39 protein-coding genes, 6 tRNA genes, 3 rRNA genes and 1 pseudogene (2 of these 49 only partly in view) are annotated in these 57,671 nt (G+C 47.6%); 7 read left to right on the top strand and 42 right to left on the bottom strand.

Annotated elements, in window-relative coordinates; genetic code table 11:
* The 5 genes from tuf to RA178_RS01005 form a co-directional block, all read right to left on the bottom strand.
* Positions 1-377, bottom strand: the 5' end (the start) of a protein-coding gene (tuf, locus tag RA178_RS01025; RefSeq protein ID WP_105251028.1) for an elongation factor Tu. It extends 808 nt beyond the left edge of the window; only the first 377 of its 1,185 coding nucleotides appear in the window; its start codon is at positions 375-377; its stop codon lies off the left edge, out of view.
* A gap of 117 nt (positions 378-494) precedes the next feature.
* Positions 495-570: transfer RNA gene (locus tag RA178_RS01020), tRNA-Thr, on the bottom strand.
* 8 nt (positions 571-578) lie between these two features.
* A tRNA-Gly gene (locus RA178_RS01015) sits at positions 579-652 on the bottom strand.
* 38 nt (positions 653-690) lie between these two features.
* Positions 691-775: transfer RNA gene (locus RA178_RS01010), tRNA-Tyr, on the bottom strand.
* Positions 776-783: 8 nt separating this feature from the next.
* A tRNA-Thr gene (locus tag RA178_RS01005) sits at positions 784-859 on the bottom strand.
* Positions 860-1,094: 235 nt separating this feature from the next.
* On the opposite strand from RA178_RS01005, the gene coaA reads away from it, so the two are divergent.
* Positions 1,095-2,045 carry a type I pantothenate kinase gene (gene coaA, locus RA178_RS01000; protein WP_105251027.1) on the top strand — a complete coding sequence of 317 codons (951 nt, stop codon included), beginning with the start codon at positions 1,095-1,097 and terminating at the stop codon, positions 2,043-2,045.
* Between the two features lie 27 nt (positions 2,046-2,072).
* Here coaA and birA read toward each other — a convergent pair whose 3' ends face one another.
* The 7 genes from birA to RA178_RS00965 all read right to left on the bottom strand — a co-directional run bounded on the left by birA (position 2,073) and on the right by RA178_RS00965 (position 9,709).
* Positions 2,073-3,032 carry a bifunctional biotin--[acetyl-CoA-carboxylase] ligase/biotin operon repressor BirA gene (gene birA / locus RA178_RS00995; protein WP_306684158.1) on the bottom strand — a complete coding sequence of 320 codons (960 nt, stop codon included), beginning with the start codon at positions 3,030-3,032 and terminating at the stop codon, positions 2,073-2,075.
* A complete protein-coding gene (gene murB / locus RA178_RS00990) occupies positions 3,025-4,050 on the bottom strand; it encodes a UDP-N-acetylmuramate dehydrogenase (protein ID WP_263257269.1) in 1,026 nt (341 codons plus the stop codon). The genes birA and murB overlap by 8 nt, the downstream gene beginning before the upstream one ends.
* Positions 4,051-4,238: 188 nt before the next feature.
* A 5S ribosomal RNA gene (rrf, locus tag RA178_RS00985) occupies positions 4,239-4,354 on the bottom strand.
* A gap of 187 nt (positions 4,355-4,541) precedes the next feature.
* Positions 4,542-7,444: ribosomal RNA gene (locus RA178_RS00980) — 23S ribosomal RNA — on the bottom strand.
* Positions 7,445-7,806: 362 nt separating this feature from the next.
* A tRNA-Ala gene (locus tag RA178_RS00975) sits at positions 7,807-7,882 on the bottom strand.
* 137 nt (positions 7,883-8,019) lie between these two features.
* Positions 8,020-8,096: transfer RNA gene (locus RA178_RS00970), tRNA-Ile, on the bottom strand.
* Positions 8,097-8,166: 70 nt separating this feature from the next.
* A 16S ribosomal RNA gene (locus RA178_RS00965) occupies positions 8,167-9,709 on the bottom strand.
* The 16S, 23S and 5S rRNA genes sit together here with 2 tRNA genes alongside, the layout of an rRNA operon.
* Positions 9,710-10,349: 640 nt before the next feature.
* Between RA178_RS00965 and RA178_RS00960 the strand changes: the two genes are divergently transcribed.
* Positions 10,350-10,811 carry an RNA-binding protein gene (locus tag RA178_RS00960; protein ID WP_113941557.1) on the top strand — a complete coding sequence of 154 codons (462 nt, stop codon included), beginning with the start codon at positions 10,350-10,352 and terminating at the stop codon, positions 10,809-10,811.
* Positions 10,812-10,847: 36 nt separating this feature from the next.
* On the opposite strand, the gene murI is transcribed toward RA178_RS00960, so the two are convergent.
* Entirely contained in the window at positions 10,848-11,672 is an 825-nt protein-coding gene (gene murI / locus RA178_RS00955; RefSeq protein WP_306684156.1) for a glutamate racemase, read from the bottom strand.
* A gap of 222 nt (positions 11,673-11,894) precedes the next feature.
* Between murI and trmA the strand changes: the two genes are divergently transcribed.
* Complete coding sequence (gene trmA, locus RA178_RS00950; RefSeq protein WP_306684154.1) at positions 11,895-12,992, top strand: tRNA (uridine(54)-C5)-methyltransferase TrmA; 1,098 nt, start codon at positions 11,895-11,897, stop codon at positions 12,990-12,992.
* Between the two features lie 108 nt (positions 12,993-13,100).
* Here the strand turns inward: trmA and fabR are convergent, their stop codons facing one another.
* A complete protein-coding gene (gene fabR, locus RA178_RS00945) occupies positions 13,101-13,715 on the bottom strand; it encodes an HTH-type transcriptional repressor FabR (protein ID WP_105251021.1) in 615 nt (204 codons plus the stop codon).
* A gap of 144 nt (positions 13,716-13,859) precedes the next feature.
* Here fabR and RA178_RS00940 point away from each other — a divergent pair, with 144 nt between their 5' ends.
* The 3 genes from RA178_RS00940 to mnmH all read left to right on the top strand — a co-directional run bounded on the left by RA178_RS00940 (position 13,860) and on the right by mnmH (position 17,241).
* Positions 13,860-14,966, top strand: a complete 1,107-nt coding sequence (locus RA178_RS00940; protein ID WP_306684152.1) for an acyl-CoA desaturase — start codon at positions 13,860-13,862, stop codon at positions 14,964-14,966.
* 95 nt (positions 14,967-15,061) lie between these two features.
* Entirely contained in the window at positions 15,062-16,120 is a 1,059-nt protein-coding gene (selD, locus tag RA178_RS00935; protein WP_306684150.1) for a selenide, water dikinase SelD, read from the top strand.
* A complete protein-coding gene (gene mnmH / locus RA178_RS00930) occupies positions 16,120-17,241 on the top strand; it encodes a tRNA 2-selenouridine(34) synthase MnmH (RefSeq protein ID WP_306684148.1) in 1,122 nt (373 codons plus the stop codon). Before selD ends, mnmH begins: the two co-directional genes overlap by 1 nt.
* A gap of 23 nt (positions 17,242-17,264) precedes the next feature.
* Here the strand turns inward: mnmH and RA178_RS00925 are convergent, their stop codons facing one another.
* The 15 genes from RA178_RS00925 to RA178_RS00855 all read right to left on the bottom strand — a co-directional run bounded on the left by RA178_RS00925 (position 17,265) and on the right by RA178_RS00855 (position 45,609).
* Positions 17,265-18,581: a hypothetical protein gene (locus RA178_RS00925; RefSeq protein WP_306684146.1), complete on the bottom strand. Its 1,317-nt coding sequence runs from the start codon at positions 18,579-18,581 to the stop codon at positions 17,265-17,267.
* A gap of 56 nt (positions 18,582-18,637) precedes the next feature.
* A complete protein-coding gene (locus RA178_RS00920) occupies positions 18,638-20,515 on the bottom strand; it encodes an MFS transporter (RefSeq protein ID WP_306684145.1) in 1,878 nt (625 codons plus the stop codon).
* Entirely contained in the window at positions 20,506-21,117 is a 612-nt protein-coding gene (locus RA178_RS00915) for a TetR/AcrR family transcriptional regulator (RefSeq protein WP_263175856.1), read from the bottom strand. The genes RA178_RS00920 and RA178_RS00915 overlap by 10 nt, the downstream gene beginning before the upstream one ends.
* A 316-nt stretch (positions 21,118-21,433) precedes the next feature.
* Positions 21,434-21,877 (bottom strand): GNAT family N-acetyltransferase, encoded by a 444-nt coding sequence (locus tag RA178_RS00910; protein ID WP_263170315.1) that lies wholly within the window; start codon positions 21,875-21,877, stop codon positions 21,434-21,436.
* A gap of 7 nt (positions 21,878-21,884) precedes the next feature.
* Positions 21,885-22,697: a 3'(2'),5'-bisphosphate nucleotidase CysQ gene (cysQ, locus tag RA178_RS00905; RefSeq protein WP_011848162.1), complete on the bottom strand. Its 813-nt coding sequence runs from the start codon at positions 22,695-22,697 to the stop codon at positions 21,885-21,887.
* A 304-nt stretch (positions 22,698-23,001) separates the two neighbouring features.
* Positions 23,002-23,583 (bottom strand): ADP compounds hydrolase NudE, encoded by a 582-nt coding sequence (gene nudE, locus RA178_RS00900; RefSeq protein ID WP_306684141.1) that lies wholly within the window; start codon positions 23,581-23,583, stop codon positions 23,002-23,004.
* 236 nt (positions 23,584-23,819) lie between these two features.
* The gene (locus tag RA178_RS00895; RefSeq protein ID WP_306684139.1) at positions 23,820-38,468 is read right to left on the bottom strand and encodes a putative Ig domain-containing protein; all 14,649 of its coding nucleotides are present in this window, start codon (positions 38,466-38,468) and stop codon (positions 23,820-23,822) included.
* Positions 38,465-39,325: a sulfotransferase family protein gene (locus RA178_RS00890; protein WP_212600796.1), complete on the bottom strand. Its 861-nt coding sequence runs from the start codon at positions 39,323-39,325 to the stop codon at positions 38,465-38,467. The genes RA178_RS00895 and RA178_RS00890 overlap by 4 nt, the downstream gene beginning before the upstream one ends.
* 69 nt (positions 39,326-39,394) lie before the next feature.
* Positions 39,395-39,931, bottom strand: a complete 537-nt coding sequence (locus RA178_RS00885) for a phage tail protein (protein WP_113941567.1) — start codon at positions 39,929-39,931, stop codon at positions 39,395-39,397.
* An 11-nt stretch (positions 39,932-39,942) separates the two neighbouring features.
* A complete protein-coding gene (locus RA178_RS00880) occupies positions 39,943-40,473 on the bottom strand; it encodes a phage tail protein (protein ID WP_168826978.1) in 531 nt (176 codons plus the stop codon).
* Positions 40,474-40,485: 12 nt separating this feature from the next.
* Complete coding sequence (locus RA178_RS00875; protein WP_219254595.1) at positions 40,486-41,007, bottom strand: phage tail protein; 522 nt, start codon at positions 41,005-41,007, stop codon at positions 40,486-40,488.
* A gap of 84 nt (positions 41,008-41,091) precedes the next feature.
* A complete protein-coding gene (locus tag RA178_RS00870; RefSeq protein WP_306684135.1) occupies positions 41,092-41,583 on the bottom strand; it encodes a GNAT family N-acetyltransferase in 492 nt (163 codons plus the stop codon).
* Between the two features lie 276 nt (positions 41,584-41,859).
* Positions 41,860-42,999, bottom strand: a complete 1,140-nt coding sequence (locus RA178_RS00865) for a sulfotransferase family protein (protein ID WP_306684133.1) — start codon at positions 42,997-42,999, stop codon at positions 41,860-41,862.
* Positions 42,999-45,044 (bottom strand): phytanoyl-CoA dioxygenase family protein, encoded by a 2,046-nt coding sequence (locus RA178_RS00860; protein WP_306684132.1) that lies wholly within the window; start codon positions 45,042-45,044, stop codon positions 42,999-43,001. The genes RA178_RS00865 and RA178_RS00860 overlap by 1 nt, the downstream gene beginning before the upstream one ends.
* Complete coding sequence (locus RA178_RS00855) at positions 45,022-45,609, bottom strand: aspartyl/asparaginyl beta-hydroxylase domain-containing protein (RefSeq protein ID WP_306684131.1); 588 nt, start codon at positions 45,607-45,609, stop codon at positions 45,022-45,024. The genes RA178_RS00860 and RA178_RS00855 overlap by 23 nt, the downstream gene beginning before the upstream one ends.
* 160 nt (positions 45,610-45,769) lie before the next feature.
* Between RA178_RS00855 and yrfG the strand changes: the two are divergent.
* Positions 45,770-46,433: pseudogene (gene yrfG / locus RA178_RS00850) on the top strand (GMP/IMP nucleotidase).
* Between the two features lie 142 nt (positions 46,434-46,575).
* Here the strand turns inward: yrfG and RA178_RS00845 are convergent.
* The 13 genes from RA178_RS00845 to gspC form a co-directional block, all read right to left on the bottom strand.
* Complete coding sequence (locus tag RA178_RS00845) at positions 46,576-47,337, bottom strand: type II secretion system protein N (RefSeq protein WP_306684129.1); 762 nt, start codon at positions 47,335-47,337, stop codon at positions 46,576-46,578.
* Between the two features lie 14 nt (positions 47,338-47,351).
* Complete coding sequence (locus RA178_RS00840; RefSeq protein ID WP_105251002.1) at positions 47,352-47,828, bottom strand: type II secretion system protein M; 477 nt, start codon at positions 47,826-47,828, stop codon at positions 47,352-47,354.
* A gap of 1 nt (position 47,829) precedes the next feature.
* On the bottom strand, positions 47,830-49,017 hold the full coding sequence (gspL, locus tag RA178_RS00835) for a type II secretion system protein GspL (protein ID WP_219251741.1): 1,188 nt from the start codon (positions 49,015-49,017) through the stop codon (positions 47,830-47,832).
* 51 nt (positions 49,018-49,068) lie between these two features.
* Positions 49,069-49,200, bottom strand: coding sequence for a hypothetical protein (locus RA178_RS00830; RefSeq protein ID WP_263201166.1), 132 nt, complete (start codon positions 49,198-49,200; stop codon positions 49,069-49,071).
* A gap of 45 nt (positions 49,201-49,245) precedes the next feature.
* Complete coding sequence (gene gspK / locus RA178_RS00825; RefSeq protein WP_306684126.1) at positions 49,246-50,244, bottom strand: type II secretion system minor pseudopilin GspK; 999 nt, start codon at positions 50,242-50,244, stop codon at positions 49,246-49,248.
* Positions 50,241-51,017 (bottom strand): type II secretion system minor pseudopilin GspJ, encoded by a 777-nt coding sequence (gspJ, locus tag RA178_RS00820; RefSeq protein WP_131525235.1) that lies wholly within the window; start codon positions 51,015-51,017, stop codon positions 50,241-50,243. Before gspJ ends, gspK begins: the two co-directional genes overlap by 4 nt.
* Positions 50,998-51,366: a type II secretion system minor pseudopilin GspI gene (gspI, locus tag RA178_RS00815; RefSeq protein ID WP_105250998.1), complete on the bottom strand. Its 369-nt coding sequence runs from the start codon at positions 51,364-51,366 to the stop codon at positions 50,998-51,000. The genes gspJ and gspI overlap by 20 nt, the downstream gene beginning before the upstream one ends.
* Positions 51,353-51,928 carry a type II secretion system minor pseudopilin GspH gene (gene gspH / locus RA178_RS00810; RefSeq protein ID WP_113941577.1) on the bottom strand — a complete coding sequence of 192 codons (576 nt, stop codon included), beginning with the start codon at positions 51,926-51,928 and terminating at the stop codon, positions 51,353-51,355. The genes gspI and gspH overlap by 14 nt, the downstream gene beginning before the upstream one ends.
* Position 51,929: 1 nt before the next feature.
* Positions 51,930-52,364, bottom strand: coding sequence for a type II secretion system major pseudopilin GspG (gene gspG / locus RA178_RS00805; RefSeq protein ID WP_105250996.1), 435 nt, complete (start codon positions 52,362-52,364; stop codon positions 51,930-51,932).
* Positions 52,365-52,426: 62 nt separating this feature from the next.
* Complete coding sequence (gspF, locus tag RA178_RS00800; protein WP_306684125.1) at positions 52,427-53,650, bottom strand: type II secretion system inner membrane protein GspF; 1,224 nt, start codon at positions 53,648-53,650, stop codon at positions 52,427-52,429.
* A gap of 3 nt (positions 53,651-53,653) precedes the next feature.
* On the bottom strand, positions 53,654-55,219 hold the full coding sequence (gene gspE / locus RA178_RS00795; protein ID WP_105250994.1) for a type II secretion system ATPase GspE: 1,566 nt from the start codon (positions 55,217-55,219) through the stop codon (positions 53,654-53,656).
* Positions 55,212-57,335: a type II secretion system secretin GspD gene (gene gspD / locus RA178_RS00790; RefSeq protein ID WP_131525236.1), complete on the bottom strand. Its 2,124-nt coding sequence runs from the start codon at positions 57,333-57,335 to the stop codon at positions 55,212-55,214. Before gspD ends, gspE begins: the two co-directional genes overlap by 8 nt.
* Before the next feature lie 24 nt (positions 57,336-57,359).
* Positions 57,360-57,671 carry the final stretch of a type II secretion system protein GspC gene (gene gspC, locus RA178_RS00785; RefSeq protein WP_113941579.1) on the bottom strand. 618 nt of this gene lie beyond the right edge of the window, so 312 of the gene's 930 nt are visible here — the last part of the coding sequence; the start codon falls outside the window, past its right edge — the gene reads right to left on this strand; it ends in the stop codon at positions 57,360-57,362.

Genomic DNA, 57,671 nt, shown 5'->3' with positions numbered 1-57,671 from the left:
ACCTGACGAGAAAGCAGGATGTGCTCACGAGTCTGTGGCATTGGACCGTCTGTAGAGGCAACTACTAGAATCGCGCCGTCCATCTGTGCAGCACCAGTGATCATGTTTTTAACATAGTCAGCGTGGCCTGGGCAGTCTACGTGTGCGTAGTGACGTGAAGGCGTGTCATATTCGATGTGAGAGGTATTGATCGTAATACCGCGCTCACGCTCTTCTGGAGCGTTATCGATTTGAGAGAAGTCTTTAGCTTCGCCACCGTAGGTCTTAGCCAGTACGTGAGAGATAGCTGCAGTCAGTGTGGTTTTACCATGGTCAACGTGACCAATGGTGCCCACGTTTACATGGGGCTTAATACGTTCAAATTTAGCTTTAGCCATGGTAATGCCTCAGTCCAAGATTCTTGGTGATGAAAACTAACATATAGAAAAAATCCGATGCATTAAAATGACATCGAACCGATTATGTTTAGGCGTAGGAGCTAAATTTAGAGAGGCTGGTGCTGATAGGCAGATTCGAACTGCCGACCTCACCCTTACCAAGGGTGTGCTCTACCAACTGAGCCATATCAGCAACTAATTTGGAGCGGACAGCGGGAATCGAACCCGCGTTATCAGCTTGGAAGGCTGGAGTAATACCATTATACGATGTCCGCGCAACCTAACTAAGGCTACCTAACTACCTAGAAAAAAGTGGTGGAGGGAGAAGGATTCGAACCTTCGAAGGCTGAGCCGTCAGATTTACAGTCTGATCCCTTTGGCCACTCGGGAACCCCTCCACAGAAAATGGTGCCGGCACCAAGAGTCGAACTCGGGACCTACTGATTACAAGTCAGTTGCTCTACCAACTGAGCTATGCCGGCATTATCATTTCGGAACGGGATATTAGGTAAATGCGCTCCCAAGTGCAAGTAAAAAACGCCTATTTACGTAAAAAAAGCGCTTGAACGGTGTTTTTTTACACGTTATCCAACTTTGACGGCCAATTAAACAGCGAATACATCAAACGGTAACGGAAACACGACTGCAATCACCCATTTAGTATTGTTCCAAATAATCTCATAGTGTACTGTGCCTTTCCTAAGCTGAGGAAAGCCAATGACTTCTAAAAATTCAATTCAAAAAGCACTCTATCTCGCCTTCGAGCGCCTGCAATGGTCTGAGTTACGAGATTCAGTGCCGTTGACACTGAGTGAGCAAGACTTGGAGAACCTTAGAGGCATAAATGAAAAGATTTCCTTATCGGAAGTGACTGATATTTATCTTCCCCTTAGCCGACTACTGAATTTGATCGTTAAAGCTAAGCAACAACGAGGCTTAGTGGTTGATGAATTCCTCGGTCAAAAACCATCAAAAAGTCCTTACATCATTAGTATTGCTGGTAGTGTCGCCGTCGGAAAGAGCACCACAGCACGTATTTTGCAAGCTTTACTACGACACTGGCCTGAACACCCAAAAGTTGATTTGGTGACAACAGATGGTTTTTTGTATCCTCTTGCGGACTTAAAACGTAAAGGACTATTACAGCGTAAGGGATTTCCAGAAAGTTACGATATGAAAATGCTGGTTGAGTTTATCTCCGCCGTGAAATCCGGTCAGCCACATGTCAAAGCCCCTATCTATTCACACGTCACCTATGACCGCGTTAAGAATCAGCATCAAACCGTTTCTCAGCCAGACATCTTAATTTTAGAAGGCTTGAATGTATTGCAGACTGGACTCGACTCACCCGTTGATACCCGTCGTCCTTTTGTCTCCGATTTTGTCGACTTTTCTATTTATGTCGATGCAGAAGAACCTTTGCTAAAACAATGGTATAAAGAACGATTTTTGCAGTTCCGCTCTGGTGCATTCAGTGACAAAAAATCTTATTTTCATCACTATTCGACGCTAACCGATGATGAGGCCAATACGATTGCCGCCAATATTTGGGACACAATCAATGGCCCAAACCTACAACTTAACATTCAACCGACCCGTGAGAGGGCCCATTTGATCCTGCAGAAAGGTCAGGATCATTTGATGTCCCACGTGCTGATGCGCAAATAGCCTTATGTAAAATTGACTCTTGGGTACTTAGCGTGCCCTTAAGCTAATTTCACCGCCGATAAATGCTTGAACACCGTCGGCGGTTTCGAGCAATACTGCACCTTGCTCATCAACGCCTCGACAAATTCCTTCGACAGACTTTTCCCCCATAAGCAAACGTATTTCACGACCATAAAATAAGTCTGCGGCTTGCCAACGAGTCTTGAATGCAGCTAATCCTTCACGCTCAAATAGCTGAATATCACGCTTAAGCTGCTTCTGTAATGCAATAACAAGCGCCGTCTTGTCAGGCATATCGACCAACTCTGACAAATCACTCCAAGGCTGATCGATACCTTTACCTTGCTCCTCGGACATAGCCATATTGACACCAACACCTATGATAAGCTGGCACTGGCTATCAGCCTGACCCGACATCTCAATCAAGATCCCGGCAAGCTTCTTGTTATCCAAATAGATGTCATTGGGCCACTTAACACCAATATTCTCGACGCCAAAAGATTTAAGCACTTCAACCAATGTACAGGCCACCACTAAACTTAATCCCATTGCCTGCGCCATTCCCTGCGGGAAAGTCCAAAACAGCGAGAAATATAAGTGATGCCCATAGGGCGACACCCAAGTCCTGCCTCGACGACCACGACCTGCGGATTGATACTCTGCCACACACACATCACCATTCTTCAATTCAGTAATATGGTCCAGCAAAAAACCGTTGGTGCTTGCTATCTCATCAAAGTAAAAGCAACGATTATCAATTGATTGCACTAAACGTGAAGCATCAATCAAAGAAATAGGATTCGCTAACTTATAGCCGCGACCTTTGACGCTATAAATTGCCACACCATAGGTTTCTAGCGCATCGATGTGCTTATTCACTGCGGCACGCGAAATCCCAAGTTCAGTGGCTAACTGCTCGCCTGAAACAAATTGCCCGCTAGATAATAAAGCTAATATCTGGCGTTTTCTTCCCCAATGATCAGACATGCAAATCTCCTTCACCGTTAGCCCCGATGATTCTAGGTTCAGCTTCTAGCACGACACCAAATTTATCCCGTACTTGCGCAATAACATGCAGCGCTAGGCGGCAAATATCATGCCCCGTTGCTCCGCCTCGATTCACTAACACTAAGGCTTGCTTGTCATGCACCGCCACATTGCCGAGCACAAAACCTTTCAGTCCCGCTTGTTCAATCAACCAGCCTGCCGCCAATTTCACTGTTGCATCCGCTTGTGCGTAGCCCACTATCGTCGGAAAACGCTGTGCTAAATCTAGATAACAGGCTGCGCTTACAATGGGGTTTTTAAAGAAACTGCCTGCATTGCCGAGCACAGCGGGATCAGGAAGCTTTTCACTTCGTACTTGGCATACACGCTCAAAAATCTCATACGCTGTAACGGTTGCGGGGTCAAACGATTGCAATGGACCATAGGCCAAACGCGGTTGCCAACGTTTAGCTAAGCGCAGTCCAACAGCAGTGACTACAGCGAGATTGCGCAATTTGTCTTTGAAAATAGACTCACGGTAAGCAAATTGACACTCAACTGTACTGATGCGCACAAACTCACCTGAGGGTAAATCAAGATACTCAACCCAATCACACACATCACATAGTTCAACACCATAAGCGCCAATATTCTGAATAGGTGCTGCGCCAACCGTCCCAGGAATTAATGCCATATTCTCCAGCCCAAACATGCCATGCTCGAGCGTAAACTGAATTAACTCGTGCCAATTCTCACCCGCCTCAACATCGAGATAAAATGCTTCTGTGTCTTCAGATACTTTTATTCCTTTCGATAAAATCCTGACAACTGTGCCGTTAAAGTCCTCCGTAAAGACCAGATTGCTACCGCCACCAAGCACCAACATAGGCAATTGCTGTTGCCATAGTGGCACACATATCGCCTTAACAGCTTCTTTTGAGTGCGCCTCAACAAGATCCGCGCAAGACTGGGCTAAACCAAAGGAATTAAATGATTGAAGGCTATGAGATAGAGACATGTGTTTGTTCAATGACGACAAAAACGTATTGTAACTGCTAAAAGCGAGGATTGCAGCTCATGCTAGAGAAGATGGCAGGATGAAGAACTGAGAGAAAAGCAGGAAAATCAGTCCAATTAACAAATTGCAGACGCAAAAAAGCCAGCTTATTCAGCTGGCTTGGTTACATCTCAATGAGATAATTAGGCGCTTGGCGATGACCTACTCTCACATGGGGAGACCCCACACTACCATCGGCGCGTTTGCGTTTCACTTCTGAGTTCGGGATGGGATCAGGTGGTTCCACAAGGCTATTGTCACCAAGCAAATTCTGTTTATTACCGTGTCCATCTCTGGACCACGTTAATAATAATTCGGAAAGCTGATTTTCTTTGAGTCTTTAACTTTATCAAGCATCTGTATTCTGTCTAAGGCTTTTCGTACGACCTCCATGGAAGGAGGAAGTGCTAGAAAATGTCTGGAACATTTTCAGTAAAACCCATCTGGGTTGTATGGTTAAGCCTCTCGAGTCATTAGTACATGTTAGCTCAACGCCTCACAACGCTTACACACCATGCCTATCAACGTCCTAGTCTCGAACGGCTCTTTAGAGGAATTAAATTCCTAGGGATGACTCATCTTAGGGCTCGCTTCCCGCTTAGATGCTTTCAGCGGTTATCGATTCCGAACGTAGCTACCGGGCAATGCCATTGGCATGACAACCCGAACACCAGCGGTTCGTCCACTCCGGTCCTCTCGTACTAGGAGCAGCTCCCTTCAATCATCCAACGCCCACGGCAGATAGGGACCGAACTGTCTCACGACGTTCTGAACCCAGCTCGCGTACCACTTTAAATGGCGAACAGCCATACCCTTGGGACCGACTTCAGCCCCAGGATGTGATGAGCCGACATCGAGGTGCCAAACACCGCCGTCGATATGAACTCTTGGGCGGTATCAGCCTGTTATCCCCGGAGTACCTTTTATCCGTTGAGCGATGGCCCTTCCATTCAGAACCACCGGATCACTATGACCTACTTTCGTACCTGCTCGACGTGTATGTCTCGCAGTTAAGCTGGCTTATGCCATTGCACTAACCGTACGATGTCCGACCGTACTTAGCCAACCTTCGTGCTCCTCCGTTACTCTTTGGGAGGAGACCGCCCCAGTCAAACTACCCACCAGGCACTGTCCCTAATCCCGATAAGGGACCTAGGTTAGAACATCAAAACTACAAGGGTGGTATTTCAAGGACGACTCCATCATGACTAGCGTCACAACTTCATAGTCTCCCACCTATCCTACACATGTAGGTTCAATGTTCAGTGCCAAGCTATAGTAAAGGTTCACGGGGTCTTTCCGTCTAGCCGCGGGTATACGGCATCTTCACCGCAATTTCAACTTCACTGAGTCTCGGCTGGAGACAGCGTGGCCATCATTACGCCATTCGTGCAGGTCGGAACTTACCCGACAAGGAATTTCGCTACCTTAGGACCGTTATAGTTACGGCCGCCGTTTACCGGGGCTTCGATCATGAGCTTCTCTTGCGATAACCCAATCAATTAACCTTCCGGCACCGGGCAGGCGTCACACCGTATACTTCCTCTTGCGAGTTTGCACAGTGCTGTGTTTTTGATAAACAGTTGCAGCCACCTGGTATCTGCGACTCCCGTCAGCTTAGAGAGCAAGTCTCATCACCAACAGGAGCGTACCTTCTCCCGAAGTTACGGTACCATTTTGCCTAGTTCCTTCAGCCGAGTTCTCTCAAGCGCCTTGGTATTCTCTACCCGACCACCTGTGTCGGTTTGGGGTACGATTCCCACTAACCTGAAGCTTAGAAGATTTTCCTGGAAGCATGGCATCAACTACTTCAGTCCCTTAGGACCTCGTCATCATCTCTCAGTGTGTACATTTAAGTACGTGTCCCCGGATTTGCCTAAGAACACCACCTACCACCTTAAACGCGGACTACCAACGCCGCGCTAGCCTAGCCTTCTCCGTCTCTCCATCGCAGTTAGCGGAAGTACAGAAATATTAATCTGTTTCCCATCGATTACGCCTTTCGGCCTCACCTTAGGGGTCGACTCACCCTGCCCCGATTAACGTTGGACAGGAACCCTTGGTCTTTCGGCGAGGGGGTTTTTCACCCCCTTTATCGTTACTCATGTCAGCATTCGCACTTCTGATACCTCCAGCGTGGGTTACCCCTTCACCTTCAACGGCTTACAGAACGCTCCTCTACCGCGCACAGTAAACTGTGCACCCGTAGCTTCGGTGACTAGCTTAGCCCCGTTACATCTTCCGCGCAGGCCGACTCGACTAGTGAGCTATTACGCTTTCTTTAAATGATGGCTGCTTCTAAGCCAACATCCTAGCTGTCTAAGCCTTCCCACATCGTTTCCCACTTAGCTAGTACTTTGGGACCTTAGCTGACGGTCTGGGTTGTTTCCCTTTTGACGACGGACGTTAGCACCCGCCGTCTGTCTCCCGAGTAGTACTCATTGGTATTCGGAGTTTGCAAAGGGTTGGTAAGTCGGGATGACCCCCTAGCCTTAACAGTGCTCTACCCCCAATGGTATTCGCTCGAGGCGCTACCTAAATAGCTTTCGAGGAGAACCAGATATCTCCCGGTTTGATTGGCCTTTCACCCCCAGCCACAAGTCATCCGCTAATTTTTCAACATTAGTCGGTTCGGTCCTCCAGTTGATGTTACTCAACCTTCAACCTGCCCATGGCTAGATCACCGGGTTTCGGGTCTACACCTTGCAACTAAACGCGCAGTTAACACTCGGTTTCCCTACGGCTCCGCTATTCGCTTAACCTCGCTACAAAATGTAAGTCGCTGACCCATTATACAAAAGGTACGCAGTCACGGTCTCAAGAACCGCTCCCACTGCTTGTACGTATACGGTTTCAGGTTCTATTTCACTCCCCTCACAGGGGTTCTTTTCGCCTTTCCCTCACGGTACTGGTTCACTATCGGTCAGTCAGGAGTATTTAGCCTTGGAGGATGGTCCCCCCATATTCAAACAGGATGTCACGTGTCCCGCCTTACTCGTTTTCATCAATGGTTAGTTTTCATGTACGGGGCTATCACCCTGTGCCGCTGCGCTTTCCAACGCATTCCACTAACACCCCACTGACTTAAGGGCTAATCCCCGTTCGCTCGCCGCTACTAGGGGAATCTCGGTTGATTTCTTTTCCTAAGGGTACTTAGATGTTTCAGTTCCCCTCGTTCGCCTCGCAACACTATGTATTCATGTTGCGATAACAGCTTATGCTGCTGGGTTCCCCCATTCGGACATCGTTAGCTCAAATGCTTGTTACTAGCTCGCCAACGCTTTTCGCAAGTTACTACGTCCTTCATCGCCTCTGACTGCCAAGGCATCCACCGTATACGCTTAGTCGCTTAACCATACAACCCAAATGAGTTTCACTCACCTGCGCCGCATTGCGACCAGCTTGGTTTTACTTGTCTCACTTCTGACCAAAGAAGTGGACGCGCCTTAGACGTAAACTATGCAACTAAGCATAATTTACTATTGAATATTCAAGACACTTAATAAAGTGTTTGAGAACTCATGTTCAATGCTTTCGCATTAAACGTTTTGTAATTAATCACATGACAGACTCATGCAATTAAATACTATCAGCTTTCCAAATTGTTAAAGAGCGGGCTTAAAAAAGCCAAAGATAATTTTTAAGTTTATCTTTGGCATCTCTATCCATAGTGCATATGCCTTATTACTTTGCAATAAAGTCAGAATAAGGTGTAAATGGTGGAGCTATGCGGGATCGAACCGCAGACCTCCTGCGTGCAAGGCAGGCGCTCTCCCAGCTGAGCTATAGCCCCATTTACATGCAGTGCGAGTAAGTAAGATGTTCCAAACCTCTAAAAGGATTGGTTTGCCAATCATTTCTTATCAAGGCGGACAGTGGCGACGTTTAGTTCACTAAACGAGTCACTTTCCAACGCTGAGAAGGAAGGATTGGTGGGTCAGAGTGGACTTGAACCACCGACCTCACCCTTATCAGGGGTGCGCTCTAACCAGCTGAGCTACAGACCCATCTTTTACTCTTTCTTCTATCAAGCAAATCTGTGTGAACACTCAACAAACATTAAGTTAGTCGTATAGGTAAGGAGGTGATCCAGCCCCAGGTTCCCCTAGGGCTACCTTGTTACGACTTCACCCCAGTCATGAACCACAAAGTGGTGAGCGCCCCCCCGAAGGTTAAGCTACCCACTTCTTTTGCAGCCCACTCCCATGGTGTGACGGGCGGTGTGTACAAGGCCCGGGAACGTATTCACCGTGGCATTCTGATCCACGATTACTAGCGATTCCGACTTCATGGAGTCGAGTTGCAGACTCCAATCCGGACTACGACGAGCTTTGTGAGATTAGCTCCACCTCGCGGCTTTGCAACCCTCTGTACTCGCCATTGTAGCACGTGTGTAGCCCTACTCGTAAGGGCCATGATGACTTGACGTCGTCCCCACCTTCCTCCGGTTTATCACCGGCAGTCTCCCTAGAGTTCCCACCATTACGTGCTGGCAAATAAGGATAGGGGTTGCGCTCGTTGCGGGACTTAACCCAACATTTCACAACACGAGCTGACGACAGCCATGCAGCACCTGTCTCACGGTTCCCGAAGGCACTAAGCTATCTCTAGCGAATTCCGTGGATGTCAAGAGTAGGTAAGGTTCTTCGCGTTGCATCGAATTAAACCACATGCTCCACCGCTTGTGCGGGCCCCCGTCAATTCATTTGAGTTTTAACCTTGCGGCCGTACTCCCCAGGCGGTCTACTTAATGCGTTAGCTTGAGAGCCCAGTGTTCAAGACACCAAACTCCGAGTAGACATCGTTTACGGCGTGGACTACCAGGGTATCTAATCCTGTTTGCTCCCCACGCTTTCGTGCATGAGCGTCAGTCTTTGTCCAGGGGGCCGCCTTCGCCACCGGTATTCCTCCAGATCTCTACGCATTTCACCGCTACACCTGGAATTCTACCCCCCTCTACAAGACTCTAGTTCGCCAGTTCGAAATGCTATTCCTAGGTTGAGCCCAGGGCTTTCACATCTCGCTTAACAAACCGCCTGCGCACGCTTTACGCCCAGTAATTCCGATTAACGCTCGGACCCTCCGTATTACCGCGGCTGCTGGCACGGAGTTAGCCGGTCCTTCTTCTGTAGGTAACGTCACAGATATAACGTATTAAGTTACACCCTTTCCTCCCTACTGAAAGTGCTTTACAACCCGAAGGCCTTCTTCACACACGCGGCATGGCTGCATCAGGGTTTCCCCCATTGTGCAATATTCCCCACTGCTGCCTCCCGTAGGAGTCTGGGCCGTGTCTCAGTCCCAGTGTGGCTGATCATCCTCTCAGAACAGCTAGGGATCGTCGCCTTGGTGAGCCATTACCTCACCAACTAGCTAATCCCACCTAGGTTCATCCAATCGCGGAAGGCCCGAAGGTCCCCTCCTTTCCCCCGTAGGGCGTATGCGGTATTAGCAGTCGTTTCCAACTGTTATCCCCCTCGACTGGGCAGATCCCTAGGCATTACTCACCCGTCCGCCGCTCGCCGCCTCAGGAGTAAACTCCCTTGCGCTGCCGCTCGACTTGCATGTGTTAGGCCTGCCGCCAGCGTTCAATCTGAGCCATGATCAAACTCTTCAATTAAAGTTTTGTTGTTTGACTTTCGTCAAACGGCTCAATGAATTCTGATTTTTTGTTTCTAGCTAAAAGAAACAAACTGTACATATTACTATGAACACTCATTGTTACATTGATTTAAATTTTTGACTGCCAACCCGAAGGTTAAGCAGTTTCGATTAACTCAACACCTGTGAGTGTCCACACAGATTTGCTTGATAAATTGTTAAAGAGCGTTGACAACACACTGAGTTTTCAGCGGGTCAGGGCTGCGTATTCTACGCATTCCCGTTAGTGCGTCAAGTAGTTTTTTAAACTTTCTCAACACTCATCGTTTAGCTTGCTAACCGATGAACTGCTTGGCTTTCTTTGCTTAACTTGCGTTTCGCTGTCTGCCGTGTCAGTGGATGCGCATTATAGGGAGATTGAGAAAGTCCGCAAGGGCTTTTTATCGATCATTGAATCGCACGTCGATATTTTAAACGTTATGACCATTTTTTAGCTTATAAGCTCTATTTATCGGAGATAAGTAAGGTTTTTTATCTAATAATTGATAATTCACGCTCAATATTTCAGCAATGGTCTAGTGTAAAAGTAAATAATTCATTACCATATACTTGCTGTTAACAGTTATTTATCAATTTCCCATTCATCAGAGAGCATTCTTATGCAAAAGTCATTTCTTATTGTCTTGATTGTCGCCATTATTGGCGCAGTAGCACTATCTCAGTTCGCAACGCCATTATCAGCTATTGCTTTTGTCGCTGGCGCTATCATTGCAAGTCTTGTTTTTAAATTTGTTCCAGAGACTTCATCATCTCATGCTTCAGAAGAACAATATGTTGGCCCTACTATGACCTTATATGTAGGTAACCTGCCTTATCGTGTTCATGAGGGTGAAGTAAAAGTATTATTTGGCGAATTTGGTCCAGTAAACTCTGTGCGTTTAGTCAGAGATCGTAAGACGGGTCGTCGTAAAGGTTTTGGTTTTGTGGAGATGTCAGAATCAGGCGCTCAGAAAGCCATGGTTAAACTGAATGACTATAGTTTCCAAGAAAGAACCTTAAAAGTAAGAGAAGCAAAAACACAAGATTCGGAAGCTGCCGACCGTACAGGGACAGACGAGTAGTATTACCGCTTAAACTGTTTTGCTTTATTTTGTAATTTAGTTGGTTGTGGTGATTCGTTCGATAGTTGAAAAGCCACAATCAATTAATGTTGTTGTTAAGCCTTCACTGATTTCCGCTTTAGTATAGAACGCCTGCATTACTGACTGCCCTACTGCTTCTCTCTCATTTGTTACTCTGCGCTCCTCCACAATAAGATTCTGTTGCGTTAAAAGAGTCACGACTCGCTTAGCTATCGCAGCGCCAGAATCCATTAGTTTTACGCCCGCACCGAGCACTTGTTGTAATTCAGCTTTGATCATAGGGAAATGAGTGCAACCTAGTACGAGAACATCCAATTGTGCGGCAACGACTGGTGCGAGTAACTGTGCCAATCTATGCATATCCAACATTCCAGTCGCCACTTTTTGTTCTGCCATCATCACTAATTCAGAACAACCAAAGAGTTCGACATGGCAATCATCAGCAAATTGGCTGATGAGTTCATGGGTATAATGACGCTTAACTGTGCCTGGTGTAGCCAAGAGTCCAATACGTTTACTCTTAGACATTAGAGCGGCGGGTTTAATGGCAGGGACAACACCTACGACAGGGACAGAAAGATGTGCACGCAATGCCGGTAATACAACAGTACTTGCAGTATTGCAGGCAACGACCACTATCATTGCATTGGTACGAGCCACTATATCGCATACTAATTCGACACAGCCAGAAATTAATACCTGCTCTTCCAACTCACCATAGGGCAACCTAGCATTGTCGAAAAGATAGCAATAGTCGCTATGGGGTAAACTCTTACGGATTTCAGCCAGAACAGATAGGCCACCAATCCCAGAATCAAACACTAATATAGGTCGCGACAAGCGAATCTCCAGTTTCGGATATATAGATAAACTATACAGATTGGACGCATTAACGATTCGATGGCTGCTTTACCGACGGAATCCAGCCAAATACCATAGAACCACATTCAAGTGCGCGGATTTTCCCATAGCTTTGCGAAAACAGCAAAAGCAAGATACTGGACATTCGTGTCACCTAGTATAATATTTGCGCCCCAATTTACAGCAACGGTGAATCAAACAATGAACTTAGCAGCAATGGACCCTCAGACTTATGATGCGCAGTTAGAACACAAGCGTATCAAGCTAGAACAAGCCTTTGCCCAATTTGAAACACCGAGTGTTGAAGTTTTTGCCTCAGAGCCAGCTAACTACCGTATGCGCGCCGAATTCCGCATGTGGCATGATGGTGACGACTTATACTATTACATGTTTGATAAGGTATTGAATGATAAGGTTCGCTGCGATCAATACTTACCAGCTAGCGTGCTCATCAATCAAATGATGTCGGCCTTAATCGCCGAACTGAAACCGAATCCGAGTCTAAGGCACAAATTGTTCCAAGTGGATTTTTTGTCGACTTTAAGCGGCGAGATTTTAGTGTCACTGCTGTATCACAGACAGCTTGATGACCAATGGCGCGCCGAAGCGACCACTCTTAAAGCCAGATTGAGCAGCCAATTTAAGGTCAATATCATCGGCCGTGCCCGTAAGCAAAAAATCGATTTAGATAAAGACTTTGTTGTTGAGTCACTGCAAGTAAACGACAAAGTGTTTCACTATAAACAAATTGAGAACAGCTTCACCCAACCCAATGCCAAAGTAGCGATCAAGATGTTGGAATGGGCGATTGATGTGACTCAAAATAGCCAAGGGGATTTACTCGAGCTGTATTGTGGTAATGGCAACTTCTCTATCGCACTGGCGCAAAACTTTAATCGCGTATTGGCCACAGAACTGGCCAAGCCTTCAGTGGATGCAGCCCAATACAATATCGAAATCAACGGCATTGATAATCTGCAAATTATCCGCATGTCGGCGGAAGACTTTAGCGATGCCATGGCGAAGAAACGCAGCTTTAGACGTTTAGAAGGTATCGATCTTGACAGCTATGTTTGCAACACCATTTTTGTTGACCCACCACGCGCGGGGATTGATCCTGATACGCTGGCGTTAGTTCAAGGTTATGAGCGGATTTTGTATATTTCCTGCAACCCTGAAACCTTAAAAGATAACCTGCAACAACTGAACGAAACCCATAAGGTGACCCGCTTTGCCTTGTTTGATCAGTTCCCTTACACAGATCACATGGAAACGGGTGTACTACTCGAGCGTCGTTAATCACTTCAGATACACTGAGCTCGACTGCAGAACACTTAAACGTAAATTCGCTAAAAAATAATGGAGCCTTAGGCTCCATTATTTTAGTGAATCTGCATCTCACTCAGATTAGCGGTGTTCAACCTTATGCTGCAAAGCCTCGGCGCCTTTGGCGACCATGCGCAATTGCATGACTAATTGATCGGCAAGAATTTTACGGTCAGCCCGTTTCATATCTAATGCGGAAGCGCCGGCATTAAACACCAGTGTCACTAAAGCTTCAGCCTGTGCACGGGCTAGCAAGGGGGTTCGACCCGCTTTGGCTTCGGTATAATGAGCCAATTCAGAAATAAAATGCTCAATTTCGCGGGCAACTGCCGCACGGAATGCTGCCGAGGTTCCAGAGCGTTCATGCAATAAAATACGGAATACGTTTGGATTAGAATCAAGCACTTCCATAAAGGTATCAACGGAAATACGGATCACACTGCCACCCACTTCAGCTCGCTGACGGCCTTTACGCATCATCTGCCTTAGGGTTAACCCGCCCTCATCCACCATAGTAAGACCAAGTTCGTTCATATCTTTAAAATGGCGATAAAAAGATGTCGGCGCGATATTAGCTTCCCGAGCAACCTCTCGCAAACTCAGACTTGAGAAACTGCGCTCAGCACTTAGCTGATTAAAGGCCGCATCGACTAAAGCTCTGCGAGTTTTCTCTTTTTGCTGTGCTCGAATACCCATTCTTAAATCCGCTAACTGAATGTAATAACGCGATAATACCGCTTTTAGGCATTAAACACAGCCCCATCGTCCTTGACCAAACAATATAGCTAAGCTAAATTAGCTTACAGATGTACGCTCAAAAGCGAATTTTGGAAACCTATAATGAAAAAACCCCCTATCATCTGGCTTAATGTCAGTCTGTTTGCCATCACTTTCCTCAGTGCGGTAATTTTAGTTCCATGGCGCGGTATTGTTCACGGCTATGGTGCCAGTGAATGGATCGCTTTTATTGTTTTAGCCTTTGCCAGTGGCCTGTCAATCACCGCAGGTTATCACAGACTCTGGTCACACAAGGCCTATAAAGCCCATCCAGCGGTGCGTTTTATATATGCCCTTGGTGGTGCTTTAGCATTACAAAACAGTGCATTGCACTGGGCATCTGATCACAGAGTTCACCACAAACACGTAGATGATAACGACAAAGACCCGTACTCTGCCAAAATGGGATTCTGGTACAGCCATATCGGTTGGATGCTGCGAGAGTATCAGTCGCAACGCTATCACGATTATCAAAATGTGCGTGATCTGCAAAATGACCGTATTGTCATGTGGCAACACAAACATTACCTCGCACTCGTGTTGCTGATGAACATTGGACTGCCTGCACTGCTTGGTTGGCTCAATGGTGACGTGCTGTCTATGTTATTGATGGCGGGTTTATTGCGTTTAGTGGTGGTGCATCACTGCACTTTCTTTATCAACTCTTTAGCCCACGTGTGGGGCAGCCAGCCTTATACCGATAAGAATACCGCCCGCGATAATGGCTTCTTGGCCATGTTGACCTACGGTGAGGGTTATCATAATTTCCATCATATTTTCGAAAATGACTATCGTAATGGCATTAAATGGTGGCACTACGATCCGACCAAATGGTTGATTAAATCATTATCTTTATTAGGTTTAGCTAAAGATTTGCGTAAGAGTCCACAGGAACGTATCGAGAGCGCACGCTTACAGATGCAGTTATTACGTACCAAGCGGAAGGTTAATAACCTGCCTAATGCTGATGAAATTATTGAAAAAATCCAAGCAGAGTATGAGTTATTAAAGCAGCACTTAATGGATTACTATCAAGCACAGAAAACCTTGCTTGAGGCCAAGCGTAAACAACTTGTCGATCAGCAACTATTGCAACAAGTTGAAGAGCTAAAGGCGCGTTTCTTAGTCCAGCAAAAACATTGGCGCAGCCTGACCGCAACTTATAGCTAAGCCACAATTCTGCCCGAAAGTCATACGGCCACCTTGCATGGTGGCCGTATCTGATTATGATGATGCCTTAATCACTTAAATAGGCTGTTGAGATCATGTCAGATTCCCCAGTTACACTCCCAGAATCAATCAAGCTAACAGAATATAGTCATGGCGCAGGTTGTGGCTGCAAAATATCCCCTAAAGTGCTCAGCACTATCTTAGCCTCGCAATTACCTGTATTTACCGATCCAAATCTGCTGGTTGGTAATCAGAGCCGCGACGATGCTGCAGTGTACAAACTCAATGATGACATAGGCATCATTAGCACTACCGATTTTTTTATGCCAATTGTTGACGATCCATTCACCTTCGGTCGTATCGCAGCGACCAATGCGATCAGCGATATTTATGCCATGGGCGGCACGCCTATTATGGCGATTGCAATTTTAGGTTGGCCAATCAATAAACTACCCGCAGAAATCGCACAGCAAGTGGTCGATGGCGGCAGACAAGCCTGCATGGAAGCGGGGATCATGCTAGCCGGTGGTCATAGCATAGACGCACCCGAACCTATTTTTGGTCTCGCGGTTACCGGGCAAATTGCCTTAAGTGATTTAAAACAGAATGATACCGCTAAAGCCGGCGATCGTTTATATCTCACTAAACCTATCGGCATTGGTATTTTAACCACAGCGCAAAAACAGAAAAAACTCCGCGATGAAGATAGTCTCATTGCGGTAAATGCCATGTGCCAACTCAATACTATAGGCGCGACCATTGCAAAAATTAGCGGTGTAAATGCCCTGACCGATGTCACAGGTTTTGGACTGGCGGGACACTTACTCGAAATGTGCCAAGGCGCCAACCTCACTGCGAAGCTTAAATTTGATGCAGTGCCATTGTTACCACGCGCCTTAGATTATTTGGCCTTAGGTTGTGTTCCTGGCGGAACTCACCGTAATTACGATAGTTATGGCGAGCATCTCCCCGAGCTCAGCGAGCATCAAAAAGCGATACTGTGTGATCCGCAAACCAGTGGTGGCCTGTTAGTTGCCGTCTCGGCCGCAGCTGAAGCGGAATTAATTGCCCTACTCAATACGAACCACATCGCCCCAATCTGCATTGGGTCACTGGAAACACCAACCACTGCAGCGAATGTGGTGTTGTGCTGATGCCAAGCGCTATTATAGCCGCAGAGCAATATCGGGAAATGTTCCTCAACCAACATCCCATAATGGATGTGCGAGCGCCCATAGAGTTTACTCGGGGCGCGTTTTCCAACTCGACCAACTTGCCCTTGATGCTGGATAGTGAAAGGGAAAAGGTCGGTACTTGTTATAAGCAATTTGGTCAGCAAGCCGCGATTGCATTAGGTCATTCACTAGTGAATGGTCCCATCAAGCAACAGAGAATCGAGGCTTGGGCTAGCTATGTTAAAGCCAATCCTAATGCTTACCTTTATTGCTTTCGCGGCGGCTTGCGCTCGCAACTCACTCAACAATGGCTCAAAGAAGCGGGTATCGAAGTCCCTTATATTCAAGGTGGCTATAAGGCCATGCGCCAATATCTGATTGGCGTGATTGAAGCGGCACCGACTCAGCAACCGTTATTGAGTTTGAGCGGGATGACGGGCTGCGGTAAAACCGATTTTCTACTGCAGCGTAAAGAAGCGGTTGATCTTGAAGGGATCGCCAATCACAGAGGCTCTAGTTTTGGAAAGAATATCGACCCACAGCCAACGCAGATTAACTTTGAAAATCAACTCGCCATTGCCTTGCTACAGCACCAAACAAGTGGCGCGGCGTGTTTACTGCTCGAAGATGAAAGCTTCCTGATTGGGCGCTCGGCACTGCCGCAGACATTTTACAATGCCATGCAAGCCGCTAATGTTTTAGTGCTAGAAGAGTCGGATGATGCGAGGCTCGAACGCTTACGCTATGAATATGTGCATAAAATGTATAGCGGCTTCTGTGAGCGCCTAGGGCCGGGAGCAGGTTTTGCGGCATTTAGCGAATATCTATTGCAAAGTTTAGTGAGCATTCGCAAACGTCTAGGCGGAAAACAACATCAAGAACTGCAAGATTTGATGCAACAAGCCCTCGATCAACAAATCAACCAGAATGACACTTCGCTGCACTTAGTCTGGATAAACCTGTTATTGCACAAGTATTACGATCCTATGTATCAATACCAATTACAGAAAAAGTCCGAACGTGTTCTTTTTAAAGGCTCACATCAAGCGATGCATGAGTGGTTGGATAGCCATAAAAATGATAATAAAGCCGCACAATAACTGTGCGGCTAGTACGCTAAAAATTAATTTGCAAAAATCGTAATGGCTTCATAGTTATAATTATCGAATTTAGCCGAGCGAATATTACCCGTGCTACGACTCGATTTACTGAGCTCGGCACGGAAATCATATAACCCCGTCATTCCTTCATAGCCCCAGACATATAAACTCATCATAGGGATTGTTATTCCATCAAATGCTGTTTGTAAGTGTATGGGCAAATCTAAATCCGGAATTGCCCCCTTTAATGAAGCTGAAATAGCCCAATTCGCATAGCCATCTTGTCCTATGGTGATTTGTATCGCTTGCATATGGGCATTGTTGAAACTGTAGTCATAATTTGCACTACCACCATTATTAATAGTAGTGATTAAACGTGTCGTTTCATCCAGCATTTGGTTTTCATTTAACGGTAAATTCAGGCTCAAACTCTTCGAAGGATCAGTAACAGCCCTACGTGTTATTGCCGAATAATTTATGTAGCCAGCTTCATTTGCACCAAGGGCAATCCACTGTGATGCGTAAACTAAATTGCGATCAAAAATCGCGGGAAATAATTGCACTTCTTTCGTAGGCCATTCTACCCAGTTTTGGCGACCAAATTCAGTTTCAGAGTAACTCCTTAGCGAATAATCATTGGTATTCACATCAACATTTAACGGAGTCCCTTCATGATTAGTACCTTCAAATTCACTACTCGATATAGGTACTGCTTGCGATAAATCTAGTGTATTTATATCTATGCTAGCAGCATAAGCCGTAACACCACTCTGGCTAGGAACCAACACCATATTCACTGGTGCAAACTTATCGTCCTGCTTACACAGGCGTAATGAAGAATTGTTAGATTGTGAGTCCAAAAATGAGTTATTACCATATAGCTGGTAGTCATTATATACCGCTTCAATTTCACTAAGATCAAAATTCGCATCACTACAGTCACATTGGCTATTTAAATTTTCATCTGTGAAAGCATAAATGCCATAGTCGCCAGCTTTAGCGGCTAAATCCGTACGGATACTCCAAGTTGACTGACCATTACGAAACTCTTTTGCTGCAACTGTTAAATGTGATGCTTCGTTTGTCCAAGGTACATCGACATGTCCCTGCCCATCACTCTTATAAGTGCCGAGAATATGACCGTCTTGTCGGTGAATAATAACATCGGCACCTGCCATTTTTTCTTTTACATTGCATTTGCTTGCAACGCTCTGCACATCCATAACCAATCTAGCTGTTGTTGTACCCGAATCACCAGAATCCCCACCACTTGAATCACTCGAACCGCCGCATCCACTAAGCAATAACACTAGTGCACTGGCATAACATCCATTTCCCATGACCAAACTCCAGAGTATATAAGTTATTATTTTGTAAATTTGTTAGAGCATACTAATTACAACACGGCTTCATTTCGTTTAACAAGTAGGTTTGCAACTTGCTGACGCAGATTTTCATGATTAGCGGAAACGTCCACGATAGGAACCGCAATATCCACCGACACCCTTGACCAAAAACGCTTGGGCATTTTAGCTAAGGCATGTCCACCCTTGTGGCTAAAGTAAGAACCCCATAATCCGTGCAGTGCCATAGGAATGACTGGCACTGGATCTCTGGCCAAAATCTTATCAATTCCGGGACGAAAATCGCCAAGTTCACCGTCAGGTGTGAGTCGACCCTCAGGGAAAATACATACCAACTCGTCATTGGCGAGCGCTTCATGAATTGCCTCGAAGGCACGATTATAGGTATCTTCACTTTGCTTAGGCGAACAGATAGGGATCACACCTGCATGGCGGAACAAATACTTCAACAGAGGAATTTCGCTGATGGATTTATCCATCACAAAGCGGATTGGCCGTGTCGACGCTCCCATAATAATCAATGCATCCACATAACTCACATGGTTACAGACTATGATGCCAGCCCCTTCCTTTGGAATTTTCTCTCGGCCTGTGACTGTCACTCGATACATGACATGACTGAGTAAGTAACTGATAAATCGTTGTGTAAATTCTGGTACTTGTGAATAAACATAGAGCGCGACTACAGCATTCATCACGGCGAGTAGCAGAAATAACTGTGGAATAGTCCAACCTGCAACGCCCAGCAACAGCATAGATAACAGTGCCGAAACCACCATAAACAATGAGTTCATAATGTTATTGGCTGCAATCGCCTGAGCACATTCACCCTTAGGCGAACGAGATTGAATAAACGCATACAGGGGGACGATAAACAAGCCACCGCTAACGCCAATCATAAAGAAATCTAGCATCACGCGATAATGTTGGGACTCGCCAATAAAGGCTTTTAATCCATAGACAAAACCAGCATCTACGGGCGCAGGTGGAATAGCCCAAAGCAAATCGACACCAAAGATAGTTAATCCCAATACCCCAAACGGCAGCAAACCGAGTTCCACATGGCCGTAGGAGAAACGTTCACAAACGAAGGAGCCAACAGCAATCCCGATAGAAAACATGCCTAATAATAATGACACCACAGTCGCACCAGAATGCAAATGCAGCTTAGCAAAGTTAGGAAACTGAGTCAGATAGGTCGCGCCTAAAAACCAAAACCAACTGATAGCGAGGATAGCCATCCAGATTGAAGGCGTTTGACGGGCTTTTTTGATGCTACGCCAAGTGCCCGATAACGGCCTGAAACGTATTTTCTCGATGACGCCCTGTGGGGGTAATGCAGGAATCGCTCGGCTCGATAAATATCCTGCAAAGGCTAATACAGCAACAGTAATCGCCGACCAAAGCGTACCGTTTTCATCAGAAACCAAGATCCCCGCACTCAAAGTGCCCACCAGAATCGAGAGAAAAGTGCCCATCTCAACCCAAGCGTTGCCTGTGACTAACTCGTCCTCTTTCAACGCTTGGGGTAACAAGGAATATTTAACCGGACCGAAGTATGCTGACTGGCTACCCGTTAAAAATAATAGTAATAACATCATCATGTAGCTCTCGCTCAGAATCGCAATCGCGGCGCTAAACATGATGATGACTTCGAGTAGTTTCAATCGGCGAATGAGTTTAGCCTTATCCATATTATCGGCGACCACCCCCGCATGGGCCGAAAAGAGGAAAAATGGCAAAATGAACACCCCAGCCGCCAAGTTCACAAACATATCGACGCTTATGGGTAGGTCTTTCACTTGGCTAAAGGTCACTAATAACAGCAACACATTTTTATAGATGTTGTCATTCAATGCGCCTAAGCACTGAGTCGCAAAATAGGGTAAAAAACGTTTTGTTAGCAGCATGATAGTTCCTTCTGGTAACCCATTCCTTGTAAATAAGCTTGTACGTGACTCTTGAGTAAATCCCGCAGTGATAATGACTCAGCGAAGAGCTTATTATCGAGTGACAGAGAGGTCAGCCCATGAATACCCCCCCATAATACCCGGCTCATACTGAGATGCTGCACCGGCGTAACCTCGGGAAATAGTTGCGCCAATTCACGCTCAATCAGAGTAAATAACCCCGCAATCAATTGTCCTTGCGATTCGGGCAAGGGTTCAGAATCGAGTAATTGCAGCTCAAAAACCAGCTTAAAAGCTTGGCGCTGCTCATGGGCGAATTGACTATACTCCCAAGCCATTGCAATAATTTTACCTAAACTGTCGGCCGCACGAACACCCGTCAATCGGTCGTGCAAAGTCCTAAGCGTTGACTCAGAAACCGCCAGTAATAAATAGTTGTAGCTGCCGAAAATATTGATCAAGGTACTAGGGACATAACCAATTTGGCTGGCCACTTTGCGTAAGCTGAGCCCTATGGCACCTTGATCTATCAGTAACTCAGTTGCTGCTTGTATTGCCATCGCGCGAATTTCATCATGGCTGTGTTCTTTTCGTCTGGCCATAGGTCTCATCCCCTGTTGAATAGCAAGAGACTAACAGCAGTTAAAATAAAAAACAACGTTCAAAATAAGTTTGTTTTACGTACAGAAGAGGGTAAATAATGAAGGATATTATTGAAGATGATGGATAAAGATAGGCACTCGAATTAGATTCCCTCAGCAAGCCGAACTGGAACCGTGGGATGACATCACCTAAAAGAGCATAAAAAACGGCGCGCTCAGTCAGCACACCGTCCATTATTTTGATTTAAAAATCATTCTTAATTCAAAGGTGATTTTTATTTGAGGATAATCTTTGGTTCAAAGATAAGCGCGCGATTTAAGGCCTGCGATAAGTCATCACAACCCTATCTGCGCCATCGCCAAAATAATCGGCCTCAAAAGTTGAATCAATGAAACCTAAATGCTGATATAAGCCATGGGCAGGGTTACTCGGATCAACGGTTAAACACACCCGCTCAACTGACACGGGCAACTCGGCTAAACATTGTTGCATCAAACGTTTGCCGAATCCCTTCCCGCGAGCATTTTCACTCACTGCGACAGATAATATCCACATGCAGTTAGGATCGCTACTCTGGGCACTGAGCAAATAGCCTTGTAGCTGATTATCTGCATCCACGGCCACTAAAAATTGCTCTGGCCAACAATCAAATCCCTGACGGAAGAAAAAATCGGGATAGCTGTGCTCGCCAAAAATGGCCTGTTCGAGCTGATAAACCGCGAATAACTCTGACTTTAATACCGGACGTATAGACTGCATTTGAAAATCATTCACCTATTAAAATCTTATCCCACTCTAAGTTGGGTGCACCAACTACGATGAAATTAGGGTTCTCTAAGCTCTCACGCTCATTGTAGGTTAACGGTTGCAGCTCAGTATCCATCAGCTGTCCACCCGCTTCCTCGACGATAATTTGCGCGGCTCCCGTGTCCCACTCACCCGTTGGTCCGACTCGTACATAACAATCTGCACGACCTTCGGCGACAAGACAACTCTTTAACGCTGCGCCCCCCATCACGACTAACTCGCAGTGTTTGGGATGGTTGAATAGGGTCAACACAGATTGGGGGTCCTGACGGCGACTTACGGCCAATCTTAGGGATACCTTTTCACGGTGCTCAATTTGGCGACTGCTAATACGCACTTCTTGTTTATCCGTGCGTTTGTACGCCCCTAAACCAGCAATAGCGTAATAACACACTTGCGTCATCGGCACATAAACCACGCCCATCACAGGACGATTGTGTTCCACCAGCGCAATAATGACTGAAAAATCACCACTGCCGGCGATAAACTCCCCCGTACCATCGAGCGGATCGACCAACCAATAGCGCTTCCAAGATTCACGCACACTCAACGGGATGTCGGCGGCTTCTTCAGATAACACAGGAATATCAGGCGTTAAGGCGGTTAATCGGTCACAAATGATCTTGTTCGCCGCTAAATCTGCGGAAGTGACAGGGGTATTGTCAGACTTCATTTCTCGCTCAAAATTACCTTTGAGATAAATGTCACGGATAGTTATCCCTGCATCGGTCGCAATCGCAATAACTTCGTCGATCAACTCTTCTGGCTTCATAACAACTCCAATCGCCTGCTGAGCGAATGTTTTGCAAGCGTGCAAACTCTGAACGCTTAAAAGGAAAAAGATTATTTAAGTTATATACCCAAGCTACCTGAAGATACGAGTTTCAGAGCGCCTAGGGTGCTTCAATTCAAGGCGCATCAATGACAGAATGTCGGCCACCTTTTAAATTGATGCAACGCCGAAGTGGAGTGCCCTAGGCGCTCCGTCCCGGCGGGTTTTAACGCACTTTATGCTGTGTTGGTTATTTTTAACTTAGCCCGCTAGGTCTGCAAATAACCGCCTTGCCTAAAGTGCGTTAAACTCCCGCTGAATCTTGCATCTTCAGGTTGTTTGGGTATAAATATTTTTGCGCCAAAAACAACGCGCTCACACTACGGGATTCAGAAAAATTGACATCATCGAGCAAGGCTTCCCAATCGGCGAGCGCCCAAGGCACCACATCAATTGGCTCAGGCTCATCACCTTCAAGGCGACTCTCATACAGATCTTCTGCAAGAAAAATTTGCATCTTACTAGAGAAATAACCCGGAGCTAGGCTGAGTTCTTTCAGTAAGGTGAGCTTATTCGATCCAAAGCCAATTTCTTCCTGTAATTCACGGTTAGCAGCTTCTATTGCTGTCTCACCAGGATCGATCAAACCTTTTGGGAAACCGAGTTCGTAATTATCAGTTCCTGCAGCATATTCGCGTGCCAGTAGCATTTTCCCTTGATGAATAGGCACTATCATCACAGCGCCACGACTACCGCCTTTCATGCGCTCATATTGGCGCTCTACACCATTGGAGAACTTAAGATGCACTTGCTCAATTTGAAATAATCGGCTTCTCGCGACAATTTCGGTATGCAATATTTCCGGCTTATTCTGCCGTTGCGACATAACTGCCTCTGGATAAAAAAGCGATAAATTAAATAAGGTAAGTGACAATCTTACTATCCTGTCTTTAATCTACAACCTGAATTTATTACATGCTCCTAATGGTAAGCCACAAATCCTTTGCGATATGCATCACAAACCCAGCCCAGCCTTAAGTGAACACCTTCAAAATATTCTCAAATATGATGTTTTTATTGGATAGTAAAAAGGGGCGAATGCCCCTTTTGATATGCTAACGCTTAAAATTGATATCGTAGATTGAGCTGGTAACTGAGGAAATCATTAGGCTCGATATCCACATATTGATATCCCAAACCTACAGACCATGAATCACTAAATTGATAGCTAAAACGCACACCCGCATACCAATCTGTACCATCAAGCTCTGTAGTTAAACGGCTATTGCCCATAGTGCTACTGATATCCGCTTGCCACCTAAACAATCCAATGGGTACTTCGAACCGCCAAGCTTCATGTTGGAGTAAAGTGAAACGTAATCCCAGCATGACACCATCGGCCAGTACTGGCGTCACGGCTTTGACCTGCTCATGATATTGCTCAGGGGTGAGACTTGCGCCCTCAATCCTCGCAGTCCCATTACCAAAGTCGGCATAGCCTAATTCGATGGCAACAAAGGGAGTCCATTGATAACCGATACTCACACCCAAAGCAGTATCTTTATCATCAACCGATGTTACAAAGCCTGTCCCCGCTTGTGGCTGTAGATCTCGCCTGCTGCTATCAACCTGAGCTTGCCCGACAAATCCCTCGACGTACCAGTTATCAGCCGCATTTGCTTGATTAACGGAGCCTGCGAGCAACAAAGCGCCCAAGACTAATTTATGTAATTCCTTACGGCGAATTAAACCCATTGTAAGAATCAAACTTAATGCCCATAAGGACATACTGCCTCCACCAGACTTGTTATCTATCACCACTTCTTGGTATGCCTTAACTGTGATTAACGCTTGCCCAGTTGCTTCGCCGCCCAATCCATCACTAATCTGATAACTCACAGTATCTACTCCATCAAATCCAGTTTTAGGGATATAACGTAGTTTATTAGACTCAACAGAAACCGCTCCTTGCTGCGCGGTTGCGCTGACTAAGGTTAAAACATTGCCGTCGGGATCGCTGTCATTACTCAACACATCGAGTAACAAGCTCGTTCTGTCATCTATGGCAGCACTATCGTTCACTGTCGTAGGTGCCATATTGCCATTAACAATCACAGTCAACTCACTACTCGCAGTACCACCTTTACCATCGGTAATACTATACACCAGCACATCTGTACCGATGAAATCGGTTGCTGGCGTGTAACTTAACTGCTGATTAGCCAAGATAACTACGGTTCCGAACTCGCTGGTGACTTGTGTTACAGTCAAGGCATCACCATCGCTATCCGTATCATTGGCGAGCACATCGACATCGAGACTCTGATTCCAAGGTAAAGAAGCCGTATCTGGGTTCGCCACAGGTAAATGGTTACCATTGAGTATTACTGACACGCCACTTGGGTCGACAATGGTTCGGTTAGCGACGCCATCGTCATCGTTTGGCCCACCATCTTCTATGGTTAACTGAACACACCAATGGCCTTCAGTTAATCCTGAAGTCCAACGATTATCTCCAGGAGGAGGGCAGAAACCACGCTCGCCTTCACTACTGGCGACACTATTGCGCGCATCAATCACAAAATCCTTCCAACCATTTTGGGCTTGATACTTACGATATACTGCATTGGCAGGAACTGGCGAACGTTGTGGTATCACCAGACTGTAACTCTGCCCTTGTTGCGGTAGTCCTGTAGCAATGAAGTCAAAAATCCCCCCCACATTGGCCGCGATACTGTCTTCAGGAACCAGATTAGGTAATAGTTGAATACCACTTTGCTCTTGCATCAGTGCAATATTACCTAAGCGTAAGCACACGCCCGCTTGCCCCTCTGCCAAGAAGTACACAGGCTGCAACTCACCTTCAGGCATCACGTTACACTCATTGATTGCATCCAAGTAATCTGGAATGCCATCGCGGTCTGTATCGGTAAATCCCTCTTGGTTATCAGGGATCAAATCACCGTCGGTATCAGTCCCAGTCAGAGCCGGCAGAGATGGGCGCACAACAATATAAACTTTCTCCGTGGTAGACAGCGCGGGTAAGCCGCTATCCGTCACAGTCAAGCTCACAGGATAAATGCCCGGCAAGATCTCTGTTGGCAAGAAGAACATCCCCTCATCATCGGACTGCAAGTTCAGCGCGCCACTCGACCATACAGATGTCAAAGTATCGTTCATGTTAGCATCGCTAATCTGCGCATGAATATGAACCTCGCCACCATTTTGTGCCACGATCAACTGACGTTCACCCGCTTGAGTCACCTCAAGAGTCACACTCGGGGCAATGTTAGCCTCAGTGATCGACACTTGTGTTTGCTTCTTACTGCCTAAATTCAAACTTGGATCTAGGCTGATCAACACATCTTCTTCAGCCTCAACTTCCCCATCCTCTATGGTTCTAAAGTGAATATGGGCCAATGTACCTGAAGTAATCTCCACTACCGCATCGACTAAGTCATGATCATTGCTGTCCGCGGAACCTGCAACCGTATAAGGAACTGATATTGGATACTCAGGCGCTACACCGTTTAAGTGAATACTAACAACAACCTCATTACCCTCTCCCACGACTTGATCTTTACTCAAGGAAATTAATGGATGCACTTTTACTTTCTGAGCCTTAGTCGCTTTGTTGCCATCACGATCTACGGCTTGCCAGTAAGCAAGATAACTACCAGGGGCAAAGAATAAACGCTTATCGACCAAAGAAACGGGCAGTGGATGACCATTACGATCGACGGCCTTCGCAAACCCTAGATCCACCCGAGTGAACAAGCCTGTTGCATTAACCTCAACATCACTAGGTACAGTAATAACAGGTAAATTGTCAGCCTCCCCACCTTCTACCAGTAAGTTGACTTTTGCACTTGCGCGCCCTTTCTGACCATCACTAATGGTATAACGAAGTGCGACCGGACCAACATAAGCTGCAGGGGCAGTAAATATGAGTCCATCAGCAATAATCTGCACACTACCTATGTCTGCCGCCGCGCCATCGATAGTCAAAGTATCACCGTCCACATCAACATCATTCTCTAGCGCAGGTAGTGTGTATTTATCATCCGCGGTGCTGGCTAGAGTGTAATTATCATCGACAGCTTGTGGGTCATCATTCACTGGCGTGACATTAATGGTGATAGTTGCAGGCTCAGAACTCAGTTCAGCATCCTTAGCAATAAAGCTTATCTGATCTGCACCGTTGAAATCTTTCTCCGGTGTGTATAACCACACAGTTCCATGCTGCTCCAAAGTGCCCGATTCAGGTTGGCTCACCACTTCATAGGTAAGAGGATCACTATCTGCATCCTCCCCAGTAAGCGTGATCATTACAGAGCTATCTTCCTCTAAGGTCACACTTGCACTCGTCGCAACAGGCGCATCGTTAACGTTCGTCACTGTAATGCTAAAGGACTGCTCAGCCGTTAAGCCATCCGTGTCCGTCACACGTAAGGTGACCGGGTGACTGCCCACATCAGCATTGCCAGGCGTGCCACTGAGTAAACCCGTCGCCGCGTTGAAGCTCAACCAGCTTGGTATCGTCACCGCACTAAATGTCAGTACGTCGTCCACATCGACATCTGTAGCGGCAAAGGTATAGCTGTAAACAGCGTCTTGCACAGCGGCCGTAGTTGCTGTTGAAGTGATGGTAGGTGCGTCGTTGCTATTAGTGACTGTAATACTAAACGATTGATCTGCTGTTAATCCGTCAGCGTCCGTCACTCGCAGTAACACAGCATGACTGCCCACATCCGCATTACTCGGCGTACCACTGAGTAGACCTGTCACCGAGTTGAAACTCAACCAGCTCGGTTTGGTCACTGCGCTCAGCGTTAAGCTGTCGCCGGTATCGGCGTCAGTTGCAGTCAAGGTGTAACTGTACGCAGCATCCTGAGTCGCTGCCGTCATCGCCGTCGAACTAATCGTCGGCGCATCGTTGACGTTTGTCACCGTGATGCTAAAGGACTGCTCAGCCGTTAAGCCATCCGTGTCCGTCACTCGTAAGGTGACAGCGTGACTGCCCACATCCGCATTGCTCGGCGTGCCACTGAGTAAACCCGTCGCCGCGTTGAAACTCAACCAGCTCGGTTTGGTCACTGCGCTCAAGGTTAAGCTGTCGCCAGTATCGGAGTCGCTGGCCACTAAGTTGTAACTGTACGCCGCATCTTGGGTTGCCGCCGTCACCGCCATTGAACTAATCGTTGGCGCATCGTTGACGTTAGTCACTGTAATGCTAAAGGACTGCTCAGCCGTTAAGCCATCCGTGTCCGTCACTCGTAAGGTGACAGCGTGACTGCCCACATCCGCATTGCTCGGCGTGCCACTGAGTAAACCCGTCGCCGCGTTGAAACTCAACCAGCTCGGTTTGGTCACTGCGCTCAGCGTTAAGCTGTCGCCGGTATCAGAGTCGCTGGCCACTAAGTTGTAGCTGTACGCCGCATCTTGGGTTGCCGCCGTCACCGCCGTCGAACTAATCGTCGGCGCATCGTTGACGTTTGTCACCGTGATGCTAAAGGACTGCTCAGCCGTTAAGCCATCCGTGTCCGTCACTCGTAAGGTGACAGCGTGACTGCCCACATCCGCATTGCTCGGCGTGCCACTGAGTAAACCCGTCGCCGCGTTGAAACTCAACCAGCTCGGTTTGGTCACTGCGCTCAGCGTTAAGCTGTCGCCGGTATCAGAGTCGCTGGCCACTAAGTTGTAGCTGTACGCCGCATCTTGGGTTGCCGCCGTCACCGCCGTCGAACTAATCGTCGGCGCATCGTTGACGTTTGTCACCGTGATGCTAAAGGACTGCTCAGCCGTTAAGCCATCCGTGTCCGTCACTCGTAAGGTGACAGCGTGACTGCCCACATCCGCATTGCTCGGCGTGCCACTGAGTAAACCCGTCGCCGCGTTGAAACTCAACCAGCTCGGTTTGGTCACTGCGCTCAGCGTTAAGCTGTCGCCGGTATCAGAGTCGCTGGCCACTAAGTTGTAGCTGTACGCCGCATCTTGGGTTGCTGCCGTCACCGCCATTGAACTAATCGTTGGCGCATCGTTGACGTTAGTCACTGTAATGCTAAAGGACTGCTCAGCCGTTAAGCCATCCGTGTCCGTCACTCGTAAGGTGACAGCGTGACTGCCCACATCCGCATTGCTCGGCGTGCCACTGAGTAAACCCGTCGCCGCGTTGAAACTCAACCAGCTCGGTTTGGTCACTGCGCTCAAGGTTAAGCTGTCGCCAGTATCGGAGTCGCTGGCCACTAAGTTGTAACTGTACGCCGCATCTTGGGTTGCCGCCGTCACCGCCATTGAACTAATCGTCGGCGCATCGTTGACGTTTGTCACCGTGATGCTAAAGGACTGCTCAGCCGTTAAGCCATCCGTGTCCGTCACTCGTAAGGTGACAGCGTGACTGCCCACATCCGCATTGCTCGGCGTGCCACTGAGTAAACCCGTCGCCGCGTTGAAACTCAACCAGCTCGGTTTGGTCACTGCGCTCAAGGTTAAGCTGTCGCCAGTATCGGAGTCGCTGGCCACTAAGTTGTAACTGTACGCCGCATCTTGGGTTGCCGCCGTCACCGCCATTGAACTAATCGTTGGCGCATCGTTGACGTTAGTCACTGTAATGCTAAAGGACTGCTCAGCCGTTAAGCCATCCGTGTCCGTCACTCGTAAGGTGACAGCGTGACTGCCCACATCCGCATTGCTCGGCGTGCCACTGAGTAAACCCGTCGCCGCGTTGAAACTCAACCAGCTCGGTTTGGTCACTGCGCTCAGCGTTAAGCTGTCGCCGGTATCAGAGTCGCTGGCCACTAAGTTGTAACTGTACGCCGCATCTTGGGTTGCCGCCGTCACCGCCGTCGAACTAATCGTCGGCGCATCGTTGACGTTTGTCACCGTGATGCTAAAGGACTGCTCAGCCGTTAAGCCATCCGTGTCCGTCACTCGTAAGGTGACAGCGTGACTGCCCACATCCGCATTGCTCGGCGTGCCACTGAGTAAACCCGTCGCCGCGTTGAAACTCAACCAGCTCGGTTTGGTCACTGCGCTCAGCGTTAAGCTGTCGCCGGTATCAGAGTCGCTGGCCACTAAGTTGTAGCTGTACGCCGCATCTTGGGTTGCTGCCGTCACCGCCATTGAACTAATCGTTGGCGCATCGTTGACGTTAGTCACTGTAATGCTAAAGGACTGCTCAGCCGTTAAGCCATCCGTGTCCGTCACTCGTAAGGTGACCGCGTGACTGCCCACATCCGCATTGCTCGGCGTGCCACTGAGTAAACCCGTCGCCGCGTTGAAACTCAACCAGCTCGGTTTGGTCACTGCGCTCAAGGTTAAGCTGTCGCCAGTATCGGAGTCGCTGGCCACTAAGTTGTAACTGTACGCCGCATCTTGGGTTGCCGCCGTCACCGCCATTGAACTAATCGTTGGCGCATCGTTGACGTTAGTCACTGTAATGCTAAAGGACTGCTCAGCCGTTAAGCCATCCGTGTCCGTCACTCGTAAGGTGACAGCGTGACTGCCCACATCCGCATTGCTCGGCGTGCCACTGAGTAAACCCGTCGCCGCGTTGAAACTCAACCAGCTCGGTTTGGTCACTGCGCTCAGCGTTAAGCTGTCGCCGGTATCGGCGTCAGTTGCAGTCAAGGTGTAACTGTACGCAGCATCCTGAGTCGCTGCCGTCATCGCCGTCGAACTAATCGTCGGCGCATCGTTGACGTTTGTCACCGTGATGCTAAAGGACTGCTCAGCCGTTAAGCCATCCGTGTCCGTCACTCGTAAGGTGACAGCGTGACTGCCCACATCCGCATTGCTCGGCGTGCCACTGAGTAAACCCGTCGCCGCGTTGAAACTCAACCAGCTCGGTTTGGTCACTGCGCTCAAGGTTAAGCTGTCGCCGGTATCGGCGTCAGTTGCAGTCAAGGTGTAACTGTACGCAGCATCCTGAGTCGCTGCCGTCATCGCCGTCGAACTAATCGTCGGCGCATCGTTGACGTTTGTCACCGTGATGCTAAAGGACTGCTCAGCCGTTAAGCCATCCGTGTCCGTCACTCGTAAGGTGACAGCGTGACTGCCCACATCCGCATTGCTCGGCGTGCCACTGAGTAAACCCGTCGCCGCGTTGAAACTCAACCAGCTCGGTTTGGTCACTGCGCTCAGCGTTAAGCTGTCGCCGGTATCAGAGTCGCTGGCCACTAAGTTGTAGCTGTACGCCGCATCTTGGGTTGCCGCCGTCACCGCCGTCGAACTAATCGTCGGCGCATCGTTGACGTTTGTCACCGTGATGCTAAAGGACTGCTCAGCCGTTAAGCCATCCGTGTCCGTCACTCGTAAGGTGACAGCGTGACTGCCCACATCCGCATTGCTCGGCGTGCCACTGAGTAAACCCGTCGCCGCGTTGAAACTCAACCAGCTCGGTTTGGTCACTGCGCTCAGCGTTAAGCTGTCGCCGGTATCAGAGTCGCTGGCCACTAAGTTGTAGCTGTACGCCGCATCTTGGGTTGCTGCCGTCACCGCCATTGAACTAATCGTCGGTGCATCGTTGACGTTCGTCACAGTGAGATTGAAAGCGGGCAGGCTCGCACTGAGCACTCCATCACTCGCACTGATCACAATTGCCGTCGTCGTACCAACATCTGCATTGCTCGGCGTACCGCTCAATGCCCCCGTAGCTGTATTAAAGCTCGCCCACGAAGGTCGATTCGTAATATCAAAGACTAAACTATTACCGTCCGCGTCTGCTGCGATGGGCATAAAGTTATAAAGTGTACCTTGAGCCACATTGGTCGCAGGTGTCCCTAAAATAGTGGGTACACTATTCACCACAACATCGAAGGTCCGAGTGCTAGAATTACCCGCAATATCTACTAGCGTCAGGGTGATGGTGCTCGTGCCCGATCCCAGCGCAGTCACAGTCACACCTCTATCAGCATCGCTTCCTGCCAATACAACATCCGCAAGTGGAACCACAGAGGTATCAGAACTCGCTGGCGTTACTAGGATATCCGTTGCAGCGGTTACATCATCGGTAATAGTAAATGCGAGCGTAGATGAGCTCTCGCCAGGTTGAATGTTTTGATGAGCAATTGCCGAGGAAGTGGGTGCACTCGTATCAATAGTCACAGAAAGGGCACTCGATGCAACACTGCTATTTCCTGCAATATCTGTCGCTACCGCTGTGATGCTATGGGTTCCAGGGCTCACGCTCGTTGCGTTGACACTCCAGTCACCACTACCATCCGCATTGACTGTACCAAGCACTCCATCAAGATGGCTGCTAAGGACAACGCTGGCGCCGGCCTCTGCCGTGCCAGTCAGTATGAGAGTCGTATTCTTGGTGATATTATCCGTTGAACTCACACCTGAATCGCTTGCCGCATCGAGATCAGGCGCAGAAGGTGCGACAGGAACAGTGGCGTCTTGAGTAATAGTAGGGACATTCTGGGGTGCGGAAACATTGCTCGCTGCATCGCTGGCAATCACAACGAAATTATTGTCGCTGTCCGTCGATAATGAGGCACTCAGAGTCCAAGTGCCCGCGACCACTATAGTGTCATCCAACACAGTCGCGTTATCGGCAACACCGTCATTATCCACATCGGCATAGAGGCTGATTGTCACCCCATCGTCAGCGTGCGTTCCGCTGATCAATGTCGTTGCCAGATTGGTACTTATAGTGCCAGCAGGCGTAGTAACAATAGGATCGACGGGGGCAGTCGTATCGACAATTACATTGACACTGTCCCACTGGCTATAGCTTAAATCGGCATCGTTGCTGCCCGTATCCCGCATGGTGTCACCATTAAGCACTATGCCATTAGCATCGACAATTAAACCACTCGCCCCCGTGTTATCGCCCGCTTGGACTGTATATCTATAGGTCAGCACACCGCTGGTAGCTGATACGAATACCGCTTGACGAGCCACACCATCAATATCGAGCGTCAGCGTAGAAAGTGTGCCAGAAACCGTTACATCCTCGGTCAGAGTGAGAGTGATATCAATAGCACTGCCGACCCCATAATGGCCATCGTTAACATTAACCATATTCACTGCGGGAATTACAGCATCCTTCGATATGGTATCGGTCACTGCGGGACTAGAAACATTACCCGCCGCATCAGTCAGAGTCAGGCTCACGGTCAGAGTGCCATCCCCTAAACCGCTCACATCTATATTAGTAATCTGCTGTGACGCACTTGCGACTGCAATAGATCCTGTGACAGGCGTGCCCGTACTGCCAGTAATAGTGTAATTTGCACTGGTTCCCACCTCAGCACTCGCTAAGGTCAAGCTAATCATGCCTTGATTTGCCTGGGTGACCGATGCCTGATCAAAACTGACGCTGGCAATAGTCGGCGCATCCGTATCGACCGAGTGTGCAGCACCTGCACTATAGGCTCCGAGAGCATTACCCGCATCATCGGTGATATCACTCGATACATGACCCACCTTCAGACTACCCGTACCCGAAATAGCATTAACAGTCACAGCAACGCCAGCACCTGAACTGGCTGAAATATTCGAAATAGAGCCGGATGCTGTGCCTGTGCTCGCCAGAGCAAAATCATCCGTCGTCAGGCTATTCACAGATTCACTAAAGGCGAGGTTGAATATCACACTGACATCCGCAGCTGAGGCACCACCAGCGGGGGCCGAACTGGTTATCGTGGGTGTTTGAGTATCGAGCGTAAGCGCAAGTTCCGTCGACACCGCGCCAGTATTGCCCGCAATATCGGTCGCAGTGGCCGTAATATTTTGTGCGGAATTACTGGTTAATAGCGGCGTGGTAAACGACCAATTTCCAGCACCATCTGCAGTTGTAGTCCCCAATGCGCCATCGATGCTGCTCGTGAGCGTCACAGTACTATTCGCCTCTGCACTGCCAGTGAATGCCGGAGTGGTATCGTTGGTTACATTATCTGTGCTGCTGATCCCCGAATCAGAACCTGCGGCAAGATCGAGCCCCGAAGGGGCTAAAGGTGGATCACGATCGACGGCATGGCTTGCGCCACCGGTATAAGCGGCGGTATAGCCATTGATGCCATTACCATTACCGGCAGTATCTTGGATATTAGTATTCGCGTTGACATCGAGTCTCAGACTACCCGTGCCACTCACAGTATTCACAGTCACATCAACACTGGTGCCGGATGCAGCAGAAACACTGGCAATACTGCCACTTGCCGAACCTGTTGCCGTAAGAGCAAAATCATCAATAGAGAGATTGCTCGCCACCTCATCTAAACTCACACTAAACACGAGACTAGCGGCGTTCGCCGCGGGTGAGCCCGATACCACCACGCCAGTAACAACTGGTGGAGTTACATCGGCAACGGTAAAGTTCCAATCGGTTTTATTACTAATGCCGGCGTAAATGTTACCCGCTAAGTCGGTAATAGCTCCATTGGCGATTTGAATATAATAACTAGTTTTTTCAACTAGATTAGCGGTTGGGTTAATAGTCAACACACCCGCCGTTATCATTAGCTGCCCGGCTGGAGAACCTACATCAATGGTCGCTACGGCCAGATCATCGGCATCGTAGATCACTATATTGCCAGTACCAAGCTGGATATCCTCATTCATGGTCAACACAAAGTTGGCATCGATAGCCACACTTACATCACCATCTGCTGGACTAAAACTCAGCACTGTCGGTGCGGCTGTATCCACGAGAATTGCGACAGTTGAACCAACCGAGTTCAGCGTGAGCACTAAATCATTACCCGCACCGTCAAGCAAGGTTCCCCCGTTGGCATCAACGCTAGATGCCAAGCCAATACCATCGGTATCGTTATCACCAGACTGCACTATATAACTAAAGACTAAATTTGTGGTTCCGGAACCACTGATATATGTGGCATAACGGGTTGTTCCGCCAATGGTTACGGCGATACGCGGCGTACCACCGCCCGTATTAACAGTCACATTTTCAGTGCTGCTCACCGTAAAACTCAAGGTTTCTCCAACCACATAAGTATCACCCGCAGGGACCGCGACGCTACTCACAGTAGGCGCTATCGCATCCACTAAGACGGACGAGGTACTACCGACTGCATTTAAGGTTGAGCTCAAGCTATTACCAGAACTCTCTTTTAAGGTGCCACCATTGGCTTCTATCGATCCCGCGATCGCTATCCCATCGGTGTCGAGATCGCCACTTTGCACTGTATAGCGGAAAGTCAATGCGCTGCTGCCAGTACCGGCAAGATAACTGGCATACACAGTGGATGCACCGAGCGTCAATGCAATACGCGGCGTGCCACCAACAGTAATAGCTTCGCTGGTATTGACGGTAAAATCGAGGGATTGCCCGGTAATATAAGTCGCATTAGCCGGAACGCTGACACTGGTTACCGCTGGCACCACATTATCCACTGTGGCATTACTGCTATCAGCCTGGGTTTTGCTATTGCCCGCATTATCCGTCGCCGTGATCGACACATTACGACTCGAGGCATTAATGGCACCGGCAACCAAGGTATAAGTCGCCGTCCAAGTACCGCTGTTATTGGTTGCCGTGACAGCTGCCCCGCCGCCAAACTGGGAGAAGTCAGCAGTCACAGCATTCATGGTGTCGTTGTTGTTATCACCACCAGCGGTGTTATTCCAGGTAGCCGTGACCGTATCGCCGGCGATATAAGCGCCCGCAGTACCAGTGCCGCCGGAAATGCCGATATACACATCGGATACCAATGGCGCAATACTATCGACTGTCGCGTTGCTGGTGTCTGCAGTTGTTGTAGTGTTGCCCGCGTTATCAATCGCAGTAAGACTGATATTGCGGTTTGTGGCATCAATAGCACCTGAGGTAATAGTGTAGGTTGCTGTCCAAGTACTGCTACTATTGCTCGCCGCCACCGCAGCACCGCCACCAAATGCAGAAAAGTCCACAGTAGCACTGCTGATAGTGTCTGTGTTGTTATCGCCACCCGCAGTATTATTCCAACTGGCGGTTACTGTATCGCCAATTTTATAGGCACCTCCGGTACCAGTGGCACCGCTGATGCTAAGACGGTTATCTGTGACAACTGGCACAACGTTATCCACAACGGCATTGGTTGTGTCAGCAGTAGTAGTGTCCCCTTGGGCATTGGTTGCGGTCACGCTGACATTACGACTGGATGCATCAATCGCACCAGAAGTGAGAGTATAAGTTGCCGTCCAGATTCCGCTGCTATCCGTCGCAGCCACAGCGGCGCCACCACCAAATTGCGAGAAATCGACAGTCACACCTGTGATTCCGGCATTATTATTGCCGCCAGCGGTATTATTCCAAGTCACAGTGACGGTATCGCCAATTTTGAAGGCTCCCCCTGACCCTGTCCCCCCTGAAATGCTGATATTGCCATCGGTTACTGTCGGCGTGGTTGACGCCGTTAATTGACTGCTATCTGCCGTGGTTAAACCACCAGAAGATGCACGCAAATTGAAAGTTTCACTACCCGCGCCAGAATTGGTGTAGGTAATTTGCATACTGGTAAAAGTGGATACGCCACTGCTGGGAGTGATAGACACTGTGGCACCATTACCATCGGTATCTCCCGTCCCCGTGATCGTCGCGCTGCCCGCACCGTTAACTTCCGCCAAGGTAATACCTGTAGCATAACCCGTGTCCACAATGCTGTTTGCATCGCGTGCCGATACAATTGGCACAGTAGAGAAAGCAGTGTTCTGACCGCTAATGACGCTAGTAGGTGCAGGTTGAGTATCGAATACCAATTGGTTGGCTACTACATCTGAGGTTACAGAATTGGCATCAACAGTCGGCAAATTTGAACCAACGCCATCCTGATCATTCGCGGTCAGAGTGAATGCTTGCTGATCGGCGGTGGCGGTATAAGTCAGGTTGCTAAATGTCGCCACACCCGCGGTCGCCGCTTGAGTAGCGTTGGTTAAGCTTCCCGCACTGGACTCGGTCAAGATAAGGGTTTCGGCGAAATCCACATCGGTATTGCCAAACGCATCACGCGCCACAATAACAGGTTGGGTCGTCAATGCCGCGCCGGAAACAGAACCCGCAGGCTGGGTGGTAAAGACTAGCTGGCTAGCGACCACATCAAGGGTTGTGCCGCTGCCATTGGTGACTGCACTCTGCCCGCTTACCATTTGCGTGCCGCTGCCGCCGACCGTGAGGTTAGTATCGCCATCCACACTCAAAATAATAGTGCGATCTTCTGTGAGCGTCGTATTGTCGTTGTAGTGGGCATTAACCGTGTAAGTTTCATTGCCCCCGTCAGCAACGGACATAGTCAGGCCAGAGAAGGTAATAGTATCTGCACCAGCGTTGTAAGTACCGGTCACATTGCTGGCATCCGGTCCGTTCAGGCGCCAGGTAATTTTGCTGCGCTCGGCATCAGTACTAGTGCCACTAACGCTGATAACAATTTGAGAAACAGTAGTCGCAAGACCATCAGAAGTTCCACCGTCACTGATGGTAAAGTCAAAAACATCCACAGCTTCACCGACCGAATCAATAGTAGTCGCAAGCCCGACAGGCTCAGCAACGCCACCAGCTGCGATGAGGGTGGCATCAGAGTTGGCAGGAGGAGTATCTATTGCATTCGCGACGGTGAAACCATAAAACTCAAAGAACTCGGGGCCATCCGTTGAAGAATTACAAGCACTGGCACAATCAAAAAACAATTTAAAGCCTTTTAGCTTAACGCCCGAAAAAGACGCCAATTGTCCTGGTGCAAAGGTAAAGGTCTCTTTAACTCCGCTTCCGTTAACAGTCGAGGAGGTAACAGTTCCGCCATTCTGCAAGTAACCAACAATACGCAGATTAGTAAATTGAGCTGTATAGGCAGGATCAGCAGCCTCGCCTCCCGTTAATCCAGTTAACTCAAATGCAGTGGTATTGGTACCATCTGCGCGCAAATAAAAATAATGGTTAGTGCTAGTCTCACCACCATGCATGTAAGCAAAATTGCCAATGCTACTAGCTAGATTTTGAGTGACGCCATCACCACCCTTAGCGGTTAATCTGAAATGAGTTGTGCTGAGCTGTGCAGTTGCCTGCCCACTCCAACCTACAAAACCATAAGTGCCATTTATAATTGGCGCTAACACCCCTGAAAAATCCCTTAATGCTTTTTCAGAAAACGCCAAAGTAGATTCAATATTTCCGCGGGTAACTTCTAAATCCCAGTCGCCTTGTAATTCGGCATTGCCGGTTAAATTATTGGAGGCGGCAATATCCAAACCTGTGTTATTGCTGATGATATCCAGCAACTCTTCACCGCTGTCATTCGCGGCCAGATCGCAACCGTAAAATAATAAATCGCCACCTTCACGCACCGCGCCTTTTAACGCGGCAAATGCCAACACTTCACGCTGGATTGTCTCCGGAGTAATACGTGAATTACCGAGCAAAATAGCGCCCGCTTGTGCGTGGGAGACCACATGAATAGCAGCGAGATTTTTGTGTCCATCAAGTACATTAATTAATTGCGGTAATCCAGCGATAGAAGAATCTAACTCTACCAATTGAACACTAGGTTTAAGGGCGCGGCGCAATACCGATTTATCAGCTTCAGCCACTGCACCATCAACAATCACCAGCTCACGCACCGGATGTGCACTCTGGATATCCAGTTGATCGCCAGATAAATCAATTAGATCCTGTGGTAAAGAGGTGTCTGAACGCAATAATAGATCGGTCGATGCACTTATCGATGAACTCAAATAGGATCGCTGATAACTCGGCGCTGCAATAGCACCAGCACCATAGAGTCCAAATGGTAATAACAGCGAGGAAAGCCCACTAAGCAGTGCGTGTCTCATGATAAGTGATTCCCTTCATTTTTTGCGTTAGGTGCTACAGGTTTTTTACTTGCAATAATATTGGCTGCAGTGCCAGTACTATCCAGCCAGAAGTCCATTTCTTGATACTTCATAAATAAGTCAGGCGGTAAAATACTGCGCCTACTTTTGTATTCCACTTTCCGCTTAACGCTATGCAAACCTTTGACCCCAAGATTGTGGTCAAACTCATTTTCAGCATAGTCGACATTATTAAAATCGTGATCGAATTGCGGTTCGCCAATAAAACGATAGATTAACTCCAGCGTGCGTGCCGGATGCTGGGTAAGCAGATCATAATCCACTAATAGTAAGCGATCAGAAAACTCGCCGTAATAGGCTTCCTTGAGTGCCGTCCATGCACTTCCAACCGCACCACCAGCATTGATTAATGACTCGCAGCGGCTATACACCGTCTGGCGCGAGGCCGCATTGAACATACGGCTGTAATCAAAAGGGTTTTTACGGTAAATCACTTCAAAACTATCCATAATCCAAGCCGGATTGCGCACACAACAAATCACTTTAAAATCATCAACCAACTCTACCAATTGATGTAGACGGGCAGTCCAGTGACGGTTGGTGTCGAAAATAACCGGATGATTTTTATCTTGGTAATAAGCATCAATTAATGCCCGACAAATGACCTTACGTTTATGTTCATCGAAAAATGAATAGGACTCACTACCAGCCCCCATTTGTTCGAGGGCACCATTCACAAGCCCCGCTACAGGGCTACTGATAGCCGCATGAAAGCGTGGATTTTGCCGAAGTATACCTGCGAGCAGCGTCGAGCCAGCACGCGGTAAACCTGAAATAAAATGTAATTTGTTTGGCATTAATGTGACTTACTAATTAAAAATATTTATTAAAAACTTCCCGACAAACATGCCGGGATCATTCATCAATTAATTGCGTGCCGGAAATACACCATAAAGGGCAATACAATAATTCAATGCGATAAATGGCTGACGGTTTTCATGGGGTAGACCACCACCATTTAGACCTAAAGTCTGTGGTGCCATAGTGGTATTTAATGTACCTGGTGCTGCCTGCATATAGTTGACTATGCCACCACCACGTCCATCCTTCGCAAGATAGGTATTCGCTGCCGGAGAAGGCAAAGTCCCCTGATTATTCAAACCGGTCAGCGTGTGGTTGTGTGCTGGCATTTCAGTGGAGATCAGCGTCACCCCATTTTCACCAAACTGTTCGCCCCAATCCCAGGTTCTCAGCCCGGGGCCCTGACCTACACCAACTACGGTCTGCCCCTGCAAATTAGGCAATTGGAACGTGGTTGTACCATTGCCACCATAAGTAATTCCGATAATTGAAAACAACGCGGTATTACTTGCGATTGACAATATTTGGCCATTACACAGCGCCCAATTGTGGGGAGCGAAGCTGAATGGCAACAAACGGATTTCACCTATAAATGGATCCATAATTTCGCTCCTTAATTACGCGATGGGAAAATGCCTTCAATACATATGATGTAATTTATCGCTGTAGTAGGCATGATGTTATTGTGTGGTTGTGTTCCCCCTGAGGCTTGCACACTGAGTGCATTCATAACTTGGGGATCGGCACCGCTAGATGGCAAAGGAGCATAAATATTATCGGTATTACTGTGGGCAAAGACATTACCCATAGGGCTAGGTGATGTGGAGGGACTTGCAGTACTCGCCGACAAACTATGGCTGTGTGAAGGTATTTGCGGCGTTAATAAGGTAACGGATTCAACACCAAACTGCTGACCGATAACACGGGGAGTCAGACCAGGGCCATTACCCTGCCCAACCGGAAGGCGACCGCGCAAATCCGGCAATTGAAATGTTGTTACCCCATCACCACCATAAGTGGTTCCGATAATTGCGAAAAGAGTGCTTTGCTCACTAATACTTAATAGCTGACCAGCGCACAACATCCAACCTCTAGGTGCAAAACTACCCGCAAAAAGACGGATATCACCGATATAAGGATCCATAGTGATTCTCCTCTAGTTACGTGAAGGGTAAATGCCTTGAGTGGCAATGCAATAATTCATTACCAGTGAAGGCTGACAATTTTCATGGGCTTGATTGCCGCCGGTACTGGATACAGTTGCAGGGTCCAACGCTTGTAAACTTGCAGCGGACCCATACAAATTGACCTCACCTGCTGTATTTTTGGCGGCGGCAATATTATTGCCTGCAAGCAACGTGGTATCGCCCGCCGTAGAACTGGCCATCACAAGGTGATTGTGTACAGGCAGGTTGTTAGGTACTAGGGTTACATTTTCAACACCCGCCTTACTGCCCTGAGGCAAACCTGCACTAACATTAGGGTGAACTGGTACGCGACCACGTAAATCCGGCAACGCAAAAGTATTGATACCGTCGCCACCGTAGGTCGTACCCAAGAGTGAAAAAAGCGCTTGGTTGGTGTTGATGGGCAATAATTGCCCTGCACACAAAGTCCAATACTTAGGTGCCCAGTTGTATGGGAGAAGCTTAATTTCTCCGAGAAAAAAATCAGACATCCATGACTCCTTAATAAAAATAAACCTATCTATACATCATCTGTTTGATTACACACGCTTTCCTCTTCCCTCAAACAACACTACCTATGGTGATGGCCACGATAGCCACTCTTGAGTAGGTGATATTTCAAAAGGTGAGAAACCCAAACGAAGATATAACTGTTTCGCACGCATATTTTGTCGATCAACACTCAGACTCACACTCGCCTCTTTTGCTTGGGCATAGGCTTTTACCGAGTCCAAAATGACTGAACCATAACCATAGCCACGAAATTGCGGCGCGATGACAAAGTCAACGATATGGACACCGTTAACAGAGGGATTAAGTATGATTTTGCCAATAGAAATTGATTGATATTCAATGATCAGAGTCATGGCTTGAGGATATTGGGCTGCGTAACCCGCTTGCTGTAAGCGGTATTGTTGTTGCACTAACAACTCTCGTTGCTGTGGGGAAAGTGGTAATAGAGACAGTTCCGTCCTTGCAGAACAAAATAGTGAAAATACAAAAGCATCGTCATTTTTATACGCATAACGCAATGAATAGGCTTTAGGTAATACTATGTCTTCTACCATCAAATACATTCCCTGTAATAAGTAACTCTAACAGCGCTTTATAGTTCTTTAATTCGTCGTGGCAGCTCGGGGTTAACGGGCAAAACTCAACAAATCGAATGACAGGTTTAAAGAGAGACTCAGGGAAATGCGTTCGCAGAATAAAAAAGGCTAACGACTTTGAAGTACATGATTGCATTTTCCATCCCTAGAATAAAAACGTTAACTTGCTGATATTTTTTAATATAGATAGTTGGCTAAAGCTAGTTCACATCACACAAAAATACAAGATTTATGTTAACCTTTAGTTTCAAAAAGGTGAAGATTAGACCAGTTACAATAACGGTGGATCTGTTCTTTTTGCTTAGCCGAAAAAAAACTTTGTTTAGATTGTGAATCTGCTACAAAGGGCTGCGTGGCTGTTTTAGAGTGTATTAACTGACATTGTTCGACTTGGCTGCACTCTTCTTTAGAGAGAGCCAACGAAAACCAATTTGCGATTTTATTCGCTATCGCGGGTAACAACTCCTGATAATCCACGACCATCACTTGGTTACGCTGACTCATCTCTAACCCATAACCCAATAACAAGCGCAATACCTTACATTGATAATCCAGTATCGACTCCCCCTCCTCTGGTACTGATAATTCAAGGAATAAAGGTCGAGACGGTTGTCGCACCATATGATATCCAGCAGACTTTTGCTGTGAGGCTAAGATCTCGACAGGGTCCCTAAGTAGCAATAACACGGGAACTTGAGGATAAAGTGATAGGATCAATGGCCAAAACTGCAAATCCCACGCATTCCATTTAATCAACAAATGCTGTTCAGGATGAAACAACTGACCTTGGGTATTAATGCAAAATATTAAAGCTGCGCGTCTTTCAGTGTCTGATAGGTTCCTATCCAATAGCACTTGAGTCAGCAAAGGCGATTCAGATAACACCCTGCATTTAGATAACCCCGCAAAACTGCGCGACACTAAGGTAGATCCACAGCGAGAGAGGTGAAATATAAATCCGGCAGGCTGCACTTGTTCTACTAGCCCAGAAAGATTTGGCGCAGGTAACAGAGCAGTTTGGGGTTTAATCAAGGCGGACAATAACTGACCCCGCACGGCAGAAATATGCTCCGAGTAGAAAGGATGAATCGGTTTTTCTGCGGCGGACATCCACTCTAATACTCTGCGTTTAGGGTCATAGTCTGCTGGCGCCCAAAACTGGCAGAAGAGTGAATAATCAGGCTCTATCCTTTGTCGATTACCAGTATGCAAGATGGCCAGTAACCTATCATCGCCACAGTCTGGTAAGTGCCAAAAAAGCCGCAAATATTGGCAAAAGTTGGTGAGAGTCATAACCTTGCCAAGCTCCCTCAGGGCGGTTGGATTATGAACTAACAACCAATAGCGTTGCTGTTGTTCTTTAAAATCAACCATTAGGAAGCCATAGGGTAAAAGTTAATGTATTGCACCATACGCGGTAACGTCCCACGATTAGGACTGGCGCCATGGGGCAAGGCATGGTGCCAAATGATTAAATCTCCCGCTTTAGCCGCTATAGGTTTTACTTGCCAGCGATGCCAATCCTGTTGCTGAAGCTCTATATCAGACTTGTTCTGTTCGAGAAGCCACTCCTCTATCTTGAGATGAAATCCGGGGACACAACAGAATGCGCCTTGTTCCGCACTGGTATCGGTTAAATAAATTAACCCTTGCGTCGCAAACTTAACGGGGAGCTGTAGCGGCATATCCCAGTGCATATCCGGACCGGGGAAATGCCAAGTTGGCGTTTCAGGTGGATTAAAGCTGACTCTATCGGTTGTCATAACTAAATCCGTTCGCTGCCACAAAAGTTCAAACACTTGACGAATTTTGGGGACTTGTCGATTCGCGTCCAGTTGCGGATGGCGAAACAGTTGCAGCATGATTTTCTGCATAAACTCATGAGGTTGATACCAAGTGGTGGGATCTTGTTCATTGGATCCTAACTGCTGCCAAATAAAATCTCGAGTTGCGGCGCATTGCTCTGCCGTGAGTACTTGCGGGATCACTAAATAACCTTCACTTTGCCAAAAATTGAGTTGTGACTCACTGAGTACTGCCGCCAGATTTGAGTCTTCAACCTCCGCTGAATTGAAGTCTTCGACTTCTGATACTGTGACCGATGGCGTTAATCCATGGAAAATAGCGCCTAATTGCTGATTAATCCCAGCAATATCCGCGGCTGTCAGCTTGGCGATTTGCTGAATGTAAGCAACAAAAGCTGACTGATGATCGTTTTGATATAAAGCTCTTAGACCCGGCTCTAGCCCTATTCCACAAAGATCCAGCAAGGTTTTATCTAAGTGCCATTCATTAGCCAGTTCAGTGAATGGCACTTCCCATTTGCGTAGCTGTATCTTTTGCCAAAGCCGCTGCAAATGATAAATGCCTAAGCAGCTCAGATCGTCACTCGACACAAGCACTGGTTTTTGCTCTATAACATCAAACACAAAATCGGGATGAGTACCCTGCTCATATCGAAAAGCAAGGCATGAGAGCGGCTTAAGCCAATGTTCACGTCGATATCGAGGTAACGTGAGTTGAGATTGGTTTTCGCTCAACTTCGATTCACCATAAACTTGAATGCTGGTAGTAAACTTAAGCGTTACTGCACTCAGACTGAAATCGGGCAATAGTAATGTACCAGCCAAGAAACTGCGGTCTCCACTGGCAAGCAAGCGTGCTGTTTGTAGGTTGAGCGCGAATAACGGCCCTAAATAATGCGTCTCCACAAAATCCTGCACAGTACGACACTCAAGCCAAGCGTCTAACTCAATATTTTGCGGGATGAGCACACCATCATCTGCAAGATACGCCTGTAAATGGGTAAAAATTTGCACTTGCGGCTCCTGTTGCAACAAGTGCTTCATGGTTTCGGAAAGAATCACATCAAACTTTACGACTGTATTTGGCTGCCAAAGCGTGGCATCAGCACAGACACTCTCCACCACACGATCTGCTAAATCAAAGTGTTCAATAAGCTTAGTGACTTTATCTAACGAGGCTTGATGAATGTCGAGCAAGGTCACTTGAATTTGACTCGCAGAAAATAACGGCAGCAGAGGTAATAATAACCAAGCAAAAGGCCCAGTCCCCGCGTATAAGATGTTCACAATCTGCCCAGGATGAGCCTTTAGACGATCTTGTATTGCTTGATAAATCCCTTGTATGAAGACTCGGCCCCGCTCGGGATCTTCGGCACACTGCGCCGCGGTAGTGAGTGAAACAGCCTTACCAAAAGGCGTATGGCTCGCCTCAGTATCCAAAAAAGACTCGGGGTGTAACTCCACTGCCGCTATTTGGCACAACTGCTTCAGCATGGGATCGATGAGCCGTTTAGACTCCCCTGCTGAGGTTGACAGTAGTAGCGCATTAGCAAACTGAGTTAATACAGCTACATCCAAACTATGCCCTAATTCAAGCTCTGATCTTTGCAGCATCGATTAACTCCCTTAACCAAGTATTGACCTCGCAATCAATCACTAAATTGATCCGCGCATCCTGCCCTTTATTTTCAACCCAATGGACTTGGTCGGCATTGATATACCAAAGCTCTCCGGCCTGCATGGGTACACGTTTATCGTCCACGTAAAAGTTGAGTTGCTCATTCGTTTGCAGTGGCAAATGCAGTCTTGCCTCGCCTTGTTCTAGGCAGAGTCCTTGATCTCTATGGGGTTTGATTTTTGCCCCCGCATGTAAGCGCATCAAACGCACGGATTTCACTGGGCAGGCTAAGGATTGTAGAAAATGGCATAACGCAGGGCTCGATTCGAGTTGAGGCAAATCTTGCCAGTGCTGACCGGTAGAAATTGAGAAGGCTTGCAAGATAGGATGAGCACCGCGATACTCTGCTGCACAGCGTAAGACGAGAACATCCCAACCACCCATATAATCACGCTGATTTACATGGGGTAACCAGTCTTGTTGCAGTAAAGCATTCAACTCTTGCTGTAAACTAAGGGAGTTTGAAACTTGAGCTAATAGGGCAAAAGAACAGATATCCATATCCAACCGCTTAATTTTCAGACTAAAAATAATTAATCATCCAAGACTAGCACAAAGATTTAAGCATACAAGTGACTCGAATCATCGTCATCACTGAGTATTACGCAGTGCAACAATCAATGCTAAGCGTGATTCAGTTTTGCAAAAATAGGAAATACCCATGTTTAACTGGAAGACTATCGATACGGTTCTGCTCGATATGGATGGCACCCTATTGGATTTGCACTTCGACAATCATTTTTGGCTGAATTTAGTACCGCAGGAATTGAGTCGACAACAAGGTGTGAGCCACAACGAAGCGCAGCAATTAGTTGTGAACGCCTATGAGAAAGTCGTAGGCACGCTCGATTGGTACTGTCTCGATTATTGGCAGGAGCAACTGCAGCTCGACATTATGGGCTTGCACCGCACTTTTAGTGGATCGTATTCAACTGCGCCAAGACAGCATGCCATTTTTAGCGGCCTTGGCCTCTGCAGGTAAACGGCGCATCTTAGTGACCAATGCGCATCCCAAGAGTCTTGCCCTAAAGCTTGAACATACCGAGCTGGCAGCAGGGCTCGATGACATGATTTCTAGCCACGAGACAGGTTACCCTAAGGAACACCCACAATTTTGGCTGACCTTGTTTAAGCAATTCAACCTTGAACCAAGTCGCTGTCTCTTTATCGACGATAGCGAACCCATACTCAAGGCCGCTAAACTTGCCGGTGTGGGTCATCAATTAGGGATTGCTAACCCAGACAGTAAAAAACCAATCAAAGTCTTTCACGATTTTCCCGCGATTACCGACTATCACTCACTACTGACTGATCTAACACGATAAAAAAGCCATAAAAAAGGCACCTAAGGTGCCTTCGTTTCTATTCATCGCGTTGTTTTAGGATCGAACGTTTAATCGCAACTCTCGCATTACGGCCTTCACATCTGAGCACTCACATTAAGTTTAAGTGCTCATCTAAAACAGCCTATAACCCAGGGATCCGCCCCTGATATACCACAGGGAAATAACCATCCGCACCACGCTTACCTAAAATATTCAGCGACTCACGCATATCTTCTGGTTGCTCTGCCGTTTCTTTAATCTTAGCCTCAACCTTCACCATATTGCCTTCATCTAACTGTAAGGTACCAACAATACCAAGCTGGTTCTTGGTTTCATCTGTGGCCAATTGCGCTTTGCCATCAACGCAACTAAGGCCGAGTTCGATATTGCCTAGTGGATAGTTGCCAAACTGGTTTTTAACATTGGTTTGATTCAAAAACAGCTTACCAGACAGCTGCTCGCACCAAGGCTTACCTTGCTCTAACGTCTCGACTAATAGGCTAACTTCACCGGATATTTCGGTTTTAAAAGGCAGTTTTGCATTGCCGAGTAAAAAGCTATCCGGCGCTTCGAAACGTAAACCCTGCGCACTTAAGCCTCCCATAGACCAAGAAATTAATCCCTTAGCACTGACAGGTGTTGCGCGGCTGCCCACTTGAAAATCCACTTTCACTTTACCTAAAAATAGCGCCCAAGGACTCAGATCCCAACGCACTTGCTCTACCTGGCGCTGCGGCATACTTAAGGTTTCTATGCTGCCAGACCAAATACTGCCACTCACACCCGAAACACTGATATTCGCGGGCAATGGGGCTAACGCTATCGCAATCTTAGCGGGGAATAGAACGACTAAAAATATTAAATAAATCAGTACGCCTATGATGACTTTTTTTATCAAACTCACAGCTACACCTTAATTTATTGCGCTAATTGGATACGCCTCACTTTGACATAGCCAGGTACATCGGCCTCAGCCAAATCAACACTTTCGAGTGAAAGTCCTTTCTTCTGTACTAACTCACTCAAATAACCTAACAAGGCATCAAAAGGAACATCGTCCATCCACACTTGGATTTTATCGCCTTGGGGCTGCATGCGAGTAATCACTAACCCATAATTGCCTGCAGTTTGGTTAACCACTGAGCTTAAACTGCCCGACGTCGTTGGCTTAGCACCGTTCTGCTTAAGACTCGCTATTTTATTCGCCGTTTGTTTTACATAGTTCAACGTCTGTTGTTGTGCATTGAGGTTACGTAATGCATCGGCTTCAGCATTGGCAATCGGCGTCCAAACACCCCAATAAAAAATACCAATGACTAAAAATACCGAGCAAAAGCCCACTAACTGCTGCTCGCGCGATGCGAGCCCTTGCCACCAAGTCCGCAAATTATCCATCTTATTTGCTCCTCAAGGTTAAGGTACTGGTGACTTGCTCTTCACCGCTATTCATAGTGCCGCCGTCGAGTTGAAAACGACGACCGACAATCTCTTTAAACTTCTCGATCTGCGCGTAATTTTTCGCACTCACTTGCATGCGGATCTCGTTACGAGCACTTTCGAATCTTAAGCTATTAGGTTTAAGTTCAGGCACTTGCTTAAAGGCATCCTGTAAACCATCGAGCATGGCAAAAAACTCGGCACCACTGCCCTGTCCCAGCAATGCACGTAATTGACTTTCCATCTGCGAACGTAGGTTAACAATACGCGAATTTCCCGGGATCACTTGCTGATAAATGGATTCACTCTGGGCTTTAAGATCGGCAACCTGACCATTGACTTGATGTATAGTCAGCCCTTTATTCACTAAGGCCAGCACGCACGCGATGGCAATAACGATGGCCGCACTTTTCCACATCATCAACTGTTTGCTGTATTCACGCTTCGGTGTGTAAACGCCGCTCAGTAAATTCACTGGTGCATGCAAAATACCGCGGGCTAACACTAACATAGGTAGCTCGAGTGACTGCGGCTTAAGCTCGACCCCCTCGAGTTGCATCTCGGTATAACTGGCGACAGAGACTTCGCCCTGTGCAGGCTTAAGTTGTTCTAACGCAATTGGCAACCAAGGCAGAGGTAAGCTCTGGCCCGAAGCTAATCCGGTACGCAGCAATAGCTCATTGCCAAAATTCATTGCCGCCCATTGGCACTCTTGCAATGGCAAGGCTAAACAATCAGGCACAATGCGCTTCACTTTTAAACCCGCTTCGGTCAAACAACTCAGCCAAGTCTGCATTTGCTCATGTGCCACTGCGACCACACTTAAGGCGTCACCGTCACGTGGACCAACAGTAAAATGCATAGCATCGACATCATCGGCTAAGGCTTCTTCGAGCATAAAAGGCAAGGCTTTCAAGGCTTGGCGTTGACCTTTTTCGGGCAAATGCACACTAGTGAGCGTCATTGCCGCGGCGGGCACTAACACATCGACGGGACGATTGCCCGCACGCTCAGTTAAGGTCGACAAACCTTGGGCATTGGCGAGCTCGCCAGAGGCGATAATTTCCTGTTCTTGCTCCGACCAAACGAGCCAAGAGCACGCTTGCTCTGCTGTTCTGCCTAAGCGAATAAATAGCCGTTCACTCACAGTTTTTCTCCACCAGTCCCAGTCAAGAAAGCGTGACTGAGCTCGTTGCTATTATTTTTGTCCACCAGATTCTGCCGGGTGAGCACTTCCATTATTTTGGCCACCAACATCAAACCCTGACGGGTGAGCACTGCCATTATTTTTGTCCACCAACATCAAACCCTGCCGGGTGAGCACTTCCATTATTTTTGGCCACCAACATCAAACCCTGACGGGTGAGCACTGCCATTATTTTTGGCCACCAAACTGACGGGTGAGCACTTCCATTTTATTGCCGCCGCTCTTTTTGAGCACACTTTCCATTCTAAATACGGCGTTATCAACCTTCGCCCCTGAGGCCAATAAAAAATATTGGCTATCGATGACAAAGCTCGACTTCATGGCACCCTCCCACTTGATCGTTCCCATGGATGAGCTTTCATAAAAATCATCTATCTTGGCAAAGCCATCACCGGGGCGTTGGTTGATGATACTTTCTGCTTCGCCTACCGAAATCTGATTTTCGAGCATGCCAGCTAACAGTGCCGCTTGCTCTACTTCCAAGGTATTCACATTCAGTAATTGCCTGTCATTGCCAGGGATAACGCATACATAGGGCAAGAGTTTCAAATAGATATCTTGGGTGTATCCCATCACTGCCCGTAATTCACTGCGATGATTCATCAGCGTATTGGCCGCACGGTAAGGCACATTTCGCGCTTCGTATTCCGCATCTTCGGCACCATAAGGGCTAGCAGTGGTGTCTTCGTCGATATAATCTTTTAAGGTCTGGGTCAGACGGTCCGCACTAAAGTCGTCCATCCCTAAACTCACCAACAAGGCCTTATATTGCTTCGCCGCCAGCGGCAGCTTAGGTTGACTGTTTTCCACCTCTTTCGTAGTCACAGACAAGGCATTTAAGTTAAAACAGGCGCGCATATCAGTGATCTTGCCAGCAATTTCACCGTATTCCGCCGGAAACACAACATCGGCCATGGCCCAATATTGTTGCCTGTGGACTCGACCTTCCGAGTCGTCTAAATCTTGTTTTAAAATCTTCTTCGCCAGTTCTTCGGCAGAAATCGCGTACCAATAGGCTTGATCGTACTGGGCCAAGTTCAACGTTCGACGCATGGATAACTGATTACGGCCTGTGATATTTGTCGCGATGATCACCACCATGGCAACTATCAAGAGCACAACTATCAGTGCGACACCACGCTGTTTAGACCGAGATTGGGTTCTCATTCGCGGCCCTCATCTTCAGGGTCGCCATCACCTGGATCACCAGAACCGTCACCTGGATCGTTCCCCGAGCCATCATCGACTCCATCTTTGTCTTTATCTTTGTTCGTATCGTCCGGATTTTCGTCTTTATTATCGTCATCCTTAGACTTTTCTGGTGCAACAGCACCCAGCGGCAACAAGAACTTACGTTGGATCTTGCCTAAACCTTCAATCTCAATCTCCATGGCGATCGCTTTAGGCAACTTAGTCGCCTCGACTTTACGCTCCCACTTGTCTTCCATGAAGAAGGAATATTCCACCGACAGCACTTTGTCGATAATCACTGTCTTAATCGGCTCGGCGCCAAATTCAGGCTCAGGATAAGGAAAATACCAACGTTCCAGCCGCCCTTCATGCACCACATACGCCACCGACTGTAAGCTGCCTCGCGGTAATAAACCATCGGGATTTAACCAGCCTAAACGGTAAAACACTAAGGCTTCTGATTCCGAATCTAAGATATCATTGCCCGTTTGGAAGACGGTCGAACCTCGACCCCCTTCGAGTAATCTTGGCGTGCGCGCCACCATTTGCGCGAGATCACGCTCAATCGCACCAAAACCTTGCTGTAGAGCTTTAAGCCGAGTTGAAAACGCGCGCGTCACTTCATCGTTAGTCAGCACTGTGCTGAGTACCGCATTAGAAGCCAAACCTATCATGGCGAAAATCGCGATGGCGATCAGCATTTCCAGCAGGGTGAATCCCCGCTGCGCACTAGTTAGTTTTAAGGACATAACTGCTCACTTGTGCGGCAATACGCTGATAACGTTCGTCTTCACTCACACTTATGCGGATCATACGAAAATTATCGTCCGTTGTTTTCACCACTTCTTTACGCCAATACCAATCCTTTCCTGCGAGCTCAACTTGACCTTCTTTTTTACCGATTTCAGGAAACTGTGGATCAAGTCTGGCATCGACCATCTGATTATCAGCCACCCATTGTGCCAAAGTGCGCGATTCCAGAATCGGCATGTTTGCCATCTGCTCGCCCAAACTTTTAGTGATAGACACGGCCGCAATCGAAAATACGGCAAGGGCCACAATCACTTCGAGTAGGGTCATGCCCTTAACGCGTTTCATCGGGGCGCCCTATGGTTAATCTGCCCAGCGCATCACCGACCACTAACGTTTCGGCCTGCTGGCCTTTGTTAGTTTTAGCGATAAACGTCAGCTCAAAAGCGCTCATTTCACCGCTCGGGAATAGCATGACCTGTGGCTCAGGGTGTTTCTTCTTATCATCGGCAGAGGGTTCAATCAGCGGTTCTTCAAACCAAGAATCGTCTTTCTCATCCTCTTGTACCAAAGGTAAACCATCGAGCACTAAGTTCAGTACAACCCCTGGCTCCATTTGCTTTTCAGATAAGAGTCTGTCTTTATCCAAAGGCTCCCACTTACCTTCTTTATAAAAAACAAACTGATAACTGGTTTTCTCAATCACAATACCAATAAACTGGCCACTTAAAACGGTTTCATCAAGCACCATTTCAGTGGCCGCAATAAACTGCCGCGCCGTTCTATCTAAGGCCTGTTGCGGCCCAGAATTGCCAATAGACATAGTCACAGCCGCAGCTGTGAGCCCCATCAACAAAATCACTAGCATCACCTCCATTAAGGTGAAACCAGCGTGACGCAGCTTTAGCATCTTATTGGAAATTCTGTAAATTCCAGTTACCGATGTCATCTTCGGTACCTGGTTGACCATCGGGGCCTGCACTGAAAATATCTAACTTGCCGTTTTCGCCAGGGCTTAACAACAGGTAGTTATTGCGCCATGGATCTTCTGGCAAACGTTTTACATAACCATCTTCACGGTAGTTACGTGGCTCAGGCGAAATCGTAGGCTTTTGCACTAATGCTTCTAAGCCTTGTTCGGTCGATGGATAGACACCGTTATCTAACTTATACATATCTAAGGCATTTTCGAGTGCAACTATGTCAGACACGGCTTTTTGTTGGTCAGCCTTGTCTTTGTTACCCATCAAGTTAGGCACAACCATAGAGGCTAAAATCCCTAAAATCACGATAACAACCATCACTTCGAGTAAGGTAAAACCTTGATGTTTCTTGTTCATTTGCATCGACTACTTCTCCTAAAAAATCCTATGCCAATCGACTTGGTCATAATCCATAAATTCAAAAATTAACCGCTAATCAAGTTATTCAAGGCTAAAATTGGCTGCAAAATTGCCATCACAATAAAGAGCACAACACACGCCATACTGACCACCAGCATAGGCTCGAATACACCCAATGCTATGTTGACGTTACCTTCGAATTCCCTGTCTTGGTTATCGGCGGCCCGCTCTAACATCTGCTCAAGTTGACCACTCTTCTCGCCCGACGCAATCATGTATAACATCATAGCCGGAAACAACTTAGTATTAGTCAACGCTGCACCTAAGCTAGTTCCTTCCCGCACGCGTGCGGTCGCATCGTCAACTGCGGCCCGCACTCGCATATTCTGCAACACTTCACTCGCGATACGCATACCATCGAGCAAAGGCACTGAACTGGCAGATAAGATACTTAACGTCCGCGCAAAACGCGCCGTATTTAATCCCTTACTCACGCGGCCAACAACTGGCATGCTCAATAAAAAATTATCGTACTTCATCCGAAACGCAGATGACTTTAACATGCGCCGAAAGAGTGCAAACAGCAGCACTAAGGCGATGACCACAAACACACCATAGTTTTGCACAAAGTCAGAGGCAGAAATCAAGAAGCGGGTCGAAGCGGGTAACTCGGCGCCCATGTGCTCAAACTGTCCGACCACTTTAGGCACTACCGCTGCTAGCAGGATTGAAATCACCCCTATCGCCACTGTGGTCAAAACCGCGGGATAAATCATGGCTTGGGTCAGCTTAGATTTAAGCTGTTGGCGTCGCTCGGTATAATCCGCCAGACGATTAAGAACCACTTCTAAGTGACCGGACTTTTCACCCGAGGCCACCATGGCACGGTATAAATCATCGAAAATATGCGGAAATTCAGCCAAGGAATCGGCCAGACTATAACCTTCCACCACCCGAGAACGTACCGCCATAATCATGCTCGCGAGACGATCTTTCTCGCACTGCTGACCAACGGCTTTAAGGGATTCTTCAATCGGTAAACCCGCGGCCACTAAGGTCGCAATTTGGCGGGTGATCAAAGCTAATTCAGCAACTGAAATGCCACGTTTGAAAAACGAAAAACTGCTGCTCTTAGCTTTGGCTTCTTTTTCAGTAACAGGCAGTATTTCCAAGGGCATCATGCGCTGATCGCGCAGTTGGCTGCGGGCGTGTCTGGCGGTATCCGCCTCAATCACGCCCTTAAGCTGCTTTCCCTTGGCATCCAGTGCCTTATATTCAAATGCTGGCATAAATTACTCCTCGCGAGTCACACGTAGCACTTCTTCGAGAGTGGTGATGCCCGCGAGCACTTTGCTCATGCCATCGTGACGAATGCTCGGTACAAACTGACGAATATACTTTTCGATGGCTAACTCTCCGCGGCCGCCATGGATCAATTCACGCACATTGTCGTCAACCAGTAATAGCTCATGAATACCGGTTCGACCACGGTAGCCATTGTTACCACAGGATTTACAGCCATTGGCACGGAAAATACGTCTGTCGTCATCGGCAGCTATGCCCAGTAACTCACGCTCACGCGCATCGGGCACATGCTCGATTTTACATTTAGGACAAAGGGTTCGGATCAAACGTTGAGCCAACACGCCGAGTAAACTTGAAGACACGAGGAAAGGCTCTACGCCCATGTCTTGCAAACGTGTAATCGCGCCAGAGGCTGTGTTGGTATGTAGGGTTGAAATTACCATGTGACCAGTGAGTGACGCTTGCACCGCAATTTGTGCGGTTTCGAGGTCACGGATCTCACCTATCATCACGACATCGGGGTCTTGACGCAAAATAGCGCGCAGACCACGGGCGAAGGTCATGTCGGCCTTAGTGTTAACTTGGGTCTGACCGATACCGTCTAACTCGTATTCGATAGGGTCTTCTACTGTGAGTATGTTGGTGTCTTTGGAGTTGATCTCCGTCAAACCCGCATACAAAGTGGTACTTTTACCCGAGCCCGTTGGGCCAGTCACCAAAATGATCCCGTGAGGGCGACGAATAAGATCTTCAAACTTAACGCGAATACTATCTGTCATCCCCAATTGTTCTAAATCGAGGTTGCCAGTATTTTTATCCAGCAGACGCAGTACAACACGTTCACCGTGGCTCGATGGCATGGTCGATACCCGCACATCTACCGCACGACCTGCGATACGCAGCGAAATACGGCCATCCTGCGGCACACGTTTTTCGGCGATATCGAGGCGAGCCATAACCTTAATCCGCGACACTAACAGCGACGACAGTTTACGGTTTGGCTTGAGGACTTCCTTGAGCACACCATCGATACGGAACCGCACCACAAGCTGTTTCTCGTAGGTTTCGATATGGATATCCGACGCTTCTTCTTTAATCGCTTCAGATAACAAGGCATTAATCAATTTGATGATAGGCGCATCATCATCACCTTCAAGTAAGTCTTCGGTCTGCGGCAGCTCTTCGGCAAGGGTGAATAAATCCATCTCGTTGCCTATGTCTTCCATCAACTGCTGCGCTTCAGACGAGTTCGCCTGATATGCTTGAGTGAGTTTGGCCTCAAACTTTGCCACTTCGAGCTTAACCAAAGGCAAATCAACACCCGAATAACGCCGCGCTTCGAGCATAGCCGTTAAGGGTGTTTTACTCGTATAGAACAAGCTTAACTCGCCCGTTTCACCCAGCGCGAGCACCACATCGTGGCGGTGTGCGAAGGCAAAAGGTAAACGCTCTTTACTGCTCGAACGAAATACCTCATCACCTTCAGCTTCAAGGCCTAGCTCATTAGAGACTTGGCTGAGGTCATCGACTTGGGATAGTTGAATTTCACTCATTGGTTTTATCTTTGTTTTTGTTTTCGTCGAGCGTTTTGAGCGTTGGATCCGTTTTACGCATCTGGGTCTCTAAACCTTTACCTTCTTTATAACGCTCTAAAATCTCGTTAACTTCAGGTGGTAAATACTCAGACTGATTCCATTCATCTAGTACAGGCACTTTAGTATCAGGCATTAAGTTAACGCCACGCTCTTGCTGTTCAAGCTGTAATGCTCTGAAATAATTATATTTACGTCCAGCAATCCCTTCCATCGTGATGCCATCACGTATAATCGTTGGCTTGATGAAGATCATGAGGTTTTTCTTCGTTTTTTTGCTCGAAGAAGATTTAAACAAATGTCCTAGAATGGGGATATCACCCAAGAACGGTACTTTTTGTATACTTTCTTGTACTTCTTCGTTGATCAAACCACCGAGTACCACAATTTGACCAGAATCCGCCATAACGGTAGTGGTTAAGCGACGAGTCGCGAAGGAAATATCCACGCCTGTATTGCCGTTAACCCCAGAGACTTCCTGTTCAATCGTCAGCTTAACTGAGCTGCCTTCGTTGATCTGCGGCACCACTTTCAGTTTAACCCCAACCTCTTTACGCTCAACGGTTTGGAATGGGTTACTGTTGCTCGAGCTGGCGGTAGAACCTGTCAGGATAGGCACTTCGTCACCCACAATAAACGAGGCTTCTTGGTTATCTAAGGTGGTAATAGAAGGCGTTGCCAGTACGTTTGAGTTAGTGTCACTCGACACGGCTTGAATTAAGGCGCCAAAGTCGCCCATGGCCACGCCCCAAGCCATACCGTTCACTTTGCCTAAGGCTTGGGCAAGTAGCGTCACATCTCCGCGCTTATCTGGGTTGGTGGTCACTACGGGCTTTCCTTCAGGGTCAAGCGTTGTGATTGATGAGCCTTTTTCCCCTTGTGCCTGCCATACACCAGCGCCAATCTCACCTATGGTTGGGCCTAAGTTATTAAACTGAGTACCACCACCCGCTTTCGCGGCCCATTGAACCCCGAAGCCAACGTTATCGCCTTCGGCGACTTCCACAATAATGGCTTCTACGAGTACCTGAGCACGGCGGATATCGAGTTGATTAATCACGCTCTCGATAGTACGCATCTGATCGGGTTCAGCACTGATCACTAAGGCGTTGGTTTCAGTATGCGCCATGATATTAATTTCATTACGGCGTTTACCACCACCCGCAGCCTGAGCGCTCGGATCTTTCTCGCCTTCCAACTTTTGGGCAAAACCGGTCAGCACTTCAACTAAATCTTCTGCTTTGGCATAACGTAGATAACGGACTTTTGTGTTACCTGTGCTGGCTTGTTCGGCATCGAGACGATGGATAAGCTCGACCACACGTTGGCGGCTCTTCTCATCACCGCTCACGACCACGGCATTGATACGTTCGTCAGCAACCACTTTTGGCGCTTGTCCTGGCAATTGGGATTGGTTAGCGGTAGCACGATAAAGGGTATCGATAATTCGTACCATTTCACCCGCAGAAGCAAATTCTAACGGCACGACTTGCACCGAGGTATCGCCTTGCTTATCCACTCGACGGATAATTTCGACTAACTTGTTCACTACAGCAGCACGGCCAGACAACATCAAGACATTGGAAGGGTCGTAGTTCACTACGTTGCCGCCACCCGCATTATCATTAAGTTGACGCAATAACGGCGCTAATTGCTTAGCCTCAGTGTTATACAAGGCCACGATACGCGTCACCATTTCATCACCAAGGCCGGGGTCGTTATCGTTAGCGACTCGAATTGCAGCGGTTTTGGCATCTTTGTCTTTAATGACTTTAATAACGTTATTTTCCATCTCAACGATGGCATAACCGTAAACTTGTAAGACGTTGAGGAAAAACTGGTAATACTGTTCATCGTTCAACAGATCATAACTGCGAACGTTGATTTTGCCGCGAATTGTCGGGTCAACTATGATGGTCTTATTCAGGTTTTTACCAACGATATTGATAAATTCTTGAATATCCGTGCCTTTAAAGTTGGCCGCATACTGTTCAGACCAAGCGAATTGGGAGGAGAACATGGCTGCACCCGCAACAACCCCAGCAATCAGCTTGCGTCGAATCCTTTTGTTATTCATTCTTTTTCTTTCCTCTAACGCGTGTTATTGCGGCAAACTAAACATGATTTCAACCAATTGTCCTTCCCGCTCAACCATAATAGAAACTTCGGTTAACTCGGGTAATTGGCTCATCATTTCTAACGCTTGACTCATTACGGTCAAGTCGTATCCATTAATCGATTTGGCTAAATCGTTAGCTTTAAAACCCGCCTGCTTAAACAAATTGGCGTCTTTCCCTGGATTCAAGCGATATCCCGCCACAGCGTCACCCTGTCTGACAGGTGAAATGGCAATATAATCGGTGATCTTACTGGGATCGGCTAACAATTCGGTGCGGGATTCGGCGAGTTCTTG

It is taken from the genome of Shewanella oncorhynchi, from assembly GCF_030848765.1.
GTDB classification, from domain to species: domain Bacteria; phylum Pseudomonadota; class Gammaproteobacteria; order Enterobacterales; family Shewanellaceae; genus Shewanella; species Shewanella oncorhynchi.
The sequence above is the reverse complement of the archived record's forward strand: the minus strand, read 5'-3'. Positions and strand labels throughout refer to the sequence as shown.

Coding starts and splice junctions, on each gene's coding strand:
- coaA (WP_105251027.1), top strand. CDS start 1,095: ATGACTTCTAAAAATTCAATTCAAAAAGCACTCTATCTCGCCTTCGAG.
- birA (WP_306684158.1), bottom strand. CDS start 3,032: ATGTCTGATCATTGGGGAAGAAAACGCCAGATATTAGCTTTATTATCT.
- murB (WP_263257269.1), bottom strand. CDS start 4,050: ATGTCTCTATCTCATAGCCTTCAATCATTTAATTCCTTTGGTTTAGCC.
- RA178_RS00960 (WP_113941557.1), top strand. CDS start 10,350: ATGCAAAAGTCATTTCTTATTGTCTTGATTGTCGCCATTATTGGCGCA.
- trmA (WP_306684154.1), top strand. CDS start 11,895: ATGAACTTAGCAGCAATGGACCCTCAGACTTATGATGCGCAGTTAGAA.
- fabR (WP_105251021.1), bottom strand. CDS start 13,715: ATGGGTATTCGAGCACAGCAAAAAGAGAAAACTCGCAGAGCTTTAGTC.
- RA178_RS00940 (WP_306684152.1), top strand. CDS start 13,860: ATGAAAAAACCCCCTATCATCTGGCTTAATGTCAGTCTGTTTGCCATC.
- selD (WP_306684150.1), top strand. CDS start 15,062: ATGTCAGATTCCCCAGTTACACTCCCAGAATCAATCAAGCTAACAGAA.
- mnmH (WP_306684148.1), top strand. CDS start 16,120: ATGCCAAGCGCTATTATAGCCGCAGAGCAATATCGGGAAATGTTCCTC.
- RA178_RS00925 (WP_306684146.1), bottom strand. CDS start 18,581: ATGGGAAATGGATGTTATGCCAGTGCACTAGTGTTATTGCTTAGTGGA.
- RA178_RS00920 (WP_306684145.1), bottom strand. CDS start 20,515: ATGCTGCTAACAAAACGTTTTTTACCCTATTTTGCGACTCAGTGCTTA.
- RA178_RS00915 (WP_263175856.1), bottom strand. CDS start 21,117: ATGGCCAGACGAAAAGAACACAGCCATGATGAAATTCGCGCGATGGCA.
- RA178_RS00910 (WP_263170315.1), bottom strand. CDS start 21,877: ATGCAGTCTATACGTCCGGTATTAAAGTCAGAGTTATTCGCGGTTTAT.
- cysQ (WP_011848162.1), bottom strand. CDS start 22,697: ATGAAGCCAGAAGAGTTGATCGACGAAGTTATTGCGATTGCGACCGAT.
- nudE (WP_306684141.1), bottom strand. CDS start 23,583: ATGTCGCAACGGCAGAATAAGCCGGAAATATTGCATACCGAAATTGTC.
- RA178_RS00895 (WP_306684139.1), bottom strand. CDS start 38,468: ATGAGACACGCACTGCTTAGTGGGCTTTCCTCGCTGTTATTACCATTT.
- RA178_RS00890 (WP_212600796.1), bottom strand. CDS start 39,325: ATGCCAAACAAATTACATTTTATTTCAGGTTTACCGCGTGCTGGCTCG.
- RA178_RS00885 (WP_113941567.1), bottom strand. CDS start 39,931: ATGGATCCATTTATAGGTGAAATCCGTTTGTTGCCATTCAGCTTCGCT.
- RA178_RS00880 (WP_168826978.1), bottom strand. CDS start 40,473: ATGGATCCTTATATCGGTGATATCCGTCTTTTTGCGGGTAGTTTTGCA.
- RA178_RS00875 (WP_219254595.1), bottom strand. CDS start 41,007: ATGTCTGATTTTTTTCTCGGAGAAATTAAGCTTCTCCCATACAACTGG.
- RA178_RS00870 (WP_306684135.1), bottom strand. CDS start 41,583: ATGGTAGAAGACATAGTATTACCTAAAGCCTATTCATTGCGTTATGCG.
- RA178_RS00865 (WP_306684133.1), bottom strand. CDS start 42,999: ATGGTTGATTTTAAAGAACAACAGCAACGCTATTGGTTGTTAGTTCAT.
- RA178_RS00860 (WP_306684132.1), bottom strand. CDS start 45,044: ATGCTGCAAAGATCAGAGCTTGAATTAGGGCATAGTTTGGATGTAGCT.
- RA178_RS00855 (WP_306684131.1), bottom strand. CDS start 45,609: ATGGATATCTGTTCTTTTGCCCTATTAGCTCAAGTTTCAAACTCCCTT.
- RA178_RS00840 (WP_105251002.1), bottom strand. CDS start 47,828: ATGGATAATTTGCGGACTTGGTGGCAAGGGCTCGCATCGCGCGAGCAG.
- RA178_RS00830 (WP_263201166.1), bottom strand. CDS start 49,200: ATGGAAGTGCTCACCCGGCAGGGTTTGATGTTGGTGGACAAAAATAAT.
- gspK (WP_306684126.1), bottom strand. CDS start 50,244: ATGAGAACCCAATCTCGGTCTAAACAGCGTGGTGTCGCACTGATAGTT.
- gspJ (WP_131525235.1), bottom strand. CDS start 51,017: ATGTCCTTAAAACTAACTAGTGCGCAGCGGGGATTCACCCTGCTGGAA.
- gspI (WP_105250998.1), bottom strand. CDS start 51,366: ATGAAACGCGTTAAGGGCATGACCCTACTCGAAGTGATTGTGGCCCTT.
- gspH (WP_113941577.1), bottom strand. CDS start 51,928: ATGCTAAAGCTGCGTCACGCTGGTTTCACCTTAATGGAGGTGATGCTA.
- gspG (WP_105250996.1), bottom strand. CDS start 52,364: ATGCAAATGAACAAGAAACATCAAGGTTTTACCTTACTCGAAGTGATG.
- gspF (WP_306684125.1), bottom strand. CDS start 53,650: ATGCCAGCATTTGAATATAAGGCACTGGATGCCAAGGGAAAGCAGCTT.
- gspE (WP_105250994.1), bottom strand. CDS start 55,219: ATGAGTGAAATTCAACTATCCCAAGTCGATGACCTCAGCCAAGTCTCT.
- gspD (WP_131525236.1), bottom strand. CDS start 57,335: ATGAATAACAAAAGGATTCGACGCAAGCTGATTGCTGGGGTTGTTGCG.